Annotated in this window: 66 protein-coding genes and 1 riboswitch (1 of these 67 running past the window's edge); of the genes, 24 read left to right on the plus strand and 42 right to left on the minus strand. The window is 36.8% G+C overall.

Annotated elements, in window-relative coordinates; genetic code table 11:
* Positions 1-93: 93 nt before the first annotated feature.
* Entirely contained in the window at positions 94-873 is a 780-nt protein-coding gene (locus ABH966_RS00005) for a GNAT family N-acetyltransferase (RefSeq protein WP_370075011.1), read from the minus strand.
* Between the two features lie 159 nt (positions 874-1032).
* Between ABH966_RS00005 and ABH966_RS00010 the strand changes: the two genes are divergently transcribed.
* Positions 1033-1563: a GNAT family N-acetyltransferase gene (locus tag ABH966_RS00010; RefSeq protein WP_370075012.1), complete on the plus strand. Its 531-nt coding sequence runs from the start codon at positions 1033-1035 to the stop codon at positions 1561-1563.
* Positions 1564-1810: 247 nt separating this feature from the next.
* On the opposite strand, the gene ABH966_RS00015 is transcribed toward ABH966_RS00010, so the two are convergent.
* On the minus strand, positions 1811-2434 hold the full coding sequence (locus tag ABH966_RS00015) for an HAD family hydrolase (RefSeq protein WP_370075013.1): 624 nt from the start codon (positions 2432-2434) through the stop codon (positions 1811-1813).
* A 172-nt stretch (positions 2435-2606) separates the two neighbouring features.
* A complete protein-coding gene (locus ABH966_RS00020; RefSeq protein ID WP_370075014.1) occupies positions 2607-3470 on the minus strand; it encodes an AraC family transcriptional regulator in 864 nt (287 codons plus the stop codon).
* Between the two features lie 425 nt (positions 3471-3895).
* Between ABH966_RS00020 and ABH966_RS00025 the strand changes: the two genes are divergently transcribed.
* Positions 3896-4288: an NUDIX hydrolase gene (locus ABH966_RS00025; RefSeq protein WP_370075015.1), complete on the plus strand. Its 393-nt coding sequence runs from the start codon at positions 3896-3898 to the stop codon at positions 4286-4288.
* A 133-nt stretch (positions 4289-4421) separates the two neighbouring features.
* Here ABH966_RS00025 and ABH966_RS00030 read toward each other — a convergent pair whose 3' ends face one another.
* Both ABH966_RS00030 and ABH966_RS00035 read right to left on the minus strand, forming a co-directional pair.
* Positions 4422-4634 (minus strand): hypothetical protein, encoded by a 213-nt coding sequence (locus ABH966_RS00030; RefSeq protein WP_370075016.1) that lies wholly within the window; start codon positions 4632-4634, stop codon positions 4422-4424.
* A 22-nt stretch (positions 4635-4656) separates the two neighbouring features.
* Positions 4657-4833, minus strand: coding sequence for a sporulation protein Cse60 (locus tag ABH966_RS00035; protein WP_156304561.1), 177 nt, complete (start codon positions 4831-4833; stop codon positions 4657-4659).
* Between the two features lie 354 nt (positions 4834-5187).
* Here ABH966_RS00035 and ABH966_RS00040 point away from each other — a divergent pair, with 354 nt between their 5' ends.
* Both ABH966_RS00040 and ABH966_RS00045 read left to right on the plus strand, forming a co-directional pair.
* Positions 5188-5880 carry a hypothetical protein gene (locus ABH966_RS00040; RefSeq protein WP_370075017.1) on the plus strand — a complete coding sequence of 231 codons (693 nt, stop codon included), beginning with the start codon at positions 5188-5190 and terminating at the stop codon, positions 5878-5880.
* Positions 5877-6326: a hypothetical protein gene (locus ABH966_RS00045; protein WP_370075018.1), complete on the plus strand. Its 450-nt coding sequence runs from the start codon at positions 5877-5879 to the stop codon at positions 6324-6326. The genes ABH966_RS00040 and ABH966_RS00045 overlap by 4 nt, the downstream gene beginning before the upstream one ends.
* Before the next feature lie 89 nt (positions 6327-6415).
* Here the strand turns inward: ABH966_RS00045 and glnA are convergent, their stop codons facing one another.
* Positions 6416-7750: a type I glutamate--ammonia ligase gene (gene glnA / locus ABH966_RS00050; protein WP_370075019.1), complete on the minus strand. Its 1335-nt coding sequence runs from the start codon at positions 7748-7750 to the stop codon at positions 6416-6418.
* A 458-nt stretch (positions 7751-8208) separates the two neighbouring features.
* On the opposite strand from glnA, the gene ABH966_RS00055 reads away from it, so the two are divergent.
* Genes ABH966_RS00055 through ABH966_RS00070 form a run of 4 tightly spaced genes read left to right on the plus strand, consistent with a single transcriptional unit; the run spans position 8209 to position 11928 of the window.
* Positions 8209-9339: a SpoIIE family protein phosphatase gene (locus tag ABH966_RS00055; RefSeq protein WP_370075020.1), complete on the plus strand. Its 1131-nt coding sequence runs from the start codon at positions 8209-8211 to the stop codon at positions 9337-9339.
* A gap of 3 nt (positions 9340-9342) precedes the next feature.
* Positions 9343-9765 carry an ATP-binding protein gene (locus tag ABH966_RS00060; protein ID WP_370075021.1) on the plus strand — a complete coding sequence of 141 codons (423 nt, stop codon included), beginning with the start codon at positions 9343-9345 and terminating at the stop codon, positions 9763-9765.
* A 27-nt stretch (positions 9766-9792) separates the two neighbouring features.
* The gene (locus ABH966_RS00065) at positions 9793-11487 is read left to right on the plus strand and encodes a methyl-accepting chemotaxis protein (RefSeq protein ID WP_370075022.1); all 1695 of its coding nucleotides are present in this window, start codon (positions 9793-9795) and stop codon (positions 11485-11487) included.
* A 54-nt stretch (positions 11488-11541) separates the two neighbouring features.
* Complete coding sequence (locus ABH966_RS00070; RefSeq protein ID WP_370075023.1) at positions 11542-11928, plus strand: STAS domain-containing protein; 387 nt, start codon at positions 11542-11544, stop codon at positions 11926-11928.
* A gap of 68 nt (positions 11929-11996) precedes the next feature.
* Here ABH966_RS00070 and ABH966_RS00075 read toward each other — a convergent pair whose 3' ends face one another.
* The 10 genes from ABH966_RS00075 to ABH966_RS00120 all read right to left on the minus strand — a co-directional run bounded on the left by ABH966_RS00075 (position 11997) and on the right by ABH966_RS00120 (position 23851).
* On the minus strand, positions 11997-13343 hold the full coding sequence (locus tag ABH966_RS00075; protein ID WP_370075024.1) for a sodium-dependent transporter: 1347 nt from the start codon (positions 13341-13343) through the stop codon (positions 11997-11999).
* A 164-nt stretch (positions 13344-13507) separates the two neighbouring features.
* Positions 13508-14095, minus strand: coding sequence for an ECF transporter S component (locus tag ABH966_RS00080; RefSeq protein ID WP_370075025.1), 588 nt, complete (start codon positions 14093-14095; stop codon positions 13508-13510).
* Positions 14096-14317: 222 nt separating this feature from the next.
* Positions 14318-14516: riboswitch (FMN riboswitch) on the minus strand.
* 294 nt (positions 14517-14810) lie between these two features.
* Complete coding sequence (locus tag ABH966_RS00085; RefSeq protein WP_370075026.1) at positions 14811-16118, minus strand: RNA polymerase subunit sigma; 1308 nt, start codon at positions 16116-16118, stop codon at positions 14811-14813.
* Entirely contained in the window at positions 16115-16648 is a 534-nt protein-coding gene (gene sigX / locus ABH966_RS00090) for an RNA polymerase sigma factor SigX (RefSeq protein ID WP_370075027.1), read from the minus strand. The genes ABH966_RS00085 and sigX overlap by 4 nt, the downstream gene beginning before the upstream one ends.
* An 83-nt stretch (positions 16649-16731) precedes the next feature.
* Positions 16732-18507 (minus strand): ATP-binding protein, encoded by a 1776-nt coding sequence (locus ABH966_RS00095; protein ID WP_370075028.1) that lies wholly within the window; start codon positions 18505-18507, stop codon positions 16732-16734.
* The gene (locus tag ABH966_RS00100) at positions 18500-19216 is read right to left on the minus strand and encodes a response regulator transcription factor (RefSeq protein WP_049668637.1); all 717 of its coding nucleotides are present in this window, start codon (positions 19214-19216) and stop codon (positions 18500-18502) included. The genes ABH966_RS00095 and ABH966_RS00100 overlap by 8 nt, the downstream gene beginning before the upstream one ends.
* A 157-nt stretch (positions 19217-19373) precedes the next feature.
* Positions 19374-20561, minus strand: coding sequence for a c-type cytochrome biogenesis protein CcsB (gene ccsB / locus ABH966_RS00105; protein ID WP_370075029.1), 1188 nt, complete (start codon positions 20559-20561; stop codon positions 19374-19376).
* A complete protein-coding gene (resB, locus tag ABH966_RS00110; protein ID WP_370075030.1) occupies positions 20558-22222 on the minus strand; it encodes a cytochrome c biogenesis protein ResB in 1665 nt (554 codons plus the stop codon). The genes ccsB and resB overlap by 4 nt, the downstream gene beginning before the upstream one ends.
* Before the next feature lie 13 nt (positions 22223-22235).
* Positions 22236-22769, minus strand: a complete 534-nt coding sequence (resA, locus tag ABH966_RS00115) for a thiol-disulfide oxidoreductase ResA (protein ID WP_370075031.1) — start codon at positions 22767-22769, stop codon at positions 22236-22238.
* A gap of 350 nt (positions 22770-23119) precedes the next feature.
* Positions 23120-23851: a pseudouridine synthase gene (locus ABH966_RS00120; RefSeq protein ID WP_370075032.1), complete on the minus strand. Its 732-nt coding sequence runs from the start codon at positions 23849-23851 to the stop codon at positions 23120-23122.
* Positions 23852-24180: 329 nt separating this feature from the next.
* Here ABH966_RS00120 and ABH966_RS00125 point away from each other — a divergent pair, with 329 nt between their 5' ends.
* Positions 24181-24642 carry a hypothetical protein gene (locus ABH966_RS00125; protein WP_370075033.1) on the plus strand — a complete coding sequence of 154 codons (462 nt, stop codon included), beginning with the start codon at positions 24181-24183 and terminating at the stop codon, positions 24640-24642.
* A 296-nt stretch (positions 24643-24938) separates the two neighbouring features.
* On the opposite strand, the gene ABH966_RS00130 is transcribed toward ABH966_RS00125, so the two are convergent.
* From ABH966_RS00130 to ABH966_RS00145, 4 genes are all read right to left on the minus strand, one after another.
* Entirely contained in the window at positions 24939-25526 is a 588-nt protein-coding gene (locus ABH966_RS00130; protein WP_370075034.1) for an Asp23/Gls24 family envelope stress response protein, read from the minus strand.
* Positions 25527-25698: 172 nt separating this feature from the next.
* A complete protein-coding gene (locus ABH966_RS00135) occupies positions 25699-26769 on the minus strand; it encodes a D-alanyl-D-alanine carboxypeptidase family protein (RefSeq protein WP_370075035.1) in 1071 nt (356 codons plus the stop codon).
* A gap of 91 nt (positions 26770-26860) precedes the next feature.
* Positions 26861-27454: an SMC-Scp complex subunit ScpB gene (scpB, locus tag ABH966_RS00140; protein ID WP_370075334.1), complete on the minus strand. Its 594-nt coding sequence runs from the start codon at positions 27452-27454 to the stop codon at positions 26861-26863.
* Positions 27426-28205, minus strand: coding sequence for a segregation/condensation protein A (locus tag ABH966_RS00145; protein WP_370075036.1), 780 nt, complete (start codon positions 28203-28205; stop codon positions 27426-27428). Before ABH966_RS00145 ends, scpB begins: the two co-directional genes overlap by 29 nt.
* A gap of 55 nt (positions 28206-28260) precedes the next feature.
* Between ABH966_RS00145 and ABH966_RS00150 the strand changes: the two genes are divergently transcribed.
* A complete protein-coding gene (locus ABH966_RS00150; RefSeq protein WP_370075037.1) occupies positions 28261-28767 on the plus strand; it encodes a DUF309 domain-containing protein in 507 nt (168 codons plus the stop codon).
* On the opposite strand, the gene ABH966_RS00155 is transcribed toward ABH966_RS00150, so the two are convergent.
* The 6 genes from ABH966_RS00155 to spoIIAA all read right to left on the minus strand — a co-directional run bounded on the left by ABH966_RS00155 (position 28761) and on the right by spoIIAA (position 33963).
* Positions 28761-29135: a GNAT family N-acetyltransferase gene (locus tag ABH966_RS00155; RefSeq protein WP_132363147.1), complete on the minus strand. Its 375-nt coding sequence runs from the start codon at positions 29133-29135 to the stop codon at positions 28761-28763. The genes ABH966_RS00150 and ABH966_RS00155 overlap by 7 nt on opposite strands.
* Before the next feature lie 199 nt (positions 29136-29334).
* Entirely contained in the window at positions 29335-30654 is a 1320-nt protein-coding gene (gene lysA, locus ABH966_RS00160; protein WP_370075038.1) for a diaminopimelate decarboxylase, read from the minus strand.
* A gap of 256 nt (positions 30655-30910) precedes the next feature.
* Positions 30911-32359 carry a spore germination protein gene (locus ABH966_RS00165; RefSeq protein ID WP_370075039.1) on the minus strand — a complete coding sequence of 483 codons (1449 nt, stop codon included), beginning with the start codon at positions 32357-32359 and terminating at the stop codon, positions 30911-30913.
* Positions 32360-32374: 15 nt separating this feature from the next.
* On the minus strand, positions 32375-33166 hold the full coding sequence (gene sigF, locus ABH966_RS00170; protein ID WP_370075040.1) for an RNA polymerase sporulation sigma factor SigF: 792 nt from the start codon (positions 33164-33166) through the stop codon (positions 32375-32377).
* A 10-nt stretch (positions 33167-33176) separates the two neighbouring features.
* The gene (gene spoIIAB, locus ABH966_RS00175; protein ID WP_370075041.1) at positions 33177-33617 is read right to left on the minus strand and encodes an anti-sigma F factor; all 441 of its coding nucleotides are present in this window, start codon (positions 33615-33617) and stop codon (positions 33177-33179) included.
* Positions 33610-33963 (minus strand): anti-sigma F factor antagonist, encoded by a 354-nt coding sequence (spoIIAA, locus tag ABH966_RS00180; protein ID WP_370075042.1) that lies wholly within the window; start codon positions 33961-33963, stop codon positions 33610-33612. Before spoIIAA ends, spoIIAB begins: the two co-directional genes overlap by 8 nt.
* A 243-nt stretch (positions 33964-34206) precedes the next feature.
* On the opposite strand from spoIIAA, the gene ABH966_RS00185 reads away from it, so the two are divergent.
* Both ABH966_RS00185 and ABH966_RS00190 read left to right on the plus strand, forming a co-directional pair.
* Complete coding sequence (locus ABH966_RS00185) at positions 34207-34662, plus strand: hypothetical protein (RefSeq protein ID WP_370075043.1); 456 nt, start codon at positions 34207-34209, stop codon at positions 34660-34662.
* The gene (locus tag ABH966_RS00190; RefSeq protein ID WP_370075044.1) at positions 34659-34931 is read left to right on the plus strand and encodes a hypothetical protein; all 273 of its coding nucleotides are present in this window, start codon (positions 34659-34661) and stop codon (positions 34929-34931) included. Before ABH966_RS00185 ends, ABH966_RS00190 begins: the two co-directional genes overlap by 4 nt.
* 908 nt (positions 34932-35839) lie before the next feature.
* Here ABH966_RS00190 and ABH966_RS00195 read toward each other — a convergent pair.
* From ABH966_RS00195 to ABH966_RS00210, 4 genes are all read right to left on the minus strand, one after another.
* Positions 35840-37090, minus strand: coding sequence for a thymidine phosphorylase (locus ABH966_RS00195; protein WP_370075045.1), 1251 nt, complete (start codon positions 37088-37090; stop codon positions 35840-35842).
* A 14-nt stretch (positions 37091-37104) separates the two neighbouring features.
* Positions 37105-38286, minus strand: a complete 1182-nt coding sequence (deoB, locus tag ABH966_RS00200; protein ID WP_370075046.1) for a phosphopentomutase — start codon at positions 38284-38286, stop codon at positions 37105-37107.
* A gap of 85 nt (positions 38287-38371) precedes the next feature.
* Positions 38372-39274, minus strand: coding sequence for a site-specific tyrosine recombinase XerD (gene xerD / locus ABH966_RS00205; protein WP_370075047.1), 903 nt, complete (start codon positions 39272-39274; stop codon positions 38372-38374).
* 114 nt (positions 39275-39388) lie between these two features.
* Complete coding sequence (locus ABH966_RS00210; RefSeq protein ID WP_370075048.1) at positions 39389-39994, minus strand: hypothetical protein; 606 nt, start codon at positions 39992-39994, stop codon at positions 39389-39391.
* An 85-nt stretch (positions 39995-40079) separates the two neighbouring features.
* On the opposite strand from ABH966_RS00210, the gene ABH966_RS00215 reads away from it, so the two are divergent.
* Positions 40080-40376 carry a TcaA 3rd/4th domain-containing protein gene (locus tag ABH966_RS00215; RefSeq protein WP_370075049.1) on the plus strand — a complete coding sequence of 99 codons (297 nt, stop codon included), beginning with the start codon at positions 40080-40082 and terminating at the stop codon, positions 40374-40376.
* Positions 40377-40408: 32 nt separating this feature from the next.
* Positions 40409-40786, plus strand: coding sequence for a TcaA NTF2-like domain-containing protein (locus tag ABH966_RS00220; protein WP_370075050.1), 378 nt, complete (start codon positions 40409-40411; stop codon positions 40784-40786).
* Positions 40787-40857: 71 nt separating this feature from the next.
* On the opposite strand, the gene fur is transcribed toward ABH966_RS00220, so the two are convergent.
* The 3 genes from fur to ABH966_RS00235 all read right to left on the minus strand — a co-directional run bounded on the left by fur (position 40858) and on the right by ABH966_RS00235 (position 42888).
* Positions 40858-41322: a ferric iron uptake transcriptional regulator gene (fur, locus tag ABH966_RS00225; protein WP_132363163.1), complete on the minus strand. Its 465-nt coding sequence runs from the start codon at positions 41320-41322 to the stop codon at positions 40858-40860.
* Positions 41323-41766: 444 nt separating this feature from the next.
* A complete protein-coding gene (locus tag ABH966_RS00230) occupies positions 41767-42279 on the minus strand; it encodes a hypothetical protein (RefSeq protein WP_370075051.1) in 513 nt (170 codons plus the stop codon).
* A gap of 72 nt (positions 42280-42351) precedes the next feature.
* Positions 42352-42888: an NUDIX domain-containing protein gene (locus tag ABH966_RS00235; RefSeq protein WP_370075052.1), complete on the minus strand. Its 537-nt coding sequence runs from the start codon at positions 42886-42888 to the stop codon at positions 42352-42354.
* A gap of 76 nt (positions 42889-42964) precedes the next feature.
* Between ABH966_RS00235 and ABH966_RS00240 the strand changes: the two genes are divergently transcribed.
* The 5 genes from ABH966_RS00240 (at position 42965) to ABH966_RS00260 (ending at position 46571) form a co-directional block, all read left to right on the plus strand.
* Positions 42965-43864: an aldo/keto reductase gene (locus ABH966_RS00240; RefSeq protein WP_370075053.1), complete on the plus strand. Its 900-nt coding sequence runs from the start codon at positions 42965-42967 to the stop codon at positions 43862-43864.
* Complete coding sequence (locus ABH966_RS00245; protein ID WP_370075054.1) at positions 43861-44331, plus strand: VanZ family protein; 471 nt, start codon at positions 43861-43863, stop codon at positions 44329-44331. Before ABH966_RS00240 ends, ABH966_RS00245 begins: the two co-directional genes overlap by 4 nt.
* Before the next feature lie 190 nt (positions 44332-44521).
* Positions 44522-45136 (plus strand): aspartyl-tRNA synthetase, encoded by a 615-nt coding sequence (locus ABH966_RS00250; RefSeq protein WP_370075055.1) that lies wholly within the window; start codon positions 44522-44524, stop codon positions 45134-45136.
* A gap of 212 nt (positions 45137-45348) precedes the next feature.
* Positions 45349-46131 carry an MBL fold metallo-hydrolase gene (locus ABH966_RS00255; RefSeq protein WP_370075056.1) on the plus strand — a complete coding sequence of 261 codons (783 nt, stop codon included), beginning with the start codon at positions 45349-45351 and terminating at the stop codon, positions 46129-46131.
* A gap of 140 nt (positions 46132-46271) precedes the next feature.
* Positions 46272-46571, plus strand: a complete 300-nt coding sequence (locus ABH966_RS00260) for a hypothetical protein (protein ID WP_370075057.1) — start codon at positions 46272-46274, stop codon at positions 46569-46571.
* 27 nt (positions 46572-46598) lie between these two features.
* On the opposite strand, the gene ABH966_RS00265 is transcribed toward ABH966_RS00260, so the two are convergent.
* From ABH966_RS00265 to ABH966_RS00290, 6 genes are all read right to left on the minus strand, one after another.
* Positions 46599-47006 carry a hypothetical protein gene (locus ABH966_RS00265; protein ID WP_370075058.1) on the minus strand — a complete coding sequence of 136 codons (408 nt, stop codon included), beginning with the start codon at positions 47004-47006 and terminating at the stop codon, positions 46599-46601.
* A 402-nt stretch (positions 47007-47408) separates the two neighbouring features.
* Complete coding sequence (locus ABH966_RS00270) at positions 47409-47879, minus strand: SMI1/KNR4 family protein (RefSeq protein WP_370075059.1); 471 nt, start codon at positions 47877-47879, stop codon at positions 47409-47411.
* 159 nt (positions 47880-48038) lie between these two features.
* On the minus strand, positions 48039-48527 hold the full coding sequence (locus tag ABH966_RS00275; RefSeq protein WP_370075335.1) for a DUF6584 family protein: 489 nt from the start codon (positions 48525-48527) through the stop codon (positions 48039-48041).
* Positions 48528-48949: 422 nt separating this feature from the next.
* A complete protein-coding gene (locus tag ABH966_RS00280; protein ID WP_370075060.1) occupies positions 48950-49453 on the minus strand; it encodes a GNAT family N-acetyltransferase in 504 nt (167 codons plus the stop codon).
* Between the two features lie 273 nt (positions 49454-49726).
* Positions 49727-49993, minus strand: coding sequence for a YqkE family protein (locus tag ABH966_RS00285; RefSeq protein ID WP_132363177.1), 267 nt, complete (start codon positions 49991-49993; stop codon positions 49727-49729).
* 23 nt (positions 49994-50016) lie between these two features.
* On the minus strand, positions 50017-51201 hold the full coding sequence (locus tag ABH966_RS00290; protein ID WP_370075061.1) for an acetyl-CoA C-acetyltransferase: 1185 nt from the start codon (positions 51199-51201) through the stop codon (positions 50017-50019).
* Between the two features lie 256 nt (positions 51202-51457).
* Here ABH966_RS00290 and ABH966_RS00295 point away from each other — a divergent pair, with 256 nt between their 5' ends.
* Positions 51458-52429 (plus strand): alpha/beta hydrolase, encoded by a 972-nt coding sequence (locus tag ABH966_RS00295; RefSeq protein ID WP_370075062.1) that lies wholly within the window; start codon positions 51458-51460, stop codon positions 52427-52429.
* A gap of 601 nt (positions 52430-53030) precedes the next feature.
* On the opposite strand, the gene ABH966_RS00300 is transcribed toward ABH966_RS00295, so the two are convergent.
* The 3 genes from ABH966_RS00300 to sirA all read right to left on the minus strand — a co-directional run bounded on the left by ABH966_RS00300 (position 53031) and on the right by sirA (position 54464).
* Positions 53031-53501 (minus strand): S-ribosylhomocysteine lyase, encoded by a 471-nt coding sequence (locus ABH966_RS00300; protein WP_370075063.1) that lies wholly within the window; start codon positions 53499-53501, stop codon positions 53031-53033.
* A 216-nt stretch (positions 53502-53717) separates the two neighbouring features.
* Entirely contained in the window at positions 53718-53936 is a 219-nt protein-coding gene (locus tag ABH966_RS00305; protein WP_049668607.1) for a YneF family protein, read from the minus strand.
* 102 nt (positions 53937-54038) lie between these two features.
* Positions 54039-54464: a sporulation inhibitor of replication protein SirA gene (sirA, locus tag ABH966_RS00310; RefSeq protein WP_053483154.1), complete on the minus strand. Its 426-nt coding sequence runs from the start codon at positions 54462-54464 to the stop codon at positions 54039-54041.
* Positions 54465-54749: 285 nt separating this feature from the next.
* On the opposite strand from sirA, the gene ABH966_RS00315 reads away from it, so the two are divergent.
* The 4 genes from ABH966_RS00315 to liaF form a co-directional block, all read left to right on the plus strand.
* On the plus strand, positions 54750-55103 hold the full coding sequence (locus ABH966_RS00315; RefSeq protein WP_370075064.1) for a lmo0954 family membrane protein: 354 nt from the start codon (positions 54750-54752) through the stop codon (positions 55101-55103).
* A 15-nt stretch (positions 55104-55118) separates the two neighbouring features.
* On the plus strand, positions 55119-55754 hold the full coding sequence (locus ABH966_RS00320; protein ID WP_370075065.1) for a PspA/IM30 family protein: 636 nt from the start codon (positions 55119-55121) through the stop codon (positions 55752-55754).
* Between the two features lie 142 nt (positions 55755-55896).
* Positions 55897-57021 (plus strand): alpha/beta fold hydrolase, encoded by a 1125-nt coding sequence (locus ABH966_RS00325; protein ID WP_370075066.1) that lies wholly within the window; start codon positions 55897-55899, stop codon positions 57019-57021.
* A gap of 65 nt (positions 57022-57086) precedes the next feature.
* A protein-coding gene (gene liaF / locus ABH966_RS00330; protein ID WP_370075067.1) for a cell wall-active antibiotics response protein LiaF crosses the window boundary here: on the plus strand, positions 57087-57671 show its 5' portion. Its footprint extends 99 nt past the window's final position; 585 of the gene's 684 nt are visible here — the first part of the coding sequence; it begins with the start codon at positions 57087-57089; the stop codon falls past the right edge of the window.

Consider the following 57671-nt stretch of genomic DNA (forward strand, 5'->3'; position numbering starts at 1 on the left):
ATATGGAGACAACATAAAAAATAGAGAAATCCGAATTTGAATTCATTCAAATTCGGATTTCTCACTAATTGAAGCTAGTTATGTCCCAGCCTCTTATCTATCTGTGCTTTTATAAAAAACAGCATATTTCACTGGATTAGTAAAGCCTAATTTAGCGCCTACATGATAAGATCCATGGTTATCAATATCACAATCCCAACAAGGCTTTATATCGTTTAAAAGGCAATCATCAATAAATTTTTCTGCAATGAAGCTTGCTAATCCTAATCCTCTATAATTCGAATCAGTAACTATATCAATCTCTGCAAATTGCTGCGATTTAAAAATAGAAACCGCTTCGCTAATAATCTTATCTCCATGCTTCAAACAGAATCCAAAACCATTTTCAAGGAAATTACTAGTAGAACCCCAGTACTCCTCATAATATTGGTTGTTAAATTCTAAACAATGATCAATTTGATGTTGCTTGATTTTAATGCATTCGTAGTTAAGCGACTCGTGCTTCTCTCTATTGTTATAAGCATTTTTATCAAAGCTGAAAGTATATCTTTCTAATTTATTCACATAAACGTTTAATCGTTGTTCAATTTTTGTGTTCCAATCTTCTGAGTAAGAAAATAATGTGAAACGTTTATTTTGCTCAATAGATTCTTGTAGTAAAGCTGCGAGTTTACTTATAACTTGCTCGCTAGATGAATCACCATAAACATAGTATATTCCTGATTTGGTTTGAAACAGTAGTGAATGAAGGCTTTCATTGTCGGCATAGACAGCACCTTCTATTACCTGCTCCAGAATACTGTAGACAAATGTTGGCGCCCTCTCTATTGTTTCTTTGACAATCGAATAATTCTCGGTCGTTACCTTAAACATTATCATTTCCCCTATTCTTTTGTATCTCTTCATACAGCATAACATTTTAGCAATTACTAGAATTATTGTATAATAGATACATGAAATTTGAAGGGACTGAATTATGCGCAGATAGCAATATTTTTCATCCAAACTTATAAAAAATTGGAGGTAAAAGTATTGATAGAACAAATTTACACAAAAAGATTATATTTAAGAAAAATGAAGATAGTGGATACACATAGTTTATTTAAAATTTGGTCAGATCCCGATGTGACGAAATTTATGAATATCACTAATTTCACTCATGAACAACAAGCGAAGGAAATGATTGAGCTTTTTGATCAACTAGCTAAGGAGCACAAGGCTATTCGCTTATCAATTATTGAGAAGGAATCCAATGAGATTATCGGCTCTTGTGGATTCAATTCATTTGACTTAGAGAACGCTACAGCAGAAATTGGCTATGATCTCGCTAAAGCTTATTGGGGAAATGGCTATGCGCCAGAATGTATTTCCGCTTTGATTGATTATGCTTTCTCCACTTTAAGCATAACTAAAATTGAAGCAAAAATAGAGCCTTGTAATAGGAATTCTATAAAAGTAGTAGAGAAATTGAATTTTACTTTTGAAGGAACATTTCAGGAATATGAAGAATCAAAAGAATCTTTTTATGACATTAATGTTTATTCTTTATTAAAAGAAAATTGACGTAAAAAAAACGAAGCCAAGAATGTTACCGATGAACATTCTTGGCTTTTTTCATTTCTATTACTTAATCGGAATCCAAATTTCAAAATAAAAATCCAGGCTAAATGGATTTTTGTCCGAGTACACTCCCTACTCAGCTTTCCCAGAAGGTTTGTTTGTACAAATAAATATGATGTTAAAATTCCCTACTCTTCTTAACCAAAACAGAGTATAGAGACCGTCAGAAAAGACAGACTCTATACTCCGTTTAAAATATATTTAATAAATCAAATGGCTTTTCGATGATATAGTCATACTCCTCTGGCTTTCCAAAACCATATGAAGCAAAAACAAAAGGAATCCCTGCAAACTTTGCAGAAAGCATATCTCCTTGTGTATCTCCTACATAGACAGCGTTTTTAATATGATTTCTTTCCATAATTAATTGAATATTTTCTCCCTTTGATAATCCTGTACGTCCCGGATTTTCAAAATCGAGAAAATATTTCTCTAGTTTATGATAAGCATAAAATGTTTCTATGTAGCCCTCCTGACAATTGCTCACAATGAACAAGCGGAATTTTTTTGAAAGAGCTAGTAAAGTTTCTTCTAACTGCGGATATAAAATACCGCCATTACGTAATAAATCATCTTGCTCTTGCTGGCAGCATGCTAAAATAAGCTCCATCTGCTTTTCTTCATCAAGATATTCAAATAATACAGCTGCTATTTCTTGAATTTGTAAGCCCATCGTTTTAGATAAATCCTCTTCGGTTATCTTTCCTTTACCGTAAGGAGACCCTTGAACTACCTGCGCCCACGATTGCGCTACTGTTTTTCTTGAATCCCAAAGTGTCCCATCCAAATCGAAAATAATGCTCTCTATGTCCATATGAAACCTCCTTTATTAACATTATACAAAATATGGATGTTGAGAAGAGCAAAATTTCTCATCAGGAGGATTTTATATACGATGTTTACTATGTCGGACTAAACAATATAAAACATCATCACTACAAAAAATGGATTTGGCAAACTAATCGTTTACCAAATCCATTTTATCTTTATTGAATTGGAATCCAAATTTCAGAGTATGAATCAGGGCTATAAGCATCTTCATCAGGGTAAACTTCAAGTTCAGCTGTTCCTGCTGGTTTATATGGATTGGATGGGAACCACTCTGAATAAATCTGTTTCCAAGTATTTTGCATAGCATCTGGCATAGGGCCATGCACCTCAAAGACAACCCACTTCGATGCAGGTATCTCCAACGCTAATAGATTTTCTCCCACTTCCCCTACATGATCCGTAGCAATCCAGTAATCAATGAAACCATTTTGCCCTTGGTCTGTATTTGGTACACAAACACCTAGCGTCCCTTTAATGCTTCCGTTATTTAATTGGATAAGTTGATGATCGAAATTTTTCGAATTCATCTCATTCCAAAAATGAGGAATGTCTTGCAAGTTCTCACCATTTTGACAATTATATGTTCTTTTTACCCCTACTACTTGAAACTTTTCTTTTTCTACGATCTTATACTTCATTGGTTCTGCTCCCTTCAGGCTTACCTGGATGACCAGGCGATTGTATGATTGTAGCTGTCCTTGCTTCTTTCTTGCTTCACTAGGCGTTAGATTATGCTGCTTACGAAATGCCTTTGTGAAAGCTTCAGGAGAGTCGTAGCCATATTTGTAGGAGAGATCGATTACTTTTTGTTCTGTATTTATTAACTCCTGTGCAGCTAATGTTAGCCTTCTACGTCTTATATAATCTGCAATAGACATATCCGTTAAAATCGAGAAAGTCCGTTGAAAATGAAAGACCGAAGAATTTACCTCCCGTGCAATTTGCTCCATTGTGATGTCATCTAATAAATGCTCTTCGATATAATTTATTGCTTTTTGAATCGACTCAATCCAACTCAATTGCTCTCACTCCTTGTTTATAGCTTATAACATCAAAATTAGTTATTCCTGTCTTTTTATGCTAACTTTGGACTGGTAAAAATGAAAGCTTTATTTTCACCATAGCGTGGTGTTGATTTCCGTTCCGACAGGTCGCTTTGTTGTTGCTGTCGCTACGCTTTCGCACAGAGCAAAGCTTCCTGGGGGCGTCCGATGAGCCGCTTCACTCGCGTTGCTCGCTCCAGAGTCTCGGGCCAGCACGATGCTGGTCACGAAGGCGTTATCACAGGACGTGATGGTTTTAGCCTTCGTTCTTCTATTGCTGATCCCCAAGGAGTCGACCAGTCTCCACTCCAATCAACCTATATACATAGAATTAACAAAAGTCATACCTATTTTTTGGATAATATGGGTTAAAATTAGTATAAAATATTAGATTGGAGGTTTTGATATTGGTTAAATGGCAAGGGGCAGCAGGAATTTGCTTAAATGAAGACAATCAATTATTAATGGTTTTGCAAGGGACTAAAGAAGAAGCAAAAACATGGGCAGTGCCATCAGGCGGCATAGAAACTACTGAAAATTTTGAGACATGTTGTATCCGCGAAGTGTATGAAGAAACTGGATTTATAGTAGACATCGTCAGAGAAGTGTTACATAAAAATAATGATGTAGTAGAAGTTCGTTATTTCGAAACAATCGTTAAGGGTGGACAAATGACGATACATGATCCCGATGAATTGATTTATGAAATTGCGTGGAAATCAAAAGATGAATTACTAGATTTAACATTAACCTTCCCTGAAGATAGACAATTTCTATTATCATTGTTTCAATAATAGAATCATCATGACTTAGGATGGATAGTGGTAAGAAGACCCTGCCAGAAGCTTATTACTTGGCATTTCCTCTCGATATATCCACAACCGCGGGTATTTCCCTTCCACCCGCGGGTAAACTCTTATATTTTGATTATTTCATTTTTACTTTTTCAACGGCCGCTTCATATATCAATTCATCATCAATTTTAATATATTGATTTTTCGCTGCCTTACAATAGCCTTCTTGTTCTAAAAAATCCTTTAGTTTAGATTTCTTCGCAAATATTTTTTCAATGACATTCTTCTCCACTCCAGATTCATCATCTGTTCTTTTAGCAATTGATACCCAATATATTTTCGACAAGTTATTTCCCCCTCCGGATCAATCATTTATAAATAATTAAGGCTGAATGTATAACTGTATGTTCCCCTATATATAACGTATTGTATTTAATATCCACTATTAAATACTCGCTTAAATCTAATAGAGCGTTATTAATATCATGTTCAAATTGTACAATATCATTATTTTGGATCGTTACTACTTGGGTCGCTTGCGTCATACATTTTCCCCCTTTTCTTCTAATCATAGATTAACAGGAAGTATTTGTCACAAAAAAACGTTATCTCAATAGGAGAATCCAAAGAGTTAGAGTATCGTAGGCCATTTAAAATAATATTTCATATCGTCCGCTAATAAATATGAAATCAAACAATCCAAAAGAAGCTGTTTTAATTTTATATTCTCTCCCTTACTTCAATTGATAAAATAGGTAAGGAACCATTTATATGGTAATGTATTAATGGAATGTCCGGAATATTTTCCACTAAAAATATAAGAAAAAAGATTAATAGATAGACATTCCCTTTAAATCGAGTTTTTATAAATAAACCTTACCCTAAATGGAGAGATTCACTTGAAAATAATAGAGCGAACAATAATACTATCGTGTGTAGCTATATTCCTATTCATTGTTTTTAAAGCCGTTTATAATGGTGCACTGTCAAATAGATCTATAATTAAACCTCAAAGTTCAAATTATTATCAAATAATTGATAAAGATTTTAATAAAACAGTAGACTTACCTTTTACTAGCATAACTTCGTTTAGAGGTAATTCTAGCTCGATTTTTATGAGTGTAGATCATAAGAGTCCAAATGCTCTAGATAATAAAGTCGTTCAATATGATCGAATGACTCAGAAATACAAAACTATATTTAATAGCAAATTTGAATTGCCATCGATGCAAGGTCTAGAATTAAATGAAAATTGGTTAGTATGGGTAGATGCCGACGAAAGTGGATGGCAGTTGAACCCATATTTTATGAATTTAAAGACGAAAGAAATTCAACCGTTGACAAAAGAAAATGAAGAAGATGTTTTTAATGACTTCCCTGTCCTAATTGGGGACTATACAGCTTGGATTAAATCAGATAGAAAAGTTGAAAAAGCGGAAGTTATGCTAAAGAATCTAAAAACAAATGAAATCGAAAGTATATTTGATTTAAATACTTATACATTTATGAATATGCATTTATCTTCGAAGGATGGAAAAATATTATTTACTGATAAAAAAATAATTATGGTTATCTGTATTTATACGATGTGAAAAGTAAAGAAATAGAAGAAATAAAAACTAACTATGAATTCATTGGTTGGGCAAGTTTGCTATATGGCAACCAATTTATTTATCTAACCTTTAATGATCCTAGTGAATCTTCAACCGATGACCAAAAGCTTCTTTTTTATACTATTTCTAATAAACATACCCAAGTCGTTCTTTCGGATGTGGTAACTGTAAATTCCCATTATACAGATTTTAATAATCAAGTGTTTTTTTCTTATAACGATGAAGGTATGAGAAAATTTAAGGTAAAGAATAATTTACTAGTTGAAGATGGGGAATTAAACAAGGAATTAGAAACTCCTAACTTTTATAGGCTTTCTGCTGAAAATAATATCTATATTATTAACCAGGACCTTTCATATGAAAAACGTAAAAACAAATTAATTATCCAAAGTGAGCTGACTAAAAACGGCTATCCCTATCAATGAAAAATAGGGATAGCCTTCTTTTTGTCATTCAATCCCTCACCTTTTAGATCAGAAAAGTGTCGAAGCCCTAAAGCCCCAACACTCCCCTTCTAATACATTTTCAAATATTCTTCCCGCTCCCAGTTATGGACACGTGTGCGGTATTTATTCCATTCTATTTCTTTAGCAACCGTGAATTTTTCAAAGATATGATCTCCAAGTGCTTCACGTACGGTATGATCCATTTCTAGTTCAAGGAGTGCGTATTCCAATGACGACGGGAGGTTGTCGATACTGTTCAATTCACGTTCTGCTCGTGACATTTTATAAATATTGCGATCTACAGCATCCGGTGGTGTGAGATCTTTCCGAATGCCATCGAGTCCAGATGCTAAAATAACGGCCATCGCTAAATAAGGGTTGGCTGCTGGATCGACAGAACGCAGCTCGATACGTGTTGATAGTCCTCGTGAAGCTGGAATTCGAATAAGTGGTGATCGGTTTTGTGCAGACCATGCTACATAGCAAGGAGCCTCATAACCCGGCACTAATCGTTTATAGGAATTAACAAGTGGGTTTGTTATAGCTGTAAAGCCGTGGACATGTTTTAGTATCCCTGCCATAAAGCTACGCGCTGTTTGGCTTAATTGCAATTCTGCACGTTCATCATAAAACGCATTTTTATCCCCTTCAAATAATGATAAGTTGAAATGCATGCCAGAACCGTTAACACCGAATAGCGGCTTTGGCATAAAGGTTGCATGCAGCCCATGCTGTGCAGCTATCGTTTTTACAACAAGTTTAAACGTTTGAATATTGTCACATGCTTCGATCGCACTTGCATATTTAAAGTCAATTTCATGTTGACCAGGTGCAACCTCATGGTGTGATGCCTCAATTTCAAAGCCCATTTCTTCTAACTCTAATACGATATCACGCCGACAGTTCTCCCCTAAGTCAGTTGGGGCTAAGTCGAAGTACCCGCCACTATCATTTAACTCAAGTGTTGGATGCCCCTTTTCATCTAACTTAAATAAGAAAAATTCTGGCTCTGGCCCTAAATTAAATGAGCTAAAACCTAATTCCTCCATCTCCTTTAAAACCCTCTTCAGATTGGAGCGTGGGTCACCTTCAAATGGTGTACCATCTGGTCTAACAACATCACAGATAAAACGAGCCACTTTACCTTTTTCAGCCGTCCAAGGAAAAATTACAAAAGTATCACGGTCAGGGCTCAAGTACATATCTGATTCCTCAATGCGTACAAAACCTTCAATTGATGAACCATCGAACATCATTTTATTGTCCAATGCTTTTTCTAATTGGCTAACCGGTACTTCAACGTTTTTTATTGTTCCTAATATATCAGTAAATTGTAGGCGAATAAATTTAACATTTTCTTCCTCAACACGGCATTTAATATCTTCTTTTGTATAACGTTTCATTTTTCACCACTCCAATGTAATTTTAATTAACACGATTCTTTTGTAACTGTTTTTAAAATACATTAAAAGGATGTAAAACACAATATATATGTAAGGTTTTATTACATGCATTTTATCGAATATATTAATCTTTTTTTCAGATGGATAGAGCCCCCCTCCCCTTCCTACTTATCATTTAAGTCTTTAGACTCATCATACGGTAGTTTAACTAAAAAGTTTTTGACTTTGTTGCTTGAAGCAAGAACTTTATTTCCATATTTTATATCACATTAGTCTTGTATAATGTCATATTTATTGGTAAATTTATAGCAAATTAGAATTTCTATTTTATTCATCAGATAAGTAAATAGGGCGTATATATAATAGTCGGAAATTATCATATCCATTTCACCTTGGCGCAATTGCGTCCGGGGTTATATCTTCTGTTAAAGATACATAAGGCGGTGAATGTAAGAAGCATGTCAGTATTAATTATTGGCAGCGTAAGTAATGATGTATTACGTCTGCAAAAATATTTTCATCGTATCGACATCAAAAATATTCATTGCTTTACAACAACTGACGCAGCAATGAATTATTTATCAGATTCTTTGAAAGAAGAGCTAGAAATAATTATTCTCGATGCAAAAATGACACTTAAAAATTGCGAGAACATTTGTCAACAAATTGACGAACTAAAAAACTGGATCGATGCCCCTATCCTCCTTTCTACTACTTACGAAAAAAGCATTACAATTGATAGGGTTTTTGAAGCTGGGATTTTCGACTTTATTTTAAAACCATTTGATTTCACTCAGTTTAAAACCCGGATTCAGGTGGCCCTTAAATATCAGAAGGAAACCAAGCTACGAAAGCAGCAAGAAAGTATGATTCAAAAAGATTTAATTGTCGCGAAGAAATTTCAAAAAAATGCACTATCTCCTCCATTGAATCTTGAGCATATTCAGATCGATGGACTTTATGTTACATCCAACACACTAGGAGGTGACATGTACTGCTGGTTTAAGATTAATGAACACTTAACTGCCATTCTTCTTTACGACGCAATGGGACATGGCATTGCCGCATCACTCGTTACAATGTCCATTAGATCTTTGTTAAAGGGAATAATCACGAAATTAATTGATCCAGTTTTAGTAATTCGAGAACTTAACCGCCAAATTTACGAGTTATTTTCTGATGAAGATATGGACCGTTTTTTAATGACAGCTATCTACATACTCATTGATACGAAAAACGGAACTGTACACTATGTTAATGCGGCTCATCCATCTGGTTTCTTATTTGGAAAATACGGCGAGACGGTGTTCCTCCCAGCAAATACACCTATATTAGGGCTATTCCCGACCATTCCTATTAATAAAAAAAGGATACCTTTATCCGGATGGCATCGCATAATACTTTATACGGATGGATTATTGACAATCAATGATCAACAAGTTGTTGATATGGATTTTTTCCATTCCTATGCATCACACGATAATGGCTATGCCTTGGAGAAATTTTCCCAAAAATACGATTTATCCGATAATTATTACAACGATGATATAACAGTAGTTTCAATAACAATTACATTACAGGGTCGGTGATTGATGATGGAATTCATACTCAATGTAAATCCTGATACACAAGCTATAGCTTATGTAGATCAAGTTATAGAGAATTATACAAATGTATATAATTTACCTTTTAAAAGAGAATTACGATTTGTCGTACATGAATTAGTTATTAATGCTGTGGAAGCTGTTAAGAAAAATGATCCATATTCCGAAAAGGCTATTCAAGTACACGTATCTCATTCTAATAAAGAAATAAAAATAACAGTTACTGATGAAGCGAAAGGAATCGCTGAAAAGGATTGGGATAAGGCTCTACAATTTGATTTAAACGAACTGGATTATTCAGATCGTGGGCGAGGTTTATTTTTCGTTAAAAATATGGTCGACCATATTTGGTTTGAAAATATTTCTGAAACAAAATTTTTAGTTGGTATTTCAAAAAAGATTCATGTATAAAGTTAACGTAAAATTGGAGGAGTTTTCATGAAGCTGTCAATCCGAAAAAAAATGAGCCTGTTAATATTCGGGTGTATTTTGCTACTCACTACACTTTTAGCAGGAATAAATTTTTATGTTGCCAAAAATAATCTTTTAGAAAGCGCAAATACAAAGCTTTTATCAGATATTCAATTGAGCTATGAATATTTAGATGCTAAATTCCCTGGAGAATGGTCCATTAAAAACAATCAATTGTATAAAGGTGACGTCAAAATAGTAGACAATTTTGAGGTAGCTGATAAAGTCGGAGAGCTAACAAACGGAAATGTCGTCTCAATCTTCCAAAACGATACTCGCATTAGTACAAATATAGTCGAGAATGGAGAACGTGCATTAAATACAAAGGTTTCTGATGAAGTTGCGAAAGTTGTATTAGGAGAAAAAAAACGTTTTATCGGATCAGCAAATGTCTTGGGGAGTATGCATCAAGGAGCCTATGACCCAATTTTAAATAGCCAAGGAGATGTTATTGGCGTATGGGCAACAGCTGTACCTACCGCTCCATATATAAGTATTGCTACAAAGTCTGCACTTGAAAATGTAGCGGTCTCCTTAGGAATTGCCATTTTAATGATTGTTGGGATTAGTTGGTTTTTACAGCGACAAATCATCACACCCATTAATATTTTAAGTACAAATGCCAAAGATTTAGCAGATTTAAATTTAAATGTAAAATTATTAAACCCAAAAGGTAAAGATGAGATTGCTGTTTTAGCAAATGCTTTTAGTGATATGAAGAATCGATTAACGGAAACGATGACAATCGTAGCTGGTAGCGCCAATCAAATAGCTAACTCATCGCATTCATTAGCAGAATCATCACATCAAACAAGTGAGGCTTCTAACCAAATCGCACTTACGATGAATGAAATTGCAGTCGGTACTACGACTCAATCTGATCAAGCTGAACAAATAGTGTCTATGATGCAAAAAACAATCGAAGAAGTATCGACCAGTTTACAAAAAGCCGAGAATACGTTAAATAGCGCTATAGAATCGACCCATTTTGCACGCCAAGGTGAAGAGGCGATCAATGAAGCTATAAAACATTTAAGCGATGTCACACAAACAGTGTCTTACGCGACAGATTCTATCCAAAAACTCGGTAAACGCTCTGAAGAAATCGGTGGCATTATTACTGTTATTACGGGTATTGCGGATCAAACAAATCTACTCGCCCTCAATGCAGCCATCGAAGCAGCACGAGCAGGTGAGCAAGGAAAAGGCTTTGCCGTCGTTGCATCAGAGGTACGCCAGTTAGCTGAACAATCAAGTTTAGCATCAGGACAAATTACAAATCTCATTAAAGATATTCAGGCTGAAACCTCTGTGACAGTTCGCACGATGGAAAGTAATCTACTAGCAGTAGAGGAGCAAGTAACAATTATCAATAAAGGAGGAACTGCATTAAAAGAAATCGTTGAAAAGGTCGAAGAAACAGAAAACGGCGTTGAGCAGATGAAGGCTGCATTTACGAATGTAAACAACAACTCCTTAGGGGTTCAACAAGCCATTCAAGATATTTCCCGTATCATTGAAGACTCCGCTGCAGCAACAGAGGAAATTGCCGCAACATCGGAAGAACAATATGCAACTGTGGCAGAAATTACACAAAGTTCAGACGAATTAGCATCGATTGCCGATAAATTACAAAACGAAGTCAATAAATTCAAGTTTTAACTTCTATAGAATTAGAATTTCCTTACATGAAAAAGAAAATGGAGGCGCTATAGTATGGATCAGAAGAAAATTGCGATGGTTATTGACACAAAGTCTGATTATATTTTGATTGCGTTTACTGGCGATTTAGAATATGGGTCGATTGAAGAGATTAAAATTGAGCTTCAATCGTTAAGCTTGGAAACAAAGCATGGATATATTATCGATATGCAAAAGGTTACAAACATCGATAGTACCGGCTTTGGCATGATTGTCAATTTCGCAAAGAAAGTATCTGTAAAAGAAAAGAAAATCGCCATTATTGTTGTCGATGATTTCATTCGCAATTTGTTTGCTATTTCACAAGTCGATAAAGTATTCCCTATTACTAAAAGCGAAGAGCAAGCAAGACAGATCATTAAAGAAGGCTGGTTAGGTGAACTATCACTTAGCGAATACTAACCCTATCGTTGTCCCCCAAACATAAAAGTAAGTTGCATTCCTATTAAACGGAATGCAACCTACTCTTTTTAATACTGTAAAAGCATATTTACAAACACAACGATAATGACGAAAGGTACTACTATTAACATCAGTAGTCGATACGCTGAATAGAACCCCTGCCCCATTTGACTTCCTATTAATAATTCCTTCTTCACAAATTCTTTATCAACTACATACGCAATAAAGATAGCAATCAATAAGTTACCCAACGGAAGCATTAAATTAGAAACTAAAAAGTCAGTTGCATCAAAAATTGTTTTTCCAAAAATTGATACATCAGCTAATGTACTTGATGAAAGTGCTGCAGGAATCGCTGCAATAAAGACTACTACACCTAGTAGCATCGTCAATGCAGAACGAGACATACGTCCCTTCTCCATAAATGCCGCTACGATAATTTCATATAAACTGAAGGAAGAAGTTAGCGTTGCGAATAAAAATAATAATAAAAACATCGCTAAGAATATTTCACCAAATGGCATTTGACTAAATGCTGTTGGCAGAACCGTAAATAATAAGCCTGGTCCAGATGCCGGTTCTAAATCAAAAGCAAATACAACAGGGAAAATGGCTAATCCTGCTAAAAACGATACAAGCACAGTGAGAAGAACAACAGAGCCTGCGGAATTAGGTAAGCTCACATCTTTCTTTAAATAAGAGCTGTACGTCACAAGACAAGAAAATCCTACTGCTAAGCCAAAGAAGGACTGCCCTAACGCTTCCAATATAGCCTTTCCAGTTATATTAGAAAAGTCAGGCCACAAGAAGAATTTAACCCCTTCCATTGCTCCATCTAATGTTAAAGCCCTCACAACAAGCACAATAAACATAATGAATAATAAAGGCATCATCCACTTATTGGCCTTCTCTATACCATTTTGCACGCCAAGTGAAATGACTAATACATTTACTAGCGTAAACAGCCCTAAACCTAGCAATGTAATCCAAGGTGTTCCTACAATCTTTGCAAATAGTTCACTAGGATCCACGGAAGGATCAATAACAGCCCCAGTCACACCAAGGCCACTATATATAAAAATCCAACCTCCTACAACACTATAAAAACTTAATAATAAAAAACAGCCGAGCACACCCATACGACCAACCCAAGCCCAACCTGTTTTAGTAGGTGCAATTTTTTTATAGGCAGTCACAGCCTCAGACTGTGTACCACGACCTAAAATATATTCTGATAATAACATCGGTAAACCAATCAACAATGTAAATAGCACAAAAATCAGGAAAAATGCTCCCCCGCCACTTTGTCCAGTAACATATGGAAGCTTCCAAATTGCCCCCAGTCCGATTGCAGCTCCAGCCGATGCTAAAATAAAGCCTAGTTTACTAGACCACTGACTCTTTTTTTCACTCATCTCTTCAAACTCCTCTAACTTACTCAACTCTTCCTTATTCTACAATAAAATAATACAGTCGACTACATTAATTCTATATGTTACTTTTGCGTAATATTATCCAACACCTCAACCATTCTACATAAAAAACCTCGAACGCTTAACAGCTCGAGGTCTCATCCTAATTATTTTGTTAAATACATAGAACGCTGATGATCAATCCATTTACGCATTGTTGTGAATAGTAATGCCATGATGATAGTAATTAAAATACCTTTCACAATGTTAAATGGCAAAATACCAGCTACGATCATTTTATATAGTGAATCACCTACAACAGGCTCCATACCTAAAAAGTAAGTGTACATAGGTAAAAATACTGCATAGTTAAGGATGCTCATTCCTACTGCCATTACAATTGTTCCAGCAGCTAAACCTCCGATAAGGCCCTTAACTGTTTTGGAGCGATTAAAAACAAAGCTCACTGGTAAAATAAATAAAATACCTGTTGCAAAGTTCGCGATATGTCCTACCGGTACTCCCGTTGGCGTGCCTGAGAAAACCCAGTCCAACACATTTTTAAATAATTCTACTAAAATCCCCGCTACAGGTCCCATAGTGATTGCTGCTAGTAATGCTGGCATATCACTGAAGTCCACTTCCAAAAACATTGGAAATGGCGGAATCGGGAAATTAAAAAGCATTAATAAAAACGAAATACTGCTCAGCATACCAATCGTAATATACGATTGAAGTTTAACATTTTTCTTCATAGAAAACTCTCTCCTCTTTGCTGATTCAATCTCGCAAGAAGAAAGGTTACGACCTAATCAATTATTATCATGAAAAAACCCTTATGCAAAAGAGCATAAGGGAGAATAGGCATGATTAAAAAACGCCATTAATTAACTATTTTCTGAGCATACGCTGTGTGAAACCACATCGAAAAAACGCTCGTACATAGCTAAATTCATAACAATGAATGACGATCGTACCTCCATCTTCTCCCATCCAGACTTTAACTGTCGGCCTTGGAATTGCACCAAGTCAGCCATGCAAAAAAATTATTTGCACAGGTCGCGGGCTGAAGAGCCTTTAGTAAATCATGCGAGCTAATATGTCTTAAAGGAAACATTAGCGATTTACAACTCTATTACCGCCGGTCGGGATTTTCACCCTGCCCCGAAGATGAATCATTATTTTTTTATTTCATAGCCTTACTATAATGAATTATTAGAGAAAAGTAAATAGCTTTGCTTTAAAAAAATCCGATTAAACTTGTATGCTTTAATAAATACTCGTGAAAAGTAGCTTAAATCCTTATTCATCTCATCACCTATAGAGGCGAGAGACTTCGTAGGTGACGCTTCGCTTTCGCTACTGAAAATAATTGCTAAGTTAAATGACAAGAGCATTCACGCACATATAGTGGCGAGAATGCTCCAAAAATTTATTTATGTTCTGTTCGTCTATTTGTTGTTAGGCTGTTTATGGCATATATCGTTTATTGGCTCCTACAGGCTTTGGCAAGAATTTTTTTAAATCAAATCCTTCCCAGGTTTCCTGTACAACATTGTCTAAACGTATTTGTTGATCAAAGCTTGCAGCAGTGAGCATCATAGCTTCTATCAGTTGAGTTGCACGAACAGTATCCATGGTCGTTAAATCAAGCGGCTCATCAAATGTAACAATAACGCCTTCTGCTACTTCTTTTACAGTGTATGCTATATTTTCTGGTACAACTGAAACGTATACATCATCATTTTTATTTCGCATATCGGTAAGCGCTTCTGTTACAGTGGGAAAAGTCTTACGAGAATCGGGTGATAAATATTCAGCTCCATTTTCATCTTTATATAAATAATAATTAAAATGATTTGAGCTTGTTAATGCCTTAGGATTACTTGGCTCTTCTTCCTTGGAAAATTTGTAGGCTGTACCATCAGGATTTTCAAACTCAATATCTTTATACTCTGAATCTGAGAATGTATCCTGTAAAGTCTCTAAATATTCATTAGTATCTGCTGAAGCAACATCATAATCATTTTTCTCCGGCAATACATGAACTAGTTTATCGCCCTTCTCCTTCAATTCTCCTTTATATGGATGATAGTTAGTAAAACCATTTGCTTTCTCATCAATTTGCGGCGCATACTTTTCATACATTTGTAATGTTGTAGGCTTTTTCTTCGGAAAATCAGTGGCAACTCGTTCATTTGGAATGATATACGTCATCGGTACGCTTTTCTTATCACGATTTGCCAAACCAATATGAAACACTACTGCTTCTGTTAAATCTTCCTCATAAACAGATGATCGTAGAGACATAATCCTTGAATGTTTTGCTACTATGTTGTTGGATTCCATAATCTTATCCTGGTTGACAAAGCTTTTCGCTGCTCGACTATCCTGCGATGTTGAATATTGAGAGGTTTCAGGAGCACTAGCCTGGTCTAATTTTACATCATTATGATTCATGAACATAGAGCCTGTAATTACTGTTAAAGCGAAAACTGCTGCAACACTCATAAAGATTGGCCATTTACGAACTTTCTTCTTTGTTGTTGCAGTCTCGGTACTTTCTTGTTGCGTAGGAATACTGTGTTGTTGCTCTTGCGATGTTATTTCATCATCTATTGGTTGTTGTATAGCTTCTTGAAGATGGACATTATCCTGCAAGCGAGCATCTGTCAATAATCGATTTAATATTTCTTCTTTTGAACGGCGGTCAGAAAGCTTAGGGGCATTATTTAATAGATGCTCTAGTTGATCATCATCAAATTGGTTATGTGTCATTGCCGTTTCGCCTCCTGTTCTCTAACCTGTTGTAGCTGTTGCCGTAAAAATTTAATGGCACGATGCTGAGTGGTTTTTACCTTCGCTTCTGTCCAATCTAGTATTTGTGCAGTTTCTGCAATCGATAAGTCTTGAAAGTAGCGCATAATAATGACCATTTTTTGGTCACCTGTACAGTGTTCGAGTGCTACTTGCACCTGCATAAATTCATCACTGGCCTGCAATACGTCCTCCGGTGATGGTGTGGTTGAATGTAGCTGTTCCGTTTCCCAATCAAAAAAATCAAGTGAATGTTTTTGACGTACAGCCTGCTTTCTAAAATGATCAATAGCGACATTTTTAGCAATAGCAAAAAGCCAAGTCTTTTCACTGCTATTTCCTGCGAACTGATCATATGAGCGCAATACACGAACATAAACCTCATGCGCTAAATCCTCAGCAAGTGTACGGTTTTTTACTAAATAAATAAGAAACTGGAACACGTCTTGATGATATGCATCGTATAACCGATGGAACACGGAGTCATTCAAAGCACTCCACCCCCGTTCTATTTATATTTGTCGTCTAAATGTCCACAGAAGTTACATCCAATTAATACCACTCTTTAATAGTATTAATCAAAAGGTAAATAAAACGTGAAGGTAGTCCCCTCTTTCAGCACACTATCTACCATAATATTGCCTGAATGTGCCTTGACAATATTTCTAGCAATAGCTAAACCTAGGCCAGTTCCGCCTTTAGAACGTGTACGTGCCTTATCTGCTTTATAGAAACGTTCAAAGACATATGGTAAGTCCTCTTGCGGAATACCATGCCCTGTATCCTGAACAGAAACCTTGGCAAAGGTTGGTTCCTGCTCAACCTTCACTGTTACAGACCCTTCATCAGTATGACGAAGAGCATTATCAACTAAATTTGTTAAAACCTGTTCAATTCGATCCTCATCTATACTAATCGAAGCTTCGTCATTAAATTCACTGTCAAATATTAGACGAACATGTTTCTCTTTTGCCACCTGTGCAAATTTTTGAGTAATACGTTCAAATGTTGAATTAATCGGGAGCTCATCTTTGTAAAGCGTCATATGCCCCGATTCCATACGCGCAAGGTCTAATAAATCTGTTACTAGACGTCCCATACGTTTCGATTCATCATAAATAATTTTTGTAATTTCATTACGTTCTTCTTGATCTTGAATAAAATCATCATCCATTAGAGCCTCTGAATAGCCTTGGAGCATCGAAATTGGCGTTCGTAGCTCATGAGACACATTGGCAATAAAGTCTGAACGCAGTTTTTCTAAACGATGCTGCTCTGTCATATCACGAATAACCGCAACCGCTCCACGTATCGATTCCTCACTATAAAGAGGGCTAATCGTAAACGTATAGTAACTTCCATCCATCTCAATTTCTTCTTCAAGCTTATCCTCAAACATCAGTACATGATCGAGCATATGATAAAGCTCTGGCGGAATTGGCTTCGCACTTTGTGATCCCTTATTAACAAACCACGTTTGCATTAAACGGTCCGCTGGCGGATTACTTAATAATATTGTACGATCACGATTAAACGTAATAACTGCGTCTGTCATCGATGTTAATATATTGGAAAGCTGTTCATTTTCTTGATTGATCACTTCTAGATTGTGTTTCAATTGACGGCCCATTTGATTGAAGGCAACTGCAAGCTGGCCAATTTCATCATTTTGTGTAGTCGGCATCTTCGCTTCAAAATTCCCTTTAGAAATTTCAAATGCCAGCTCACGCATTTTACGTAATGGTGACGTAATACGTGATGAAAGGAAAAACGCAAAAAATGTCGTCAGCACAAAGGCAATGAAAGCAGATAAAAAGACAATTTTCGTCGTCTCTTTCGATGTTTTATGCAGCGCATCCGGACTTTGATAAATAAAGACAGCCCCGTGTACAGCATTTTCCACATTTAGCGGGAAACCAAGCACAACATACGATTCCAACTTTTCTTTGTCTGTAGAAGACGGCATCATCATTTCCTTAATAATCGGTTTATCTGATTGAAAAACTTCTTGGAACGATTTATTGGCTAAAATCATATCCTGTATTTCTTTTTTATTGACACCTTCCTGCATAGCGAAAGAAATTCTATCATGGTTAATAGCAATAAGTGCATTTGTACTTTCAGGTAAAATATCTTTTAATAATTCCGAAGTCGATTCTGCTGTTTCATTATCATCTACTATACTGGCAACTGTTGCTGCAGTTTGACGCAAGGAGCTTTCTGCTTGTTGCATATGGTAATTCTGAAGAAATTCAAGCATTAAAACCGTGAAAACAAACAATACAAATGAAACGAGAAGCAATATGGTTACCCATAGCTTCCCGACAACACTGTTCCATATTCTATTCATTGACAACCTCAAATTTGTAACCAACGCCCCATACAGTAACAATCATTTTTGCAGCGTTTTCAGATACACGGTTGAGCTTCTCGCGTAAACGTTTTACATGTGTGTCAACTGTACGTAAGTCGCCAAAGAAATCATAATGCCAAACTTCTTTTAGTAATTGTTCACGGTCAAATACTTTGTCTGGTGATTTAGCTAGGAAATAAAGCAATTCATACTCTTTAGGCGTTAAATTTACTTCAATACCCTCTGCTGTTACACGGTGCGCATCATGATCAATCATTAAATGTTGGAACACAACTAAATCTTTTGAAGAAGAAGCATTTGTCGAAGGTGAGAATGCTTGTGAACGGCGTAATATAGCCTTCACACGTAACACAACCTCACGAGGACTAAATGGTTTTACAATATAATCATCTGCTCCAAGCTCAAAGCCTTGTACGCGATTCGCTTCCTCGCCTTTTGCAGTTAATAAAATAATTGGTGTTGCTGCACGTTCACGGATTTCCGCACAAACTTCAAGCCCGTCTTTTTCAGGCATCATAATATCTAATAAAATACAGTGATACTCTTTTTCCAAAGATTTTTCGATCGCTTGTTCACCATTTTCTGCCTCGTCAACAAGGTACCCTTCTCGCTCTAAATACATTTTTAATAAGCGTCGAATACGATCCTCGTCATCTACTACTAATACTGAAATATTTTCTGACACTTTCACGATCCCTCTCTTCTAATCTTTCTCTACCTTCTATTGTACATGGTACAGCACTTATTGAAAAGAAAAGAAAGCCTTCTTGCCACAGCAAGAAGGCTCTTCTTTCCAATACTAGCGACGTAAAAATATCATATATGCTCAAAATCAACTTAGTCTATGCTGATGCGTATGAGTGTAAACCTGCAAGAATCAAGTTAACAGCAATTAAGTTGAATAAGATAATTCCAAAACCAATTAATGCTAACCATGCAGATTTTTCACCTTCCCAGCCTTTCGATAAACGTAAGTGTAGGAATGCTGCATAGAATAACCATGTAATAAGTGCCCATACTTCCTTCGGATCCCATCCCCAGAAACGACTCCACGAAAGTTGTGCCCAAATCATTGCAAAGATTAAAGCACCTAACGTAAATACTGGGAAGCCGATTATTACTGAACGATAACCAATTTCATCAACTAATTGTAAATTTACTCGTTTGACAAAAGGTTGGAAAATCGCACTAATTCGACGTCGTGCAATTAATCGAATCAATAAATATAAAACAGACCCTACTAATAATGACCACACAACTGATGTTAATTTCTTCGCATTAATGAGCGGAGGCATTTCTACTAACGGAGACATGCCATGTTCTTCAACCGCCTTATATTCATTCATACCAAATAGTGGCGGCATTTTGTATTCAATTTGACGTCCATTACCCTCTTTATCAACATAAGTATATGTTGAATCGTAACCCATCAAACTAAAAACGGATGTAGCAATTACGAAACCAACGACTACTACAAGGAAGAACATTACCGCTTCTAACCAGAAACGTTGTTTAGAAGGTTTCTTTAAATTAACTACTTTTAATAAATAAATTAGTCCTGCTACCGCACTAATTGCTAAAAGTGATTGCCCCAAAGCAGCTGTAATAACATGAATTGTTAACCAGTAACTTTGTAAAGACGGCATTAAAGGAGTTACCTCTTTCGGGAACATTGCTGCATAGGCAATTATTAATAACGCCACAGGTAATGCTACTAAGCCTAGAGCCGTCACGCGATAAATAAAATAAATCAAAACGAATGCCCCAACAATGAACATCCCAAACGCAGTCGTAAATTCAAACATATTACTAACAGGTGCATGCCCTGCATAAATCCAACGAGTGACAAAATAACCAAGCTGCGAAAGTAGACCTACAATAGTGACAGCAATTGCCGCTTTACCCCATTTTTCGGTATTTTTTCCTGTAGCATTCGATTGCTTTATCGAACCACCAAATAATAAAGTTGCAACTAGGTAGGCTATGAATGCTACAAATAATAGGTTTCTACTTATGTCAATCAAACTCATAAGGTGTTGTCACCTTCCTTTTTCTTTGTGGATTTCTTGACATCTTCTGACTTATCTAACTGATCTTCATATGTTGGTAGACCAGCAAATGTAGTGACTGTATCTAAATCCTTTTTCATACTGAACATATTTTTATTCACATGGGCAGCCATCAACACTCGACCATCAGGCTCCACCTGTAACCATAAACGTCGGTGGTTCCAATACGAGCCAATTACTACACCAATCATGAAAATAATACCGCCGACAAATAACAATGGTATCGTACTATCCTTACGAATTGTAAAGTTTGATGAATTACGCGTCTCTGCTCCTACGAATTTCATTCTATATTTGTTGTCACCAAGTGGTTCAAATGGCGGCTTCCTGATTTCTACAAAGCTTACTTCACCTTTTGGAGTTTCTGGTGTTATCATTTTAAATATAAATGCTGGGTTATTTGGTATTGATGTTTTTGTTTGTGGTTCACCATCTTTAAAACCAGAAAAATCTGGTGTATACACAAGAATCTTTACTGAGGAACCATTTCCTAAATCATATTTTTTTTTAGGATTCGTTAAATCAATTTCAATTTGACCTAGTGAATCTTCTTCTGTTGCTTTATTCACTAAATTAAAATTCATCTGTCTCAATTCGTCGAGGCGATAATTCATTTGATACAGTGCAAAACTGTTTTCTTTTAACGGATGATTGACACGAATAGAGTAATCTCTCAATTTTTTAAGATTATCTGTATCTCCAGGAAGAGCTCCGTCAGGTTGTTTGTATAATGTGATGTCTGTTTGATAGTTCTTCGCCATAGCATTGACACCTTGGTTAGATTGCTCATCCTGAGGTTTATCGTCATGGGTTTCCAAAATAAATTTATTATTTTTAATAAAATAGCCGTCCATACCTGGTATAGCTCGTGTCTCACCTTCACGGATCCAAATCGTCTCATCCACATAAAAACCAGGTACTAGGCGCAACATAACACCTGCTAAAAAGATAATGAGACCGACATGATTTATGTATGGGCCATATCGAGCAAAACGGCCGCGCTCTGCTAGCAATGCGCTTCCATCACGACGAACACGATATTTTAATTCAGTCATTTTTTGCTCAACTTTATCTAGCGTTTCATCAGGGTTTGGCACTTGTCCTTCCGCAACGATACGTTGACGCTTCATGAAACTTTCATGACGTTTAACGCGTTGATTTTTTAGAGACTTGTGTAATGGTAAACCACGGTCTAAACTCGCAACAATAATAGATATCGCAAGCATACCCACTAAAATTTGGAACCACCAAGTGCTATACAAATTAGAAAGTCCTAAATTATTATAGAATTTGCCCAACCAACCATACACTTTCTCATAATACTCCGCTTTACTAGGTTCAGGGGCATTAACATACATCTCTTGCGGTAGTATTGTTCCAATTGACGCTGCGACTAACGTTATAATAATAAGAGCAATCCCGACTTTTACATTCGAGAAGAAATTCCAAATTTTATCAACGATTGTTGCGTTATACGTTTTTGAGCGAATCGCCATTCCGTCATAGCGCATATCAACAACTTTTGTTTGTTTACCTTCCTCAGTTAAAGGACGACCACATTTCTCACAAAGCTTCGTGCCATATGGGTTACTATGACCACAAGCACAAATAATGTTTTCCATAGTCATTTACTCCTTATTTTGGCTTCACTAATTCCATGTACGAAGCAATTTTTCCCTCCGCTATTTCACCAGTAATAATTTTGACTACTTTACCATCTGGATCAATAAGGAGAGTTGCAGGTAAATTACCTACATTGTAGGTAATACTAACGCTTTTCGTTTTGTCAATAACTACTGGGAACGTTAATTTGTGTCTATCGACAAAATTCTGTACTTCAAAATTTGTTTCCGCAATATTGACCGACAATGTTTGTACACCCTGATCTTTAAAGGCTTGATACTGACGGTTTATTGCAGGCATTTCCCTCTCACACGGCGGACAAAAAGTTCCCCAGAAGTTCAAAAACACTCCCTGCCCTTTATAATCAGACAGCTTATGTTTCTCACCGTTTAAATCTACTAACGTGAAGTCTGGTGCTTTAGAGCCCACTGCTATTAACTCTACTTTATCCTTTGTTGCTGTTCCGTATACCGTGTAACCAATTGCTAAGACTAAGACTGCCAAAATAATGGTACGAATGACGAGACGTTTTTTCTTTTTCTCCAAGTTAATAAACCCCCTATCAATTTACGGCTTAAAGTAACTACAACTGACGCTAAGCTTTTCATACAAACATTCATATGTATAGATTACACTGTCTAATTTACAGCATTGACATGTTTGTCAAATTTTACATTCATCATGAACTTGTGCGTCAAACACCACCTTGCAAACCGTGGAAACGATTTCATCAAGATGCAACTAATCTAGGTTAGCTATTCTCACCTATTATAGCAAAATGAAACAGAAACGCTTAGCTAATAATTATGAATGATTTATGAACGATTTCACTAATAAGAAAGTGAATACATTGCTATTACACATAGAAGTATCACTTTCTCATAGAAAATGCTTATTTATCCGATTTTTCCTGTCTCCGCTAACACACGCAATTGCTTCACTTCATGCTTTGTTAATTCACGATATTCCCCTGGAGTTAGTCCGAATAAATCTAAAAAGGCAAAGCGTTCACGTTTTAGTTTAACTACTGGAGTACCAATCGCCTCGAACATACGACGCACTTGACGATTTCGCCCTTCGTGGATCGTAATTTCACAGATTGCCTTACCTGCTTTTTCATCAAATGAAGTCATACTAACCATTGCAGGAGCTGTTTTGCCATCTTCTAACTTAATTCCTCGTTGCAGCTTTTTTAAGCCTTCAATCGTTGGAACACCTTTAACACGGGCAATATATGTTTTATCGATTTTAAACTTTGGATGCGTCAGCATATAAGAAAATTCACCATCATTTGTCAATAGCAATAAACCAGATGTATCATAGTCGAGACGGCCAACTGGGAAAATTCGTTGCGGGATATGCTTAAACAAATCTGTGACAGTTTTGCGTCCTTTGTCGTCTGTTACAGCTGAAATCGTTCCACGTGGTTTATATAGTAAATAATAAACCTTATCCTCTTTCTCAAGCTTCACGCCTTCTACTTCAATCGTATCTGAGTTGGAAACTTTCGTACCTAACTCACGCACTACGACTCCGTTCACTTTAACTTTACCTTCTACAATCAATTGTTCTGCCTTACGTCTAGACGCCACACCCGCATACGCAATGACCTTTTGTAATCTTTCCATTCTTTCACCTCTAATTTTCTTTCACCTTGGTTTGACACCAAGCATTAAACCTCATTCGCACATTATGAATAAGGTTATTTTTCCCGCTAATCTGTGAAAATTATGTCATACTTTTATACATTATTAAAGAAAAACTAATTATGCATAAATAATTAAATGATTTGAAATAGTTTTTATCAACTAGTTTCTGGATAATTTGTACTTAAATATTAAGGATTATCACCATAGTGTGGGGTTAATTTCCGTTCCGACTGGACGCTTTCTTTGGGGCGTCGGGGCAACAGATATTTTATTGCGCGAAAGCGAAGCGACAGCAGCAGGATGTTTTTTTGCGCGAAAGCGAAGTGACAGCAGCAGCAGGTTTTATTGCGCGAAAGCGAAGTGACAGCAGCAGCATGTTTTATTGCGCGAAAGCGAAGCGACAGCAGCAGCAGGTTTTATTGCGCGAAAGCGAAGCGACAGCAGCAGCATGTTTTATTGCGCGAAAGCGAAGCGACAGCAGCAGCATGTTTTATTGCGCGAAAGCGAAGCGACAGCAGCAGCAGGTTTTATTGCGCGAAAGCGAAGCGACAGCAGCAGCAGGTTTTATTGCGCGAAAGCGAAGCGACAGCAGCAGCATGTTGGTCACGAAGGCGTTGTCACAAGACGTGACTATTTTAGTCTTCGTTCCTCTCTCCGCTTTGCGGCAGTGTCTCATCTGCGACGTTAATCCCCAAGGAGTCAACCAACCGGAACGAAGATCAATTTATATACGTGGAATACGTTTTAACAAAATGGCTTCCAACTTTTGAATTTTATCGGAACACTTTTACGTTTTATCACCTAACTTTTGAGTTTTATCTACCAACTTTTGAATTTTATCTACCAACTTCTGAATTTTATCCACCAACTTTTGAATTTTATCTACCAACTTCTGAATTTTATCGACATCTACCTTTCAAGCTTTATCTACGTAGCAAATGTCATCCCCATCTTTTGGTGATGATCCAATTTTAATCAAATCCTCTTATTATTTTTAATCAAATAGCGAGCGCTCTTAATTTCTTATAAAACAAAAAAAGCCACCATTTTCGGCAGCCTTTCATTACTACTCATTTCCACTATATTTATTTTCGATTTTAAGTCCATAGTTACTTAATTCTTTATTAATAAATTGCTTCGTGCTTGATAACTTTTCGGTTAAAGATTGTTCAATTATTGAACCATCTTGTAATGTGAAAATCAATTTTTCCGGTGAACTGACACCATTTTTCTCCACAATAGTCTGTTCAATCTTTACAATATCTTCCCAGCTTGTATAATCTTCTTGCAAACTAAAAAATTGATTCATATGAATTCCTTTTGTATCAATATATTGATAGTTATTAATACATAAAAATATCAATGCACTAGCAATTACAAACGATGACCCCACGATTCCTCGTTGAATTTTCTTCCTTTTTTTTGTTTTAGGAGTCACTAAAAAATTGATTAATAACATGACTGCTAACATGAATAATACTACCATTAATACAATATAGGCTGTAAAAAAAGGATCAAAAAAGTAATATTCTTTTGGTCGATAAAACAATTCTTGAATAAGATATAAAAAAATAAAAGGAGCGATAAAGCTTGACAAGAATAAAATTATTATTACCCCTATTTGATATTGCTTCTTGCTTGATTCAGTGGTCATAAATAATTTCTCCCCTCTATTAATATTCCAAAAATCTAATTAAATACTATTCTAATTAATTTTACCAAATTGCTCATCGTTTGTTAAATAATTCTAAATTTATTCACGAATGGTACTGACGTCGCCCCAAACTTTATCTGAATGCGGGCCATAAAAAAACAGCGAATCGCTTTTAACGATCCACTGATTCAACTTTTACTGGCACTGCATAGATACGCTCTTCACCTAGAAAGATGGACAGTACACCTTCCTTACGTTTTCTAGAAACATGCAAGACTTGCCTTACACTTTCTTTTTCTTCTTTATTTAACTGTAAAAGAATTGGTTCCTCTAAACGAATGGAGAGGTTTTTATTGACTTTATATTTACCTTTTTTCACCACTGTTTCAAGGCTGTAATCTTGCCAAACCTTGTTGGCTAAACCTCGATGTACATTCCAGTCATCGGATTCATTCAAAGTGACGACAATACATGTTTGCCCGTCCTTTTGGAAGGCGGTTGCAAGGGTCCGACCAGCTACCTTTGTAAAGCCTGTTTTTCCAGCAAATGCTGAACCTTTAGCTGATTTTAATGCATTAACAGGTTGTTGTGTCTCATCGCCTATTTCGATGGCAACCCCTGACCCTTCTCGTAATAAACGGTGCTTATTTTCCCATAACATCCCGTTTTCAGTATTGGCACGATATAGAACTGTGGAGGCAATCTTCTTGAAAATTTTATTTTGGAGAGCAATCCTTAACATTTCAGCAGTATCTCTCGCTGACGATAAGTGCTCATCATGGTGTAAACCGGACGGATTCATAAATACTGTATTTGTGAGTCCAGCAACAACAGCCCGCTCATTCATTAACTTGACAAACCCTTCTACCGATCCACCAGCATGCTCTGCTAAAGCTGTTGCTGCGTCATTACCTGAGCGAAGCATCAAACCATATAACAGTGTTTCTACCGTAACCTTTTCACCTGCTTGCAAGTAAATTGACGAGCCTTCAGCCGTTGCAGCCCTCGGTGAAATAACTACTTCATCTTGAAGATTGCTATTTTCAATAGCAACAAGTGCTGTCCAAATTTTTGTTAAGCTAGCAATTGGTAACCGTGCATCACTATTTGATTCAAATAAAACACGGCCCGTATCACCATCTAAAACAGCATATCCGCTCCCCCCCCGTGCTAAACTGGTTTCTGGAAGCATTAACATTACCACGACTATCATGAACAATATTAAACGTACTAACCGAAGCAACGAGCCACTCCTTATTAAAAGTAATAGGAAAATATAGATTATATTTATGTTTCAAGCTAAGTATTATACCAATCAATTATGCCTTTCTCATTTACTTTACTCCACTAAAAGTTTCTTGGAATTTCGTCATAAATAGATCTGTTTCTTGCTCTTGTTCAACTAACTCTTCTTCAGGTAAAGGCGGCATTTCATCCATACTATTTAATCCAAAGTAGTTTAAGAATTCTTTTGTAGTACCATATAAGATTGCACGTCCTGTCCCTTCCGAGCGACCAACTTCCTTAATTAACCCTCTAGAAACGAGCGTTTGAATTGGTCTTTCACATTTCACACCACGTAAATCTTCAATTGTTACACGTGTAATTGGTTGTTTGTATGCCACAATAGCCAATACCTCAAGTGAGGCTTGCGATAATGATTGAGCAGTTGGATTTTCTACTAATCTTTGAATGGTATCTGCTAAATCAGATTTTGTTATAAGCTGATAAACTCCAGCCATTTCTTTTATAGTAACGCCTCTTGCTAAATCTTCTTCATATGTTGCTTTCAATACTTCCATTGTTTGTACAACTAACTCTTCCGGTTCGCCTAAAAGTTGTGACAATTGTTTAATGGTTAAGCCATCGTCTCCAACAACAAATAATAAGGCTTCTATTCTACTCTGCAGCATCATTGTTTTCCTCATCATCCCATTCCTCCTTCTGTAATGTAACTGTTAATTCTTCAAAGTTACCGTCTTGCTCTACGATGACGACCTGACGTTTCATCAGTTCAAGAATAGATAAAAACGTCAGAATAAGCGTTGGCTTATCTTCATAGGGAAAAAGCTCGGAAAATGATGCACGTCCACCTGTATTTCGTAATGAATCGACAACTGAACGCATTTGATCTTTCACTGAGCGTTCTTGTCTCGCTACAGTTGTTTTTAGCGGTTTCTTTAATTTTTTTCGACGCATCAGTTTTTGAAAGGCTCCAAGCATGTCATAGATGTTGACGTTCAAATCAAATAACGCCATTTGCTCATCTGATGCTAACTCTGATAAATCAGCTGGAGGCCGTGTAAATACCTGTGCACGATCTGTTTCAAGCTCTTGCAGGCTACTTGCTGCTTCTTTATATTTCTTATACTCTATTAAACGTTGCACCAGTTCTTCACGAGGGTCTGGGCCGTCGACTTCTAATTCGGCATCTTCAAGCTCACCTTCATGAATTGGCAGGAGCATACGACTTTTAATGGCCAATAATGTTGCAGCCATCACTAAATATTCACTAGCCTCATTTAACTCAAGTACCTGCATAGCATGTATATGGTCGATATATTGTTGAGTAATTTCAGCCATTGGGATATCATAAATATCAATTTCCAATCTGTGAATTAAATGCAATAATAAATCAAGAGGCCCTGAAAAGGCTTCTAATTTTACTTCATAAGACATTGTTTTACCACCCTGAGATTCTATGTTCTTTTAGTATAGTAGAAAGGAGTCCAAAATGCATCCACAGCATCACACTTTATTTATCGACTATTGTGCTTTTTTCAATGGTAATCAAGATTTTTTTGAATGCCATGAAGTCCTTGAAGAATACTGGAAGGATATTGCTCCAGGTGATAAAAAGCACCCTCTCGTTGGATACGTACAGCTCGCAACAGGTTTATATCATTGGCGACGTGACAATTTTATTGGTGCTGCGCGAATATTAGAAAAAGCACTCCATAATTTTCAACATAATATGGGCCACATATTTTTTGACGAAATCGACTACGAAATTCTACTAACACAACTAACAGATTCACTTTCTGCTACCCAAAAGGGCAAGTCCTTTCAAACATTTCAACTTCCTCTTTCAGCCATATTAGAGGAATTAGTATTCGCTCGCATACAGATTTTACCACCAAGTAACTCTAACTATCTTCTTCATAAACATATGCTTCGAGATCGCTCACATATTCTTGCAGAGCGTCAAGAAAGCAAACAAAGAAAAAGCAGACGTCAATGATCGTCTGCTTCTTCATCGATACAATTTATACATTTTTGAACAATATTACGTGTTTCCTCTGTTGCACGCACACTTTCATACTGGCCAAGGTCTGCTACTTCCTGTAACATTTCCTTCGCAACACCCTCGCCTCTATAAGAAGGGACAACGGAAACATGTTGAATCATAGCTATATTATTACTGTCTGTTACAAGTCCAACAATGCCTACATACTCATCGTTCTTTTTCCATAAATATAAAACCCAATTATCATCATTTTCATAGGAGTGGATTGTCTCTTTGAGCTTTTTTATGTCTTTTTCGTTAGGCATAAACGAGAGTAGCCCCATTGCTATTTTCTCGAAAGCTTTTTTATATCGAATTAACATATTTGTCTATTCCCTCATTTTCTAGCTGTACATAATCTTTGACTATCCTACACGATTTGTACTTTTACCGCAAGTCAATTTCTGTCTTACGAACCAGGTCCGAGAATACCTTTAGACGCCAATACCCAATAGACAACGCCCCACAACAAAATAAAAGTTGAAATGGACGCTAGTAATACCCATTTGTTTTTTCTCATATTTACTCACCCTTTTTTAACGTTAGCGGGAGATCGTTTTGTACAATATCTTCATAACTTTCGCGTCGAATTGCTAATTGATGCTTTCCATTTTCTACAAATACAACTGCTGGTCGTGGTACACGATTATAGTTACTCGCCATCGAATATCCATACGCACCAGTACAGAAGATTGCTAGCACATCACCAGAAGCTGCTTCCTGAAGCTTAGCATCAATAATTAATTTATCGCCAGATTCACAAAGTTTACCAGCCACTGTATATGTTTCACTTTTTGATTCATTTGCTTTACTTGCAATGACCGCCTCATACTTCGCATCATATAATGCTGGACGGATATTATCACTCATACCACCATCGACAGCAATATATTTACGAACATTAGGTACTGTTTTTTGTGAACCAATTGTATAAAGTGATGTTCCTGCATCGCCTACAAGTGATCGACCTGGTTCAATCCAAATTTCCGGCATAGTTAGACCAAGTACAGTCGCTTTGTTCTTTACAACTGTAATCATATCCTCTACATATACTTGTGGCTCAAGCGGTGCATCTTCCTCAGTATAACGAATTCCGAAGCCCCCTCCTAAGTTTAACACAGTACATGTAAAATCGTGAGTCTTGTTCCAATCAGAAATCTTATCAATTAGTTTTTCTCCCGCTAAGCCAAAGCCCGCTGTGTCAAAAATTTGTGAGCCGATATGACAGTGTAATCCTAGAAGCTCTAAGTATTCATGGTTAAAAGTTTGTTGGAAAGCTTCATCTGCTTGACCGTTATTTAAGTCGAAGCCAAATTTAGAATCCGCTTGACCTGTCGTAATGAAATCATGCGTATGTGCCTCAACACCTGGTGTGACACGTAATAAAATACGCATTTTTTGTTGACGGCGCTCTGAGATTTCTTGTAAAAGTTGAATTTCATAGAAATTATCCACGACAATACAACCGATTTTCGAGTCAAAGGCTAATTCTAATTCTGCAATACTCTTATTATTACCATGGAAATGAATGCGCTCTGCAGGGAAACCTGCTTTTAAAGCTGTAAATAATTCTCCACCAGAGACCACATCCAAAGATAGACTTTCTTCTGCCGCTAATTGGTACACAGCTACACATGCAAATGCTTTTGAAGCATAAGCTACTTCTGCTTTTACACCTAGTTTTTTAAACGTATCAATAAAGCCGCGTGCACGCTTCCGAATAAGCGCTGTATCATACACAAATAAAGGTGTACCATACTCTTTTGCAAGTTCTAATGTATCTACCTGTCCAATCGTTAAATGACCATCTTCAGAAATCGCTTGTGTTCCATATAAATGCATGTGCATCTCTCCCTTTTCACATCGTTCCATCTTGTGATAAATCGCTCCTCATTTTTTAGAAAGGATATAGGCAATCTATCCTTATTGAGGTATTGCTTCATTCAACAAGGGTTCGAACAGTACACGGGGGCAAATATCACATATATGCCAACACCTTGTCGTGGTATACCTTTTGATGAATGAAGACAATTTTCGCAAAAATCACAAAATACTATATGTGAACTTTATCACATGAAAAAAGCGAGTGCAACGGCTCCTATGATCTTTTTCGATGTTCGGAATCGACTACATAAGGTCTTAATGCATCTGCTGTCATTGGGAAACGGACAAGTACGCGAAGCATCGCTGTTGGAAAGAACGGAATAAGTGGCCATAAATATGGCGCTTGCATCGGACGTAATGAACATAAATACGTAAATAATATAAAGATCCCGATAAATAACCCATTAACTCCCCAAATTCCAGTCATGATTAACAACACTAATCTAAAGAGTTTAATGGAGATACCGAGCTCATATGACGGAATAATAAATGTCAGAATAGCTGAAACAGCTGTATATAACACTACTTCTGGCGTGAATACCCCAACATCAATAGCAATCTGACCAATAATTACACCGGCAACTAACCCCATCGCAGTGGATAAAGGTGATGGGGTATGAATGGCGGCCATCCTCAAAAATTCTATCCCTATATCTCCAATAAGTACTTGTAGTAACAGTGGGATATGTGATTTTTTCTTTGCCGCTAAAAAGGATAACTCATCCGGTAAATGTATCCCGTGCGTTGCACATAAATACCACAAAGGCAATAATAATAAACCCATAATTGCTCCAAAATAGCGCATAAAACGGACGAAGGTTCCGACTGATGGTGCCTGCCTGTACTCCTCAGCATGCTGCAGTAAATGAAAAGCAGTTGCTGGCACAATAATGACAGAAGGAGACGTATCGACAACAATGGCAATATGTCCCTCAAGCAAATGCGCTGCGGTAATATCTGGTCGTTCCGTGTAACGTACAAATGGAACTGGATGAAACTTCTGTTTAAACAGCCATTCCTCTAATGATTTATCAGTCATAGTCAAGCCATCATGATTAATTTCTTTAATACGCTGCCGCAATTTATCGAGCGTTTCATCACTCGCAATACCCTTTATAAACGCTAGCGCGACATCGGTTTGACCGATTTCGGATATTTTATGTAGCTCGAAACGTAAATTACTATTGCGAATTCGCCGACGAATCAAAGCAACATTTTGTGAAATACCTTCTATAAAGCCGTCCCTAGATCCACGAATAACCTTTTCATTGTCAGGCTCCGCAGGGGTACGTCCTGGGTAACTTCGAATTTCAGCAACATAGCCATAACCACTTTTCGTTATAAAGGCAACTTGTCCACTTAATATTGATAATAAAATGGCTTCACGCTTAGTTTCCTCTGAACGGCCTTGGTAATTGAAATAGGCTTCAAAATACTCCTTTTCATCCTCAATATCAATGTCCTCATCAGGCAACAAATTAGAGAGTAATTGTGTTAACACTATTCCATCCACAAGTCCGCTTATATATGCACAAAGAACCGGCAAATCTTTGACAAATACATGCTTAATACTAACGTCAAATGATTCGCCGTCACCAAATTGTTCTTTAAGAAAATTTTCGGCTTCTTCTAAGCTGTTAAAAAGTTTATCTTTTTCTGTCATGCTGTCACCATTTTCTTAGATGTCTTTTTTTACTTCTTCCTCTTCAACTGTGGCACTTGTGGCCATCCAATTTTTTAATTGAGCAAGAATCTTTTTCTCTAATCGCGATACCTGAACTTGAGATATCCCGAGCCTGTTAGCAATTTCAGTTTGGGTACAATCTGAAAAATACCGTAAATAAATAATGGATTGCTCTCTAGGCTCAAGTCTTGTGAGCACCTCTTTTAGTGGTATATAGTCAAATGGCTGCTCAGATTTTTCGTCCTTCATCTGATCCATTAATGTAATAGAATCCCCTTCACTCTCATACAATTGTTCATGTAAGGAAGCAGGATCTCTTAATGCATCGGAAGCTGTTACAATTTCCTCAGAGGTGACACCAAGAGCTTGTGCTAACTCATGAATGGTTGGTGGATGCTCATTTTTTTTAATGAATTCATCAGTTGCATGACGAATTTTAAAATTAAGCTCACGAATAGATCGACTAACCTTCACCATACCATCATCTCTTAAAAAGCGCTGAATTTCTCCGATGATCATTGGTACAGCATATGTCGAAAATTTAACATCATACGTTAGATCGAATTTATCCACAGACTTCATGAGCCCTATGCAGCCAATTTGAAATAAATCCTCGAGCTCCACGCCCCTGCTTGCAAAACGTTGGACGATAGACCACACAAGCCTCGTATTTCCTTCAATCATTCGTTTACGAGCCTCATGATCGCCCTGCTGTGCACGTGCAATTAAATCTCGCATTTCTCCCTGTGACAATAGCTTATCGGACGACTGTTCTAGCGGCTTCAAGATCGCATCCTCACATTACCGGTGTGCGAACTGAGTAAAATTTCTTCGTAAACGTGACAGTTGTACCTTCTTGCCACTTGGACATTACTGTCAACTGATCTGAAAAACTATCCATAATGGTAAAGCCCATACCTGAACGTTCCATCGCACCTTTCGTCGTAAATAACGGCTCCATCGCTTGGCTAACATCCTCAATACCCATACCTTTATCCATAACAGACACTGTTACAATATCATCCTCACGTTTTGCATGAACTGTAACAACACCCTTACCATTCTCTTCATAACCGTGAATAATGGCATTAGAAACTGCCTCTGAGACAACCGTTTTAAATTCGGATAGCTCATCAATTGTTGGATCTAATTGTGCGATAAAACCTGTTACCGCTACACGCGCTAAGGCTTCATTTTCACTAATTGCTAAAAAAGTTAATGTCATTTCGTTATCCATTTACAATCCCCCTAACTCGATCAATCGCTTCCTCTTCAGTTGCATTCATCATCCACGGCCCTAAACCTGAAAATTGAAACACTTTCCGCATTGTCGGCGATGGATTCAATAAAATTGTTCGTCCTGCGACTGCCTCTAACTCACGCATTCGACCAAGTACTAAACCTACACCTGAACTATCCATAAAGGAAAGCCCCTCTAAGTTCCAAATAATGGTCGTTACAGCCCCTTGAAAAATTGCTGTAGAAATTTTAGCTCGAATTTGCTCTACTGCATGATGATCGAGCTCCCCAAATAAACGTACAACTACTGTCTCTCTTGTTACCATCTCTAATTGAAAATGCATGAACATCGCCTCCTCCTCGTGCAATTCCACATTCAATGTGGTGATTCCTTGCGGCTGACAGAACTAGTGCAAAGTCTTCCGAAATAGTGTCAAATCGACATACTTATAGCTTTTTTGGTTAAATGCAGTATGGGATAAATCAACATTTTTTAAACGTGAGGCACTCTTTTTACAAAAATTATTAATTTATAATAACGTGAGGTTGATTTCCGTTCCGACTAAGCGCTTTCCTGGGGGCATCCGATGAGCCGTTTGGGCCAACAGATGTTTTTTGCGCGAAAGCGAAGCGGCAGCAACAGATGTTTTTTGCGCGAAAGCGAAGCGGCAGCAACGTGTTTTGACTGTGCGAAAGCGTTGTGCAACGTAGCGGCAGCAACAGCACGATGTTTTTTGCTATCCGTCGCTTTGTCGATTCTATCCACGACTTTGGCTGCTCTATCCATCGCTCTGATTTCTATCCTTCGCTTGGCCGGTTCTATCCACGATTTTGACACTTCTATCCACGACTTTGACGGTTCTATCCACGACTTTGACGGTTCTATCCACGACTTTAGCTGTTCTATCCATCATTCTGTCGGTTCTATCCACGACTTTAGCTGTTCTATCCATCATTCTGTCGGTTCTATCCACGACTTTGGCTGCTCTATCCGTCGCTCTGATTTCTATCCTTCGCTTGGCCGGTTCTATCCACGATTTTGATCCTTCTATCCACGACTTTGACGGCTCTATCCACGATTTTGACACTTCTATCCACGACTTTGACGGTTCTATCCACGATTCTGACTATTCTTTCCGTCGCACTGACTTCTTTCCGTCGCTTCGAACCTTCCTTCCGTCGCTCTGACTATTCTTTCCGTCACTCCGACTATTCTATCCGTCGCTCAGACTATTCCTTCCGTCGCCCTGACTTCTTTCCGTCGCTCAGACTATTCCTTCCGTCACTCAGACTATTCTTTCCGTCGCCCTGACTTCTTTCCGTCACTTCGACTCTTCTTTCCGTCGCTCTGACTTTTTCCCTTCGCTTCGATCCTTTCTTCCCTCGCTCAGGCTCTTCCTTCCGCCACCCTGGCTCTTCTTTCCGTCACTTGGAATCTTCTATCCGTCGCTCAGACTATTCCTTCCGTCGCCCTGACTTCTTTCCGTCACTTCGACTCTTCTTTCCGTCGCTCTGACTTTTTTCCTTCGCTTCGATCCTTTCTTCTCTCGCTCAGGCTCTTCCTTCCGCCACCCTGGTCTTCTTTCCGTCACTTGGAATCTTCTATCCGTCGCTCTAGCTTCTTTCCGTCACTTCGGCCCTTCTTTCCGTCGCTCTGACTATTCCTTCCGTCTCTTCGGCTCTTTTTTCCGTCGCCCTGACTTCTTTCCGTCACTTCAGCTCTTCTTTCCGTCACTCTGGCTGCTCTATCCGTCACTCTGGCTGCTCTATCCGTCGCTCCGGCTCTTCTTTCCGTCACTCCGACTATTCTTTCCGTCGCTTCGACCCTTACTTCCGTCGCTCAGGCTCTTCCTTCCGCCACCCTGCCTCTTCTTTCCGTCGCTCCAGCTCTTCTTTCCGTCGCTCCAGCTCTTCTTTCCGTCGCTTTGTCGGTTCTATCCACGATTCTGACTATTCGTCCGTCACTCCGACTCTTCCTTCCGTCGCTCAGACTATTCCTTCCGTCTCTTCGGCTCTTCTTTCCGTCGCACTGACTTCTTTCCGTCGCTTCGAACCTTCCTTCCGTCGCTCAGACTATTCCTTCCGTCACTCCGCCTCATCCATCCGCCGCCTTAGCTCCTTTTCGCCACTTCAGTCCGCCACAAAGACTCTCCGCCTTTCCACAGAACAAAAAAAAAGCGAGAACCCCCTTTATCAAAGAGAGTTCTCGCTTCGTTTTATTTATGCAATTGTATAAGCCTTCAGTACTTTTTCGATTGTTTCCTCATCGATTTGACTATTCGAATATAAATAAGCAATCGTTTCGCCAGCACGAACATGGTCGCCTTTTTTGGCAATCAATTGAATACCAGCATCATAATCAAGTTCAGATTCCTTAGTTAATCGACCTGCGCCAAGACCAACACTAGCTTCCCCGATTAATAAAGCATTAATCGTCCCTACAGTGCCTTCAGTAGTTGCTTTGATAGCTACTTTATTTGCTGTGTCTTTTTGCACGATATCTGCTAAATCGCCACCCTGAGCTACGATAAATTCTTCAAATTTTGAAGCTGCTGAACCATCCTCTAACACTCGTTTAACAGCAGCTGTTGCTTCAGTCTCATTTACACCTGCTGCAACTTGGTACATAAGCGAAGAAATAATAATACATTCCTCAAGCAGATCCTCATGCGTTTCGTCCATACGGCCACTTAATAAAGCAAATGCTTCTACTACTTCAAGCTTATTGCCAATCATTTTACCTAGTGGATTATCCATATCACTAATATGCGCAACTACTTTACGCCCTAGCTTTTCACCGATTGCAGTCATCGTATCAGCTAAAACCTGCGCTTCTTCTTCTGTTTTCATAAATGCGCCTGAGCCACATTTAACATCAAGTACAATGCCGTCTGCACCACTTGCGATTTTCTTACTCATGATAGACGCGGCAATAAGTGGAATGGAATCGACAGTACCCGTCACATCTCGTAATGCATATAATTTTTTGTCTGCTGGTACAAGATTACCTGTTTGACCAGCCACTGCAATTTTATGTTTATTGACATTGTCGATAAATTCTTGTGATGAAAGCTCTGTTTTAACGCCACGAATCGATTCTAATTTATCGATTGTACCACCTGTAATGCCTAGACCCTTACCACTAAATTTCGCCACTGGAATATCTAGTGCAGCAATAATTGGCGTAACAATTAGTGTAACTTTATCGCCTACACCGCCTGTCGAGTGTTTATCAATTTTAAAACCTTCGATAGAAGATAAATCAATAACATCTCCAGATTCTATCATTGCTTTTGTTAAATAAAATGTTTCATCATATGTCATACCCAATAAACGGATTGCCATTAGTAAGGAGCTTGCTTGATAATCAGGAATTGCACCAGTAGTGTAACCCTCTACAAAATATTGAATTTCAGCTTGTGATAGCTCCTTGCCTTGCTTTTTCTTTTCAAATAGTTGCGCCATATTCATATCGAAAATCCCCCTTACTTCAGATTTGTTAAGAAGCTTTTACCAAACTCTGGTGCTCCTACTTTGAAGTTTTCAGCAACTGTTGCTGCAATATCTGCAAAAGTTTCACGAAGTGCTAGCTCGCTACCACCATTAAAGCGTGGTGAATAGACAATTAACGGTACATATTCACGTGTATGGTCTGTCCCAGGGAATGTTGGATCATTACCGTGGTCAGCCGTAATGATTAGTAAATCATCTTCTGTCATTGCCTCAGTAATTTCTGGTAAACGTGTATCAAATTCTTGTAGTGCGTTACCATAACCTAGTGGGTCACGACGATGTCCAAAATTCGCATCAAAATCCACTAAGTTTAAGAAGCTTATACCATGGAAATCACGACGTACTACTTCTGCAAACTTATCCATACCATCCGTATTATTTTTCGTACGTACTGCATCAGTGACACCTTCACCGTTGAAAATATCAGAGATTTTTCCGATTGCTATAACATCTAAGCCTGCATCCTTTAAGACATTCATCGTTGTGCGACCAAATGGCTTTAACGCATAGTCATGACGATTAGACGTACGTTCGAAGTTTCCTGGTGTACCGACAAATGGACGAGCAATAACACGGCCAACTAAATATTCTGGTTGTAATGTTAACTCACGAGCAATTTCACAAATTTTATATAATTCCTCTAGTGGAATAATTTCTTCATGTGCAGCAATTTGCAAAACAGGGTCAGCAGATGTATAGACAATAATCGCTCCTGTCTCCATATGCTCCTTGCCGAAGTCCTCGATTACTTGAGTTCCGCTTGCTGGTTCATTGCAAAGAACTTTGCGGCCTGTACGTTCTTCCAGCTCTGCAATTAGTTCCGCAGGGAATCCTTCTGGATACACTTTAAACGGTTTATCAATATTCAAACCCATGATTTCCCAGTGCCCTGTCATTGTATCTTTACCAACAGATGCTTCTTGCATTTTTCCAAAATATGCTTTTGGTTTGTCGGTAGCTTGCATACCTTGTAACGGTTCAATGTTTGCTAAGCCGAAAGACTCCATATGTGGCATTGTAAGCCCATTCATTTTTTCAGCGATGTGTCCAAGAGTATGTGAACCTACATCTCCAAAATTCGCTGCGTCTGGAGCTTCACCAATTCCAACTGAGTCCAATACTACTACATGGATTTTATTAAATGGTTTATTCATAATTTTGCCTCCTAATCTCATGTCTCTATTTTACCAAAAAACAACGAAAAATAAAGGTCAGACCTCCGACCGATAAATTTTTCTCTTAAGCACGTGGATGAAATTGCTTATAAACCTCTGATAGTCGGGATTTACTAATATGAGTATAAATTTGTGTTGTGGAAATATCGGCATGTCCAAGCATCTCTTGCACTGCTCGTAAATCCGCACCATTCTCCACTAAATGTGTTGCAAAGGAATGACGTAATGTATGTGGCGTTAATTCATGTTGGATGCCTGCTTTTAAAGCGTGCTCCTTCATTAATTTCCAACAACCTTGCCTTGTTAAACGTTTTCCTCTTTGATTGATAAAAAAAGCTTCTGTTTTTGGAGATTTCCCTTGTAATTGACTTCGTGCGCCATCTAAATAAGTACTTAATGCAGAAAGGGCGCTTTTTCCAAGGGGAATGATACGTTCCTTGCCACCCTTACCAAAAACGCGTACGAAGCCCATTGTTAAGTGAATATCTGCTAAATCCAATGCAATCAGCTCACTAATGCGCATCCCTGACCCATATAATAGCTCTAACATTGCCACATCGCGAATGCCTTGTGGTTTGCTGCGATTTGGTGTCGCTAATAAAGCTTCTATTTCTTCAATAGAAAGGACATTTGGTAGCTTTTGCTCAATGCTCGGCATTTCTAAATGGACAGTTGGATCTGTTTCTGCTCGCTTTTCTCGGAGTAAAAATTGGTGGAAACTGCGAATGGAGGAAATATGGCGGGCAACAGTACGACTTGTCTTTCCTTGCATACGCAACTGCTCTAAATGACGCAAAATGGTCGTCCTTTCCACTTTACGAAAATCAGACATTCCCTCTACTTCCCGCAAAAAATTCACGTAATTTTCTAAGTCTCGGCGATAGGATGCTAATGTATTATCAGATAATTGCCGTTCTACTTGGATAAAGTGGATATAATCCTCTATTGCATATTGAAATTCATTCATCACAGCGCCCCCTTAACAATCTATTATCTTTCATATTAACATGTTCAATAAACCAAATGCTTTCTCTACAAAAAAAAACCTCCCTTCACTTTCAACATAAGGGAGGCAGTTTATTTATTTTTTCAATTGATACTGTCGCAAAAAACCACCAGCGGCAAAACTTGCAAATGAGACGATAAAAACAAGTAACACTGTTGCAATCATTTCAAACGCAAATGAAAACTGAACTATTTTACCGGTAGCTTCAAAATCGAGCTGAATATTCACAAAATAAATAAGCATCAACTGTAGCGCTGTAAATATACCGGCAAAAGTCAAACATTCTTTCCAATTCATACGATGGACAATATATAATATATAGCCTGCTGCACCAATCAATAAGATCGTGATTAGTACTAATATAAATGAAGGCACTACCGAAAATTTACCTTCTTCAAATAAACTATTTAAAAAGTAAGAATTATATACACCAGATTTATCGTTCCCAAAAAGGCTGTAGGATACGCTCTCTGACAAACCATCACTTAATACATTCAGATGTAGCTTTGAAAAAAATGTACATATCCAATTCCAAGTACCCATATAAATACTACTTAAAATCGAAACAGTTCCAACTAATCCCTCTGGCAATTCTGATTCTAAACCCTTTTTATCCAAGCTAAAATAAATGTTTAAGAAATTAATAAGTAACCCAATACATGTAATTGCTACAGAAAACATAGCATATTGGACATATTTTACTTGATAGCTCAACTTTTCAAAAATAGATTTATTAAAATAAGTTAAAATTGCAGTAAACCCAAATATGACAATTGATAAGATAGTCGTAGATCTTGCTGATTATCAGATACATCTTACATCTGATATTGAAGATGCAATTGTATTTATTAACGGAAAAAGTACAGGAAAGAAAGCACAAGATGTTAAACTTTTTGCTGCAAAGCTAGATGATTCTGTTAAAGTATATGCTGCTAAAAAAGGACAAGATGGACAAGAAGAAAAATCCGAAATTATTACACTGAATAATACGGAAAATCACCTTCAATTTACCTCAGTACAGGCTAAACAAAAAGTTGAAGAAGAAAAAAAGCAAATCAAATAGCAACGCAAACATTCTTATCTGAATATGAAGACTTGGCTCGTTCACTCTTCTATGATTTCCGTAATAACTACAAGTACGCTTTAGAAAATGCTGATTTTAGTTATGTTCAGGATTATTTTTTAGAAGGTACACAAATACGTAAAGATTACAGTAAATTCGTAACCGACCATAACACATTCGGTTACTATTCCTATGATTTCAAATCTAATATGATTGACAAGATATATGCTACTGATCCATCCACAATCATTCTTGATTCAACAGAAATTTTCGATTTCTATCAAACTGAAGATGGTACTTGGTCATACCAGCGCGAAAAACGTTACACAATGAAATTATCAAATGATACGTTACGTATTACAGATATCCAAGACCGTTCAAAAGTTATTAAAAATAAAATTTCGGATTAAATAAAACAACAAAATTTTGCTAATAAAAAAAGATGTCTCAAAAAGTCATAATACTTTTTGGGACATCTTTTTTACTTTTCTTCTGATACCTCGTCGTTTTTATCATGACAGCGCCAGCAAATGCCGTGGAAAGTTAGTCGGTGATCCTTTATGATAAAGTTCCAACGTTTTTCAACAACGGCTTCCACATCTTCAAGTAAATCTTCCTGAATTTCATCAACCGCACCACATTCGATACAAACTAGATGATGGTGGAAATGCGCAGCTCCCTCTTGGCGTAGATCATAGCGCGAAACGCCATCGCCAAAGTTGATTTTGTCGACAATTTTGAGCTCAGTTAGTAATTCTAACGTTCTATAGACAGTCGCTAGACCAATTTCCGGTGCCTTTTCTTTTACTAAAAGGTAAACATCTTCTGCACTTAGGTGGTCTTCCTCGTGCTCAAGCAGTACAGCAACTGTTGCTTCTCGCTGCGGCGTCAGCTTATAACTAGCACTATGCAACTGTTTTTTTATACGATCAATTCGGCTCTCCATGTGACGCCCCCCTAAACTCTTTCCATTATACCAAAGGAGTAAATCCTATTACAAGATAGTGAGTATATTTCGAATATGCTTTTGTATGTTTTTACCTGATAATCAATTATGCCTCGGCATAATTGCCGCTGATGCTTCGCTTTCGCGCAGTAAACATTTGTAGCTGACGCTTCGCTTTCGCTACAGAAAAAAATTGTAACTGCCGTTTCACTTACGTTACACAAAACAATTGTAGCTGTCGCTTTGCTTTCGCTACAGAAAAAATTGCTGAAAGAAGTTAAATTTTCATAGCTCATCACCATAACATGTGGTTGATTTCCATTCTAACTGGGCGCTTTCCTGGGGGCGTCCAGTCTTCACTCCAATCAACTTTATAAAAGGTATACGTTTTAACAAAATGCCATCCACAACCTTTGGTGATGAGCCATTTTCATGTTGTACTTATCAATTTAATACATAAGAAATAACAACAAACTCAGCCACTATTATGATGAAAAATACGATAAAATTCAACAAAATTGTCCGACCATGTATCATTTTCCCGATTTTTCTCTTTGACCAAGCTGGCACAAGTAAATTGCATAGGTTTAGCAACAATATACAATAGATAAGCTGAAATGGAAACCACCAAATCGTATAAACCCAGAAAGCTTCAAGCTTCTGTAATAAAAAAACGGAGCTAAAGCCAAAAAAGGTAGCACGTATCGCCACTGTTACACGTACTAGAACCTTCAGGACACTATGTGTTGCAAGCAATAATACAAGCGCTATTGAAACAGCAACAGGTAGCACTAAACGAAATAGAGAATGCCTGTCCCCATTTGTTAATCGAGGCTCTATAAATGAAATAAAAGGCTCTGCATTCGGCCCACCAATAATATGAAATAAGATAACGCCACAAACGAAACTCACAGCAATGATGGATGCGTGATAAAATATAGACACCGTACGAGACATAAACATGCTCCTTTTCTATCAAGGTTTGTACAGCTTATGCTCGTCCGCTTCTATTATGCTAAAGATATTTTCTTATTGTGCCGCAAGCCAAAGTACTGCAAATGCTGTCTTGGCGTCAAATATACGCTCATCTGCAACCATTTGCCCCGCTTCTTCCAACGAAACTTCTAATAATTCGACAAATTCATCCTCATCTAGATCTGCTTTGTTTTCAATTTTATATAAATCCTTTGCCACAAATAGATGGATGATCTCATCTGCGAAGCCTGGGGATGTTGCAAACGCTTGTAAATAAGTTAAGCATTGTGCACCGTAACCTGTTTCTTCCTCTAATTCGCGGCGCGCGGTCTCAATCGGCTCCTCACCAGGTTCTAGCTTGCCAGCTGGTATTTCAATAATTGATCGTTCTAAAGCTTTGCGATATTGCTCCACTAATACTAACTTTCCTTCATCGGTAACAGCAATAACTGCAACTGCACCAGGATGCTTTATAATCTCCCTTTTTGCAACATTACCATTCGGTAAAGTGACATCATCAACCTGTAGTTTCACAATTTTCCCGTCATAAATGGGTGTAGTCTTTGTCGTTTTTTCCTCAAACTTTTTCATTGACTATAACCTCGCTTGTTCTTCAGATATGTTCATTGTACCATTACAAGTAGAGAAATCGAAGGAGGGCATTGGCATGAAAAAAAGACAGCTTGGCTCAAGTGAATTGTTTATTTCAGAAATTAGTTTAGGGGGCATGTCTCTTTCGACAGATAAGAAAAAGGCTGCTGAAATCGTCGCTATGGCACTAGATGCTGGCATTAATTACATCGACACAGCCGATTTATATGATTTTGGGGCAAATGAAGAAATTATTGGCGCTATTTTAGGGAAACGTCGTCAGGATGTTATAGTCGCTACGAAAGTTGGGAATCGATGGACAGAAGGTGTAGAAGGTTGGCATTGGGATGCATCTCCGTCTTATATAAAGGAAGCTCTCCACGCTAGCTTAAAACGACTAGGAACTGACTATATTGATGTTTATCAATTACATGGTGGGACGATTGAGGACGATTGGGATGGCATTATCAACACTTTTGAAGAGTTGAAAAAGGATGGATTGATTCGAGAATATGGCATTTCCTCTATTCGACCAAATGTACTAAAGCGTTTTTTACCAACAAGCTCCGCTAAAAGTGTCATGATGCAATACAGTGCTTTAGACCGTCGACCAGAAGAATGGTTCGACTTTATCGCAAGTGAAGGGGCTTCTGTTGTAACACGCGGGACTGTTGCAAAAGGTTTACTAACAAATAGCTGGAAAGAACGTTTACAGCGTGTCAACGGCTTTAACACATATACAGCGGACGAATTAACAGCAGTATTAACAGGCTTATCTTCACATTATGACGATTTACATGCACTAGCAATCGCCTTTAATCTAAAGGAACCAACTATAGCCTCAACAGTGATTGGTGCAAGCTCACAGGAACAGTTGGCACAAACACTCGTTGCCTATGAAAAAATTGATTCAATAACAGATTTTAAAGCAATAAAAGAGCTAACAAAAGCCGACCAATATATGGAGCACCGATGAAAAAATGGCTTATCTTAATAGCATTTTTAGTAGTACTTGCAATCTCCTCTAGTATGACCTATGAACAACAGTCTATTATTCCTGAGTTGGAGCAAGTATTAGCAAATAAACCGTTTGAAAAGCAATTATCTGTGTTAAAAATTCCTTATTGGGACACAGTTGTTTCTGTGGAAGAACGTGGTTACTTTAAGTTCGTAGAATTTTTAATTCGAAAATTAACACATTTTGTTGGATTCGGCTGTATCGCACTTGGTATTTTCTTTGCATGGGGAAAACGTCGATTCGCCGCAGGTGTCGCTATTGCTGGTACAGCTCTTATAGCAACGCTTGATGAAATCCGTCAAAGCTTTATACCAGAACGCATGATGAGCGGACAGGATGTTATTTTGGATACAGCTGGAGCGATTGTTTTTGTTGGGATTGTCGTGTTGGTGAGGAAAACTTTTAAAAGACAAAGGGCGTTTTAAAAAATTATTAAAAAGAGTTAAAGTAATATACTTAATAGATCGATTGGTATATACAATGTGCAACATTATTATTTATAGCTGAACTAATTTTGATATTAGTTCAGCTTTTATTTGTGTTTAAAGAAGTCTAAAATATTTAATAAAAATGTAGTAATTTTTCTATCGATTATTCAACTAAGGGGCAAGTTAATTGAATAGAGGCATAGATTTTTATGGTAAAATAATGGTGAATAATAGGGGTGTTCAAATGAAAAAAGGCACTTTAAACAAAAATACAGTTATCGCATTTGCAGTGATCGTAATTTTTATGACTGTTATATGGTTATTTTCTGAAAAGTCTATTTCCTATTCAGAACCTCAAGAAGCTATATTTGCCGTTGAAAAAGATTTAGAGTTAATTCCAGCCTATAAAATAAACAGTAATGCTCTTTTCTTTTTCATAAAAAATAAGAATAATCTAGGAGCTACGTATGTACGAAAAGGACTTTGTGGATGGAAAGCAGACTTCCTTACTTGGGGCCCTATGGATAATAAAAGAAATTATGAGAAATTAAACGGTTATCAAGGATATGGTGAAAATCTACTATTTGGAGTAATTAAAGATGGCGATGACCGACTTCTTCAACTTGATGATAAAAATGCTACAATACTAAATTTAGAAATGTTACCTGCTGAAGTCTTAGAAGAATATCAATTAAAAGGATTGTATATTTGGTACTTTGAAAGTGACACTGCTCTAGAAGAAGGAACAATCAAACTAATTAATAAATCCACAGAAGAAGTGCTAGATGAAATTGATTTATAAATAACTTATAGATGTTATTTCGTTCTAAGTTAAAAGGAAGAAAAAATAAATACAGGGGGCGTTAATTGTAACTAACAGGGGCTTGAGTTGCATAGGCAGCTCTTTTTTCTTTATTGAACTATCGACGCAGGTTAGTTCAATAAGTGGCAAAAGGATACTGGGTTATACTATAGAACAAATAAGGAAGTAAAATAATTTTTTGGAGGTAATGGATGATTAAAGATTCGTGGTTTACTGTGCAACAGATTGATTGGAATACTTACGCAATTAGTGAATATGGACATTGGGAGAAGGTACATTCATTTTTATTATTGGGTAATCAAAAAGCGGTACTAATTGATACTGGTCTTGGAATTGATAATATTAAGAGAATTACTGATCAATTGACTACCTTTCCGATTGAGGTCATTACAACTCATGTCCACACTGATCATATTGGAAGTCATGGAGAATTTGAAAAAATCTATGTTCATGAGGGAGATAAAGATTGGTTAGTGAATGGAATAAAAGGCTTGTCAATAGGGCAAATTAGAAAAGATATTAGTAGAGATATAACATTACCTACTCCAAATACATTTAATCCAGACACATATCAACCATTTCAAGGGGAACCTACAGATTTGTTAGTTGATGGTGATGTAATTGAGTTAGGTAATAGAAAATTAGTCATCTATCATACTCCGGGACATTCTCCTGGTCATATTTGTGTTTTTGATGAAACAAACGGTTATTTGTTTACAGGGGATTTACTATATGATGAAACCCCTATATATGCTTTTTATCCTTCAACAAACCCTGTTGATTTAGTCAATTCATTGAAAAAAATTTCAGAGATACCAAACGTTTCAATGGTTTACGGTTCACATAATACTTTAGGGCTTGAACCAAAAATTTTAAAAGAAGTAAAAATTGCAGTTAAGTTTTTGAATGAAAATAAACTTACTAAATTCGGTACTGGAATCCATAAATTTAATGGTTTTAGCGTACAGTTTTAACGGTTCTTATTGAACGAAAGATGCAGGCCAGTTTAAGTAGCCGGCATGTGTAGCATCGTATCGGATTAACCGACGCAAAAAGATGGGAATTCCCTTATTATTAAGAAATTTTAATATAAAAATCGAAGGGGACTTGAATTATGTTTAGATTACTTTTGGAATTAATACGAATAACTGGAATTTTATTAATTCTAGGTGCTATGATGGGGACTTTGGTGAAATTAATCTATGCGAGTTTAGGAATAAATGTAGATCATACCAATGGTGGTTGGTTAGTTGGTATTTCAATTCTTATTTTAATTTTCGTGTTATACAGAAATAAATTTCAATTTTCCGGATTTTATAAAGGACCAGGAAAAGTAAAGCTTCCAAAAAGAGTTAGTAATTCTCTAATTTTATGTTCTATTCTAATGTTATTCATAGCTCCACTGTTCAACTAACGCACCCAGTTAGTTGAAGAAGAGAAGTTATGAATTCATCAATTTGTTAAATTTTTTGTCGTAAAGACTTCGCTTTATAAAATCTGAACGCCAATAATCATATAGATCTTTTCGACTTGCTTTTAGAAAAGTTTTTAATACTTTTTTTAAATCAGAGTTATAAGGAAATGCGATGTCTTTACCTAAGCTGTAGCCTTTATTAAAGAAAAACGCTGCAGATTCATAATCTTTAATTTCTTGATATAAAATGCCTATGAATATAAATCCACTAGCTAATTCTTCTACTTCGAAATCTTCGTCATTTAATTTACTATAAAAAAACTCTATCGCTCTTAATTTTTTCTTCCTCGAAAACAAACCATATAATGAAATAACTTGCGCTACCACTTCATTATATTTTTTTGAAGGGTCTTTTATATTATAATTGTATTTCATTTTATCACCTATCTCCTTAAAACCTTTTTACACCAATCTGCCCTATCTCCCCATACCTATCCTCGCTCGTCATCTCATAATTTAAAAAGTTATCGTATCAACATTTCAGGTGTTTTCCTATCTCATATACTACTCTTCATTAAAACTTGATGATACCTTAATAAGGATTCTTAAAATGCACCCAAAGCGTCGTTTGGGTTACCTTTCATAAAAGAATGTTATTCAATAATATGGCCCGATCGTTGAACACAAGTTAAACAACACTGTTGAACTAACCTGCCTTGTTCATTCAATAAAGAAAAAAAGAACTGCACATACAATTCAAGATTCTTCTAGTAAAGCACCCGAGAATGTAAGTGTAATTCTTCACAAATTAAGTCTTAAAAGCGCTATTCAACAATTTTACTTTTTTATGGTCGCAACTAGGAAAAGGTCAGATAATTTTTCTACCACAGTTAGTCTATTTTCAATTATCATCTCATTCTCTTCACCATATTCATGATTTAATATATAGACAGGAGGGTTATTACCTTCGTGTATATTTATTGCGTAAGGATTTCCAATACCTATTTCTAATCCGATACAAATATAACCGTTTTTATGTACTGCACATCCAGGAACAGCTAATAAACATTCTTGAATAATACACTTTGGATTCAAGAATTCTATTCGTAATTCAGCTTCTTCATCTAGAGGAACCACCAATTTACTATCACACACTTCTACCGTAGTCATTAATTCTATCAACCATTCAGGAAGTTGAATATCTAGTTTTTCATTTAGGTCATTTATTTCTCCAACTGTCGCTATCCTAGTGGATGCTCCAGACCTTTGAATCATTTCTTTAGCATTTGTAATTACTTCGTTAACCAACGTGACTCCTCCATACAATTAGAAATATTTTTCTTTTAAATTTCTTTTTACCTTATCCTTTTACTAAAAAATCCGTCAAATACAGCCTTACTTTCAGCTATTACACCTCGTTAGAAAAAATTTCTTTCTATTATCCTCTATTGAAAAAATAATTTTAATTTAAAATATCCATTTAAAAAATGTATAAACTCCAACTAATGCAAAAATAAATATTAAAATTATTATTGAAAGACAACCCAAAATAATCAATTTATCTTCTTTAAATTCTATTGGAACATCTGGTTCTTCTACTAATTCTTTTACTTTATATAAAAGTGCTGGGTCTAATTCCATTCCTTTTAAAAGTTCAATATCGCCTTTATACTTTAAAGCTCTTGCTATATTATTAATGTCATTTCCCATAGATTTTTCAAATTCAATACACGCATGTACCATTAATGGAGTCTTATTCTCTTCTAAATACCAGTATCGACCAGCCATTGCAGGATATTTTAACTCGAAATAAATGTCTCCCAACTTTTTACGGAGTTCTAATTCATTTGGAAAGGTTGATATTAACCCGTGTAATCTATCCCTTGCCTTCCCCAAATCATCATTTTTAATATCCTCTTCTATGCCTTTTAAAGTCTTTGAAATTTTCTTTTCAATAAAAAACACCCTCTTAATTCTTTACTCATATTATTTTTCAATAGTATACTGCTTGGTTAGTAAAAAAACGTCTCCACTTGTTGAAGAAACGCTCTCGCTCTAATTTCTTTCCATGGAATACTTGACCTATCAAATCTTAACAATGTATGGCCTTGTTTTATATATGTAATTTTTTCCTCATTCAACTAAACTGCCCAGTTACTTGAATAACTGATAGAAAAATTTACATATACTATATTTTTATTAAATATTTTCAGACTATGTCTTTAAACACAAATAAAAGCTGAACTATAACAAATTAGTTCAGCTTAAAAATATCGTATTATAATGTTGCACATTGTATATAGGATACTAATCTATTAAGTGTATTACTTTGACTCTTTTTAAAAAAATTTAAAGTGTTCCCTTTGTTTTTTATAATCTTATTCGAATCTCCAAAAATATAGTTCTTCAGATTCTGAATATAAAATTGCCCCTGCTTTTTGTAATACTTTATGTGAGGCAATATTATTTTTATCCGTATCGGCAATTACATACTTAACGTTAGATTGACGTAGTAACCAATCTTTCATCTTCCTAACAGCTTCCGTCATGTATCCCTTTCCCTGATATAGTGGAAATGTATAGTACCCGATTACGACATCGCCCTGCTCATTCGGTAGTCCTTTTAGCATAATGCCACCAACAATACTATTTGTTTCTTTCGATACGATTAACCAATTTGTATGCCAAAAATAATTTTTTTCATCATCTAATACCTTTGCTAGTCTAAACTTCAAAGCTTGTCTTAGTTCCTCATCAAGATAAACTTCTTTACTATTTACTGACAACTCTATTTCCAATGTTTTCTCTTCATGAATTAGTAAGTCTAAATACTTTGCATTTAATGGGATTAATCTTAATTTTTTAGTGCTTAATTCAATCATTTTTTCTCTCCTATCATAGATTGTAACTAAACTATTATTAAGAGATATATGTATTGGCAGCGTCTCCCGTTTTTTATTTTTAAATAAAGGATAGCACTCTTCTACCCTTGTATTTAAAGGTGATTAATTCTATCACTCGAGGAATATAATGTAAATAAATTCTTCTTCACTACTATTGTTCCGATAAAAACAAAAATCATTCCGATAAATCTCGAAATCTTTCCGATAAAACATAAAAAACAGTGAATCCACATTTGGATTCACTGTTTCTCTTTAAAATTTTGAGCCTTTATCGCCGTATTCGTTTAGTAGTTCCTCAAACGATTTGTTTTTTTCACGTTGTTTGCGCTCAAAGGCTAGTTTTGCTTGGCGCTCTTCTTCTGCGGCCTGCTCTTTCGCTGTTAAATCTTGCTTGGCCGCTTTTAATTTGGCAAGCACGTCACCGCCTAGCTGATCGGCTAATGTAACTGCCTCCTGCTTTGGTAGACTAGCTGTTACGCTACTATCCACGCGTTGCTGTTGTTTTCGTTTCTTTCCCATTGCAATTCACCTTCTTATTCACTTCAAGGGCGCTTGACTACAGTTGCTACACCTTGTCCACCACCGATACATAGTGTTGCGAGACCTGTCTTTGCATCACGCTTTTCCATCTCATGTAAAAGTGTTACTAAAATACGTGCTCCACTTGCACCAATCGGGTGGCCAAGGGCAATTGCGCCCCCGTTCACATTTAGTTTATCATGATTAAAGCCTAGTTCGCGATCTACAGCGATTGATTGAGCTGCAAAAGCTTCATTTGCTTCAATTAAATCTATATTATCTAACGTTACATCAGCTTTTGCCAATGCTTTCTTTACGGCCGTTACAGGGCCAGTTCCCATTATAGCTGGGTCAACACCCGCGCTTGCATTCGCTGTAATTAGTGCGAGAGGTCGAATGCCTAACTCGTCCGCTTTTTCTTTCGACATGACAACGACAGCCGCTGCACCATCGTTAATGCCTGATGCATTTGCTGCTGTTACAGAGCCATCCTTTTTAAAGGCAGGTCGTAGTTTTGATAGCGACTCAGCTGTAACGCCTTGACGTGGGAATTCATCTTTATCAAAAATAATAGGATCGCCCTTACGTTGAGGAATTTCCACCGCAACGATTTCCTCGTTAAACTTCCCTGCTGCCATTGCCGCTTCTGCACGCTGTTGTGAACGTGCTGCAAAAGCATCTTGTTCCTCTCGGGAAATCTCATAGGCATCACATAAATTTTCAGCTGTAACGCCCATATGATAGTCATTGAATGCACACCATAATCCGTCATGAATCATCGTATCGACTACTTTTTGATCTCCCATGCGGAAGCCTTCTCGTGCATTTCTTAATACATACGGTGCTTGGCTCATATTTTCAAAGCCACCTGCAACGACAATATCCACATCACCTGCTAAAATGGCTTGTGTCGCTAAGTGAACCGATTTTAGTCCTGATCCACAAACTTTATTAATCGTTAATGCAGATACTTCATGTGGCAAGCCTGCTGCAATCGCTGCTTGACGAGCTGGATTTTGTCCAAGTCCAGCTGATAAAACATTCCCCATAATAACCTCGTCAACTTGTTCACCTGCTACACCAGCACGTGCTAATGCTTCTTTAATAACAATACTCCCTAATTTTGTCGCTGGTACGTCCTTTAATGTTCCTTGGAATGAACCAATAGCTGTACGTACAGCACTTACTATTACTACTTCTTTCGTCATAAACATTCTCCCCTTTTCCCCGTTCAAAAATGAACACTGCATGCATATGCTACTAGCAGATATATCTATTTTAACAAATATTTTGACGATTTTCGATAATAGAAATAATCGCAGTTTTGCTAAAGATAATGTAAAATGTTGACGTGTTTTAAACAATCTCAGTTGGGAACATTACAATTAAGAAAAGTGCATACATACAAAAGATGTCGCTTGTATGCCAAGACAACAAAAGAAACAGGACGTGGAGGTGCTAATAATGAAAAAGAAAATGCTTTTATTTTCAGGTATAACAACGACGATTGCCGCAGCAGCAACTGGTCTATTCGGCTTCGCGCTCTCCAATAAATTAATGTACATTAAGCAAAAGGATCCTGAATTTGTTCGTGAACGTGAAACCACTGCTAAACGTTTTGATGAAGCTTGGTACAATAAAAATTTAAAATGTGAATTAAATATTGACTCGCCAAATGGCTATACGATTCGCGGCATTATGTTTCAGCCATTGGAAACAAATAATACCATCATTATTTGCCATGGCGTAACAGAAAATAAAATCAACTCCGTCAAATATGCTCGACTTTTTGAACGACTTGGCTACAATTCCGTTATTTTTGACCATCGTAGACATGGGGAGACAGGTGGAAAAACGACTAGCTACGGCTATTATGAAAAAAATGACCTTGACGCAGTAGTCAAAACGATAAAGGCAATGATTGGAGAAGACGCCATTCTTGGTATTCACGGTGAATCGATGGGTGCCGCAACAATGCTACTATATGCAGGAACTGTAGAGGATGGTGCAGATTTCTATATTTCTGATTGCGCGTTTTCTGATTTTTCAATGCTGCTGAAACAAATTGCGAAGACGGAATTTAAATACGGCTCGATTATTCCAATTCGTTTTGCAGATTTTTTTGTCCGCTTACGAGACGGTTATTCGTTTAAAAGCGTGACACCTTCTGAGGCTGTGACAAATATCGAAAAGCCTGTGCTTTTTATCCATAGTATACCTGACACATTTATCCCAGCTTCCATGTCACTGGATTTATACAATAAAAAAAGTGGTCCTAAGAAACTGAAGCTTTTTGATAAAGGTGCTCATGCACAGTCCTTTAATGAAAATATGGCTGAATATGAGGATTTAATCCATGACTTTTTAGAAAACTTCATCTATCAAAAAATTAATCGTGATTCTTCTTCATCTAATGTCATTCCATTTCATTTTTAGGACAAATGAAAACAATGTGTCAACATTAAATAAAATGTAGCTCTTCTGCAAAACGAGGGGTTGATTTCCGTTCCGACTGGGCGCTTTGCCGCTGACGCTTTGCTTTCGCTACAGAAAACATTTGTTGCTTTCGCACAGAGCAAAGTTTCCTGGGGGCGTCCGATGAGTCGCTTAAGCCAACACGATGTTGGTCACGAAGGCGTTATCACAGGACGTGATGGTTTTAGCCTTCGTTCCCCTAGCGCTATTTCCCAAGGAGTCGCCCAGTCTCCACTCCAATCAACCAATTCACATAGCATGTACCTTCTGACATGTCAGCGGCATCATAAAAGACGGAAAGCGAGTAGCCTAGGATTGAATTCACCCTCATTTTAAGCTCCATAACATTCATAAAAATTTCCTTGACCATTTTATTTTTCAATGAAATGAAAGTGGCATATTAAATAAAGTATGGCTCTTCCTCAAAATGTATCTGTGGAAAAGCAAAGTGGCACGACTCTCACAGATAACATAAAAAACCTTGCAATACTGAACTACACTTCCAATTGTTAGATGGTGTTAACAATTGGGTGCAGCTCGATACGCAAGGTTTTTAAATTTTTTATTCTGCAAAAACGATATGCCATTCATCACGTTTTGCTAAAAATTCTTTAGCTAACGCTTGTGCACCTTCTAGACTATGGCTAGCTGCCCAGCCGCATTGTACTTCATTGCACGCAGGGACTGCAGTGGCCTTTGTTACATCCATAAATGTTTTTTCTAAAATATTTAATAAGTCTTCATAATCATTGTGATTTATTAGCGATACATAGAAGCCAGTTTGGCAACCCATTGGACTGAAATCAACAATATGATCAGAGTAATTGCGAATAATGTCTGCCGATAAATGCTCTAGGGAATGTAATGCAGGCATTTCCATATGCTCTTTATTTGGCTGTTTAAAACGAATATCATATTTGTACACTTCATCGCCTTTTTTTCCTGTTTTAACACCTGCTAAACGTACATATGGCGCTTTTACTTTCGTATGATCTAAATCAAAACTTTCAACATTTGTTTTTTCTTTCTGCAATACAAACAACTCCTTTATATAGAATATTTTTATTATAACGAGTTTTCCGATAGATTTATATGCTTTTTATAAATTATTCAAATAATTTATAAAATTCAATTTTACATTGGCGTAATTGTTGTTGCTGTCGCTTCGCTTTCGCACAGTAAACAATTGCTATAAGAAGTAAAAAAACAACCAGCCCGGCTTGGACTAGTTGTTCTTTAAAAATTCCAATTATTTTTGGAATTTATTCATTTGTGACATCATTTGACGTACTTGCTTTTCAGACGGAGTACGACCCATTTGCGCCATCATCATACGAATCATTTGTTCGTTAATTGGTGGGTTTTCTTTTAAATATTTCATCATAGCTTGACGAGCTAAAAAGAAACCAAGTGCTGCGCCCGCTGCTAATGCGATAATTACGATAATAATCCAGCCCCATGTAGGCATACAACCAACCTCCTCCACTACAATATATACCGAGAAAAAAACTCTCCACGCTCCATTATACACCAAATATTAGCGTGTTACTATATATTGTAGTGAAAATTCCTAATGCATTGTATACTTCATTGGCTTTAGCCACCCACACTCATTATCTTGTTTATTAAATGCAATAAAGCGCTCGCTCATCTTCGCAAGCATTTGGAATAGATCCAAATCAAGCATTCGTGAACCCTCACAATAAACACAAATTTTGCGTTCCACTAAATAAATAGCCATTTTTCCTTTTATAGGATGTTCTAAAAATAAAGCATTACGAGCTCTCTCTAAATGTGCATACTTAGAATCTAGTTGCGCCTCAAGCATCGTAGCAATCTCATCGAAGCGTACGGTTTCACATATATATGCAAGCTCTTTTAAGGATTTCTCGTTAGCGTCTTCACAGCCCTGCATCATTTCTAATAACTTACGCTCTCTGCCGAAAATAAACGTTAAATGCTCTTCTTTTATTTTATATATGGAATAGGTTCTCACTAGAAATCCTCCTTCGCTCATTTCTTTTTCATAAGTATAGCTCATCCAAACTTTTTAATTTGTCAAACGAAGGAGGCATTCATCTTCTATTTTTGTCGAAAACTTTCTACTTTCCGTTCTATCAAATGCTTTATGGCTAATTAAGTTTTTTACAATTTTAAGCTTCTTCTATAGTACTTAGAATATTCTCAGCCTCAAGACCTAGAGTAAAATCAATTTCCAGTCCGTTTTAGCAAAGCTTTCTAATAGGTAATATAAAGGTATCAACGAAAGGAGCTAAAACATATGAGAAAATTTTTTCTACTAATCGGAGGCTTTATCGCAGGATGTGTTGCACTCGCTTTAACTGGACCACTTGCAGGTCTACTATTTTCTGGATTGTTTGTAGCACTCGGTATGCACTTCTACACTTCAAGTAAATCGACATTCGGTAAAATCTTATGGTTTACAGTGGGTCTGATTGGTGTGCTATCAGCAATATCTAATATCCCTGCAATGGTTGGTTTAGCAGCAATCGCTGTCATCTATGTTATCTATAAAAAATGGAATGGCGAAGATGTAAAAATCCCAACAATTGAAGCTAAAAAAGAAGATCCATTTACAAACTTTGAAAAAGAGTGGTCTAACTTAACAAAATAAAAGGAGCGAATTTACATGAACTTATTTCAACGTTTTAAATATACAATAGAGGCAGATTTACATCAGTTATTTGATAAGAAGGAACAAAAAAATCCAATTGCGATGTTAAACCAATACATTCGTGAAGCAGAAAAACAAACAGAGCAAACTGGAAAATTATTAGAGCGTCAAGGTCAGTTAAAAGAAAAACTAGAGCAAGAATTTAAGCAAAATGCAGAATTACTAGCTAAACGTGAGTCTCAACTAACATTAGCTACTACTAGCGGCGAACAAGATTTAATCGATTTTGCTTCTGATGAAGTTGCTGCTTACACAGCACGTAACAATACATTACAAGCTAGTATCGAAGCTAGTACACGTGAATACTTCGAGCTTGAACGCAAATTTGAAACGATGAAGCACAAAATTAAAGACATGAAAGTGCGTCAATTACAGCTTATGGGCAAAGAAAACGTCACACGCGCTCACCATCAAATGGACGGAATGATTGCTAAAAACAACAAAACCAACTTTGAAGATTTAGAATCGTATATCGATAAGCTTGCTTACCAAATCGACAAAGATCATGAAGTAACATCTTTCGAGTCTCGTCTTGCGCAGCTAGAAAAAAATGTCGCAGAAGACGCACCACTGCTAATTGAAAATAAATAACAATAACTGCTAATTGAAAAAAATAACATGTTATAATAAAAGAAATAAGGGATGCCTCAATTATTGAAGCATCCCATTTCTTTGAAGAAAAACCTTTGCACTTATTGAAGGTGACCAAAAAGAGATAAAGGAAATTGTAATAATGAAAATAATAGTAAACAGAAAGTGGTTTAGTCCTATGATTAAAATATGTCTTTTTGCAATTTTTATTCTTATATTACTTATATTCATGTTATTAGGTTATCGCTTCATTGTACAACAACAAATTAAACAAAAAAGTGCTGAAATCATCGAAAATGGTGGTATTAGCGAGTTAAAGGAAATCAATGTAAATGGAGATAAACAATATATATTGGTAGAAGGAAAAGATAAGGAGAAACCATTTTGTTTATTCTTACATGGTGGGCCAGGATCACCATTCCCCTATGGCGTGAGTGCGCGAACATTGTATCCTGAAATAACCGAAAATTGCGTTGCCGTTTATTATGATCAAAGAGGTTCCGGAAAAAGTTTTAACAAGAAAATAACGAATGATACACTGACCCTTTCTCAATTTACAGAAGATGCTAATATAATAGTGGATTATATTAGAGAACACTATCAGCAGGAAAAAATATTTGTCATTGGTCAGTCCTTCGGTACAGTCATTGGAACTCAATTAGTATCTAATTATCCTGAGAAGTTCCATGCCTACTTAGGAATTTCTCAATTAACCAGTACTATTAAAGGCCAAGAACTTGGATACAATTGGTTACAGAGTGAAGCCAGAGCTAATAGAGATAAAAAAACACTCCGAATTTTAGAAGATATAGGAAAAGGTCCTTATTTAGCAAAAGATGAGGATCAATTTAGCGATCTTATCAATCAATATAAAGGCATGAATTATTTTGATGATACGATCAAGAAAGTAAATATCTTTGAATTGGTAAAAGGGGCTTTTACTTCCCCTGATTACTCTTTACAGGATCTGTATAAAGCATTTATTTCAGGACCACAATTTAGCCTTATAAAAAGCCAAGAGCTAAAAAAAGAAATCATTCTTACTAATTTTTTTGATTCTGTAAAAAGTATAGATATACCTGTTTATTTTATACAAGGTAAATATGATAAACAGACGAACTATGAATTAGCAAAGCAATATTATGAGTTAATAGATGCACCAAATGGTAAGGAGTTTATCACTTTAGAGCACTCTGCTCATTATCCAAATACATTGGATTCAACGTTGATGAATGACACAATCAAAAAAATGCTTGAAGATAATTAAAAATACTTTTATTTTAGGAGAAGTTCGTCTTCTCTCATCAATTTGTAGAAAGAAGGTTGACCCTCTTGCAAAATTTCACAACTAATAAGCTCACATTTGGGGTACTATGCTTCTTTTTACTCGTTTTTGTGGAGCTCACAATTTTTAATAACGGTGGCGCCTTTTGTCTATTGATTGGAGTAGGACTTCTTTATTTAAGCTTCTCGAAAAAAAATCGTTTCTTTAAATGGACAGGAATTTTCTTTATCTCCATTGCACTCTTTACGATGTGGAGTTTACGCTTATTTATCGTCATCATTCTCTTATATATGCTCTATCAATACTTGCAAAGAGAAAATAAAGCCAAAGTTGTTGGTTTGGAGCTTTTCGAAAAGCTTCCCACTACGAAAAACGAATTATTCGGTACATTGCCTTCGCCAGTGGAAGCCTATAAATGGCAAGATGTCCAAATACAGCGACTTGCAGGCGATATTACGATTGACACAACACAAACAATTTTACCTGCCGGCACAAGCATCATTACGATTCGACAGGGCATTGGTAAGGTACAAATTTATATCCCCTATGAAATTCCATTCCGCTTACACTATACGACATTGTTTGGTGAAATAAAATGCCTACATGTTGGACCACAACGCTTACTGAATGAG

The organism is Lysinibacillus sp. RC46 (assembly GCF_041262385.1).
Lineage (GTDB): Bacteria > Bacillota > Bacilli > Bacillales_A > Planococcaceae > Lysinibacillus.

Excerpts from the sequence above, each read along its gene's own strand:
- fur (WP_132363163.1), bottom strand. The coding sequence starts at position 41,322 with ATGGAGAGCCGAATTGATCGTATAAAAAAACAGTTGCATAGTGCTAGT.
- spoIIAA (WP_370075042.1), bottom strand. The coding sequence starts at position 33,963 with ATGCATTTTCAATTAGAGATGGTAACAAGAGAGACAGTAGTTGTACGT.
- ABH966_RS00230 (WP_370075051.1), bottom strand. The coding sequence starts at position 42,279 with ATGTCTCGTACGGTGTCTATATTTTATCACGCATCCATCATTGCTGTG.
- ABH966_RS00130 (WP_370075034.1), bottom strand. The coding sequence starts at position 25,526 with ATGACCACTGAATCAAGCAAGAAGCAATATCAAATAGGGGTAATAATA.
- ABH966_RS00235 (WP_370075052.1), bottom strand. The coding sequence starts at position 42,888 with ATGAAAAAGTTTGAGGAAAAAACGACAAAGACTACACCCATTTATGAC.
- ABH966_RS00070 (WP_370075023.1), top strand. The coding sequence starts at position 11,542 with ATGGATCAGAAGAAAATTGCGATGGTTATTGACACAAAGTCTGATTAT.
- ABH966_RS00085 (WP_370075026.1), bottom strand. The coding sequence starts at position 16,118 with ATGACACATAACCAATTTGATGATGATCAACTAGAGCATCTATTAAAT.
- ABH966_RS00055 (WP_370075020.1), top strand. The coding sequence starts at position 8,209 with ATGTCAGTATTAATTATTGGCAGCGTAAGTAATGATGTATTACGTCTG.
- ABH966_RS00195 (WP_370075045.1), bottom strand. The coding sequence starts at position 37,090 with ATGAATATGGCGCAACTATTTGAAAAGAAAAAGCAAGGCAAGGAGCTA.
- ABH966_RS00060 (WP_370075021.1), top strand. The coding sequence starts at position 9,343 with ATGATGGAATTCATACTCAATGTAAATCCTGATACACAAGCTATAGCT.
- ABH966_RS00095 (WP_370075028.1), bottom strand. The coding sequence starts at position 18,507 with ATGAATAGAATATGGAACAGTGTTGTCGGGAAGCTATGGGTAACCATA.
- lysA (WP_370075038.1), bottom strand. The coding sequence starts at position 30,654 with ATGCATTTATATGGAACACAAGCGATTTCTGAAGATGGTCATTTAACG.
- ABH966_RS00080 (WP_370075025.1), bottom strand. The coding sequence starts at position 14,095 with ATGAAGAAAAATGTTAAACTTCAATCGTATATTACGATTGGTATGCTG.
- ABH966_RS00155 (WP_132363147.1), bottom strand. The coding sequence starts at position 29,135 with ATGTTAATTCGATATAAAAAAGCTTTCGAGAAAATAGCAATGGGGCTA.
- ABH966_RS00255 (WP_370075056.1), top strand. The coding sequence starts at position 45,349 with ATGATTAAAGATTCGTGGTTTACTGTGCAACAGATTGATTGGAATACT.
- ABH966_RS00215 (WP_370075049.1), top strand. The coding sequence starts at position 40,080 with ATGACAATTGATAAGATAGTCGTAGATCTTGCTGATTATCAGATACAT.
- ccsB (WP_370075029.1), bottom strand. The coding sequence starts at position 20,561 with ATGAGTTTGATTGACATAAGTAGAAACCTATTATTTGTAGCATTCATA.
- ABH966_RS00240 (WP_370075053.1), top strand. The coding sequence starts at position 42,965 with ATGAAAAAAAGACAGCTTGGCTCAAGTGAATTGTTTATTTCAGAAATT.
- ABH966_RS00305 (WP_049668607.1), bottom strand. The coding sequence starts at position 53,936 with ATGCCTACATGGGGCTGGATTATTATCGTAATTATCGCATTAGCAGCG.
- ABH966_RS00035 (WP_156304561.1), bottom strand. The coding sequence starts at position 4,833 with ATGACGCAAGCGACCCAAGTAGTAACGATCCAAAATAATGATATTGTA.
- ABH966_RS00210 (WP_370075048.1), bottom strand. The coding sequence starts at position 39,994 with ATGTTTTCTGTAGCAATTACATGTATTGGGTTACTTATTAATTTCTTA.
- ABH966_RS00315 (WP_370075064.1), top strand. The coding sequence starts at position 54,750 with ATGAGAAAATTTTTTCTACTAATCGGAGGCTTTATCGCAGGATGTGTT.
- ABH966_RS00325 (WP_370075066.1), top strand. The coding sequence starts at position 55,897 with ATGAAAATAATAGTAAACAGAAAGTGGTTTAGTCCTATGATTAAAATA.
- glnA (WP_370075019.1), bottom strand. The coding sequence starts at position 7,750 with ATGAAACGTTATACAAAAGAAGATATTAAATGCCGTGTTGAGGAAGAA.
- ABH966_RS00265 (WP_370075058.1), bottom strand. The coding sequence starts at position 47,006 with ATGAAATACAATTATAATATAAAAGACCCTTCAAAAAAATATAATGAA.
- ABH966_RS00150 (WP_370075037.1), top strand. The coding sequence starts at position 28,261 with ATGCATCCACAGCATCACACTTTATTTATCGACTATTGTGCTTTTTTC.
- ABH966_RS00280 (WP_370075060.1), bottom strand. The coding sequence starts at position 49,453 with ATGATTGAATTAAGCACTAAAAAATTAAGATTAATCCCATTAAATGCA.
- ABH966_RS00165 (WP_370075039.1), bottom strand. The coding sequence starts at position 32,359 with ATGACAGAAAAAGATAAACTTTTTAACAGCTTAGAAGAAGCCGAAAAT.
- ABH966_RS00145 (WP_370075036.1), bottom strand. The coding sequence starts at position 28,205 with ATGTCTTATGAAGTAAAATTAGAAGCCTTTTCAGGGCCTCTTGATTTA.
- ABH966_RS00065 (WP_370075022.1), top strand. The coding sequence starts at position 9,793 with ATGAAGCTGTCAATCCGAAAAAAAATGAGCCTGTTAATATTCGGGTGT.
- ABH966_RS00260 (WP_370075057.1), top strand. The coding sequence starts at position 46,272 with ATGTTTAGATTACTTTTGGAATTAATACGAATAACTGGAATTTTATTA.
- spoIIAB (WP_370075041.1), bottom strand. The coding sequence starts at position 33,617 with ATGGATAACGAAATGACATTAACTTTTTTAGCAATTAGTGAAAATGAA.
- ABH966_RS00320 (WP_370075065.1), top strand. The coding sequence starts at position 55,119 with ATGAACTTATTTCAACGTTTTAAATATACAATAGAGGCAGATTTACAT.
- ABH966_RS00245 (WP_370075054.1), top strand. The coding sequence starts at position 43,861 with ATGAAAAAATGGCTTATCTTAATAGCATTTTTAGTAGTACTTGCAATC.
- ABH966_RS00290 (WP_370075061.1), bottom strand. The coding sequence starts at position 51,201 with ATGACGAAAGAAGTAGTAATAGTAAGTGCTGTACGTACAGCTATTGGT.
- xerD (WP_370075047.1), bottom strand. The coding sequence starts at position 39,274 with ATGAATGAATTTCAATATGCAATAGAGGATTATATCCACTTTATCCAA.
- ABH966_RS00005 (WP_370075011.1), bottom strand. The coding sequence starts at position 873 with ATGTTTAAGGTAACGACCGAGAATTATTCGATTGTCAAAGAAACAATA.
- resB (WP_370075030.1), bottom strand. The coding sequence starts at position 22,222 with ATGGAAAACATTATTTGTGCTTGTGGTCATAGTAACCCATATGGCACG.
- ABH966_RS00185 (WP_370075043.1), top strand. The coding sequence starts at position 34,207 with ATGAGCCGTTTGGGCCAACAGATGTTTTTTGCGCGAAAGCGAAGCGGC.
- ABH966_RS00295 (WP_370075062.1), top strand. The coding sequence starts at position 51,458 with ATGAAAAAGAAAATGCTTTTATTTTCAGGTATAACAACGACGATTGCC.
- ABH966_RS00285 (WP_132363177.1), bottom strand. The coding sequence starts at position 49,993 with ATGGGAAAGAAACGAAAACAACAGCAACGCGTGGATAGTAGCGTAACA.
- scpB (WP_370075334.1), bottom strand. The coding sequence starts at position 27,454 with ATGAGGAAAACAATGATGCTGCAGAGTAGAATAGAAGCCTTATTATTT.
- ABH966_RS00015 (WP_370075013.1), bottom strand. The coding sequence starts at position 2,434 with ATGGACATAGAGAGCATTATTTTCGATTTGGATGGGACACTTTGGGAT.
- deoB (WP_370075046.1), bottom strand. The coding sequence starts at position 38,286 with ATGAATAAACCATTTAATAAAATCCATGTAGTAGTATTGGACTCAGTT.
- ABH966_RS00120 (WP_370075032.1), bottom strand. The coding sequence starts at position 23,851 with ATGGAAAGATTACAAAAGGTCATTGCGTATGCGGGTGTGGCGTCTAGA.
- ABH966_RS00075 (WP_370075024.1), bottom strand. The coding sequence starts at position 13,343 with ATGAGTGAAAAAAAGAGTCAGTGGTCTAGTAAACTAGGCTTTATTTTA.